The sequence below is a fragment of the Cytobacillus sp. QJM3NY_8 genome (assembly GCF_056173585.1).
In genome coordinates, this window is the sequence record NZ_CM149681.1 from 1596017 (window position 1) to 1653687 (window position 57671).

53 protein-coding genes, 1 pseudogene and 1 riboswitch (1 of these 55 cut by a window edge) are annotated in these 57671 nt (G+C 40.6%); of the genes and pseudogenes, 37 read left to right on the plus strand and 17 right to left on the minus strand.

Annotation, left to right across the window (positions count from 1 at the left end; genetic code table 11):
* Positions 1–1170: 1170 nt before the first annotated feature.
* Positions 1171–1524 carry a helix-turn-helix domain-containing protein gene (locus AC0VZ9_RS08430; RefSeq protein WP_475397252.1) on the minus strand — a complete coding sequence of 118 codons (354 nt, stop codon included), beginning with the start codon at positions 1522–1524 and terminating at the stop codon, positions 1171–1173.
* A 108-nt stretch (positions 1525–1632) separates the two neighbouring features.
* Here AC0VZ9_RS08430 and AC0VZ9_RS08435 point away from each other — a divergent pair, with 108 nt between their 5' ends.
* From AC0VZ9_RS08435 to abc-f, 7 genes and pseudogenes are all read left to right on the plus strand, one after another.
* Positions 1633–2262, plus strand: coding sequence for a hypothetical protein (locus AC0VZ9_RS08435; RefSeq protein ID WP_475397253.1), 630 nt, complete (start codon positions 1633–1635; stop codon positions 2260–2262).
* Entirely contained in the window at positions 2216–2509 is a 294-nt protein-coding gene (locus tag AC0VZ9_RS08440) for an HNH endonuclease (protein ID WP_475397254.1), read from the plus strand. The genes AC0VZ9_RS08435 and AC0VZ9_RS08440 overlap by 47 nt, the downstream gene beginning before the upstream one ends.
* Before the next feature lie 337 nt (positions 2510–2846).
* A pseudogene (locus tag AC0VZ9_RS08445) lies at positions 2847–3989 on the plus strand (flotillin family protein); the annotation flags it as partial.
* 175 nt (positions 3990–4164) lie between these two features.
* Positions 4165–4266 (plus strand): YjcZ family sporulation protein, encoded by a 102-nt coding sequence (locus AC0VZ9_RS08450; RefSeq protein ID WP_019381583.1) that lies wholly within the window; start codon positions 4165–4167, stop codon positions 4264–4266.
* 48 nt (positions 4267–4314) lie between these two features.
* The gene (locus tag AC0VZ9_RS08455) at positions 4315–4452 is read left to right on the plus strand and encodes a YjcZ family sporulation protein (protein WP_019381584.1); all 138 of its coding nucleotides are present in this window, start codon (positions 4315–4317) and stop codon (positions 4450–4452) included.
* Between the two features lie 318 nt (positions 4453–4770).
* Positions 4771–4971, plus strand: a complete 201-nt coding sequence (locus tag AC0VZ9_RS08460; RefSeq protein ID WP_019381586.1) for a hypothetical protein — start codon at positions 4771–4773, stop codon at positions 4969–4971.
* Positions 4972–5308: 337 nt separating this feature from the next.
* Positions 5309–7087 (plus strand): ribosomal protection-like ABC-F family protein, encoded by a 1779-nt coding sequence (abc-f, locus tag AC0VZ9_RS08465; protein ID WP_019381588.1) that lies wholly within the window; start codon positions 5309–5311, stop codon positions 7085–7087.
* A 50-nt stretch (positions 7088–7137) separates the two neighbouring features.
* Here abc-f and AC0VZ9_RS08470 read toward each other — a convergent pair whose 3' ends face one another.
* The gene (locus AC0VZ9_RS08470) at positions 7138–11433 is read right to left on the minus strand and encodes a S8 family serine peptidase (protein ID WP_342026174.1); all 4296 of its coding nucleotides are present in this window, start codon (positions 11431–11433) and stop codon (positions 7138–7140) included.
* Positions 11434–12157: 724 nt separating this feature from the next.
* On the opposite strand from AC0VZ9_RS08470, the gene AC0VZ9_RS08475 reads away from it, so the two are divergent.
* The 5 genes from AC0VZ9_RS08475 (at position 12158) to AC0VZ9_RS08495 (ending at position 16694) form a co-directional block, all read left to right on the plus strand.
* Positions 12158–12694, plus strand: coding sequence for an RNA polymerase sigma factor (locus tag AC0VZ9_RS08475; RefSeq protein ID WP_019381590.1), 537 nt, complete (start codon positions 12158–12160; stop codon positions 12692–12694).
* Positions 12669–13277: a hypothetical protein gene (locus AC0VZ9_RS08480; RefSeq protein ID WP_019381591.1), complete on the plus strand. Its 609-nt coding sequence runs from the start codon at positions 12669–12671 to the stop codon at positions 13275–13277. The genes AC0VZ9_RS08475 and AC0VZ9_RS08480 overlap by 26 nt, the downstream gene beginning before the upstream one ends.
* A 217-nt stretch (positions 13278–13494) precedes the next feature.
* On the plus strand, positions 13495–14790 hold the full coding sequence (locus AC0VZ9_RS08485) for an ABC transporter substrate-binding protein (protein WP_019381593.1): 1296 nt from the start codon (positions 13495–13497) through the stop codon (positions 14788–14790).
* Positions 14791–14841: 51 nt separating this feature from the next.
* Positions 14842–15828, plus strand: a complete 987-nt coding sequence (locus AC0VZ9_RS08490; protein WP_286676840.1) for a carbohydrate ABC transporter permease — start codon at positions 14842–14844, stop codon at positions 15826–15828.
* Positions 15825–16694 carry a carbohydrate ABC transporter permease gene (locus AC0VZ9_RS08495; RefSeq protein ID WP_071159559.1) on the plus strand — a complete coding sequence of 290 codons (870 nt, stop codon included), beginning with the start codon at positions 15825–15827 and terminating at the stop codon, positions 16692–16694. The genes AC0VZ9_RS08490 and AC0VZ9_RS08495 overlap by 4 nt, the downstream gene beginning before the upstream one ends.
* Positions 16695–16794: 100 nt before the next feature.
* Here the strand turns inward: AC0VZ9_RS08495 and AC0VZ9_RS08500 are convergent, their stop codons facing one another.
* From AC0VZ9_RS08500 to AC0VZ9_RS08530, 7 genes are all read right to left on the minus strand, one after another.
* Positions 16795–17538, minus strand: a complete 744-nt coding sequence (locus AC0VZ9_RS08500; RefSeq protein WP_009331108.1) for a hypothetical protein — start codon at positions 17536–17538, stop codon at positions 16795–16797.
* 147 nt (positions 17539–17685) lie between these two features.
* The gene (locus AC0VZ9_RS08505) at positions 17686–18453 is read right to left on the minus strand and encodes a TatD family hydrolase (RefSeq protein WP_009331107.1); all 768 of its coding nucleotides are present in this window, start codon (positions 18451–18453) and stop codon (positions 17686–17688) included.
* Positions 18454–18464: 11 nt separating this feature from the next.
* Entirely contained in the window at positions 18465–19199 is a 735-nt protein-coding gene (locus tag AC0VZ9_RS08510) for an ABC transporter ATP-binding protein (protein WP_475397255.1), read from the minus strand.
* The gene (locus AC0VZ9_RS08515; RefSeq protein ID WP_009331105.1) at positions 19196–19963 is read right to left on the minus strand and encodes an ABC transporter permease; all 768 of its coding nucleotides are present in this window, start codon (positions 19961–19963) and stop codon (positions 19196–19198) included. The genes AC0VZ9_RS08510 and AC0VZ9_RS08515 overlap by 4 nt, the downstream gene beginning before the upstream one ends.
* Positions 19960–20253 (minus strand): thiamine-binding protein, encoded by a 294-nt coding sequence (locus AC0VZ9_RS08520; RefSeq protein ID WP_342026041.1) that lies wholly within the window; start codon positions 20251–20253, stop codon positions 19960–19962. Before AC0VZ9_RS08520 ends, AC0VZ9_RS08515 begins: the two co-directional genes overlap by 4 nt.
* A gap of 13 nt (positions 20254–20266) precedes the next feature.
* Positions 20267–21271 carry an ABC transporter substrate-binding protein gene (locus AC0VZ9_RS08525; RefSeq protein WP_475397256.1) on the minus strand — a complete coding sequence of 335 codons (1005 nt, stop codon included), beginning with the start codon at positions 21269–21271 and terminating at the stop codon, positions 20267–20269.
* A 108-nt stretch (positions 21272–21379) separates the two neighbouring features.
* A riboswitch (TPP riboswitch) is annotated at positions 21380–21488 on the minus strand.
* Positions 21489–21561: 73 nt separating this feature from the next.
* The gene (locus AC0VZ9_RS08530; RefSeq protein WP_475397257.1) at positions 21562–21978 is read right to left on the minus strand and encodes a YkvA family protein; all 417 of its coding nucleotides are present in this window, start codon (positions 21976–21978) and stop codon (positions 21562–21564) included.
* Between the two features lie 146 nt (positions 21979–22124).
* Between AC0VZ9_RS08530 and AC0VZ9_RS08535 the strand changes: the two genes are divergently transcribed.
* The 5 genes from AC0VZ9_RS08535 (at position 22125) to treC (ending at position 28309) form a co-directional block, all read left to right on the plus strand.
* Complete coding sequence (locus AC0VZ9_RS08535; protein WP_009331101.1) at positions 22125–22838, plus strand: NAD-dependent deacylase; 714 nt, start codon at positions 22125–22127, stop codon at positions 22836–22838.
* A gap of 117 nt (positions 22839–22955) precedes the next feature.
* A complete protein-coding gene (locus AC0VZ9_RS08540) occupies positions 22956–23129 on the plus strand; it encodes a twin-arginine translocase TatA/TatE family subunit (protein ID WP_009331100.1) in 174 nt (57 codons plus the stop codon).
* A gap of 283 nt (positions 23130–23412) precedes the next feature.
* Complete coding sequence (gene treP / locus AC0VZ9_RS08545; RefSeq protein WP_071160482.1) at positions 23413–24819, plus strand: PTS system trehalose-specific EIIBC component; 1407 nt, start codon at positions 23413–23415, stop codon at positions 24817–24819.
* An 88-nt stretch (positions 24820–24907) separates the two neighbouring features.
* A complete protein-coding gene (locus tag AC0VZ9_RS08550) occupies positions 24908–26584 on the plus strand; it encodes a glycoside hydrolase family 13 protein (protein WP_475397258.1) in 1677 nt (558 codons plus the stop codon).
* A 39-nt stretch (positions 26585–26623) separates the two neighbouring features.
* On the plus strand, positions 26624–28309 hold the full coding sequence (treC, locus tag AC0VZ9_RS08555) for an alpha,alpha-phosphotrehalase (protein ID WP_475397259.1): 1686 nt from the start codon (positions 26624–26626) through the stop codon (positions 28307–28309).
* Between the two features lie 48 nt (positions 28310–28357).
* Here treC and AC0VZ9_RS08560 read toward each other — a convergent pair whose 3' ends face one another.
* Positions 28358–29575: a NupC/NupG family nucleoside CNT transporter gene (locus tag AC0VZ9_RS08560; RefSeq protein WP_009331096.1), complete on the minus strand. Its 1218-nt coding sequence runs from the start codon at positions 29573–29575 to the stop codon at positions 28358–28360.
* A gap of 188 nt (positions 29576–29763) precedes the next feature.
* Positions 29764–30639 carry a metal-dependent hydrolase gene (locus tag AC0VZ9_RS08565; RefSeq protein WP_192908381.1) on the minus strand — a complete coding sequence of 292 codons (876 nt, stop codon included), beginning with the start codon at positions 30637–30639 and terminating at the stop codon, positions 29764–29766.
* Positions 30640–31098: 459 nt separating this feature from the next.
* On the opposite strand from AC0VZ9_RS08565, the gene AC0VZ9_RS08570 reads away from it, so the two are divergent.
* From AC0VZ9_RS08570 to AC0VZ9_RS08600, 7 genes are all read left to right on the plus strand, one after another.
* Positions 31099–32676, plus strand: coding sequence for a peptide chain release factor 3 (locus AC0VZ9_RS08570; protein ID WP_475397260.1), 1578 nt, complete (start codon positions 31099–31101; stop codon positions 32674–32676).
* Between the two features lie 445 nt (positions 32677–33121).
* Positions 33122–34519, plus strand: coding sequence for a Na+/H+ antiporter NhaC (nhaC, locus tag AC0VZ9_RS08575; RefSeq protein WP_475397261.1), 1398 nt, complete (start codon positions 33122–33124; stop codon positions 34517–34519).
* Positions 34520–34725: 206 nt separating this feature from the next.
* A complete protein-coding gene (locus AC0VZ9_RS08580; protein ID WP_475397262.1) occupies positions 34726–38013 on the plus strand; it encodes an efflux RND transporter permease subunit in 3288 nt (1095 codons plus the stop codon).
* Between the two features lie 162 nt (positions 38014–38175).
* Positions 38176–38652: a hypothetical protein gene (locus AC0VZ9_RS08585; protein WP_009331091.1), complete on the plus strand. Its 477-nt coding sequence runs from the start codon at positions 38176–38178 to the stop codon at positions 38650–38652.
* Between the two features lie 169 nt (positions 38653–38821).
* The gene (locus AC0VZ9_RS08590) at positions 38822–40063 is read left to right on the plus strand and encodes a DUF5667 domain-containing protein (protein ID WP_475397263.1); all 1242 of its coding nucleotides are present in this window, start codon (positions 38822–38824) and stop codon (positions 40061–40063) included.
* A gap of 120 nt (positions 40064–40183) precedes the next feature.
* Positions 40184–40927, plus strand: a complete 744-nt coding sequence (gene sigI / locus AC0VZ9_RS08595) for an RNA polymerase sigma factor SigI (RefSeq protein WP_251174387.1) — start codon at positions 40184–40186, stop codon at positions 40925–40927.
* Positions 40924–42069 carry an anti-sigma factor domain-containing protein gene (locus AC0VZ9_RS08600; RefSeq protein WP_256814741.1) on the plus strand — a complete coding sequence of 382 codons (1146 nt, stop codon included), beginning with the start codon at positions 40924–40926 and terminating at the stop codon, positions 42067–42069. The genes sigI and AC0VZ9_RS08600 overlap by 4 nt, the downstream gene beginning before the upstream one ends.
* A 49-nt stretch (positions 42070–42118) precedes the next feature.
* Here AC0VZ9_RS08600 and AC0VZ9_RS08605 read toward each other — a convergent pair whose 3' ends face one another.
* The 4 genes from AC0VZ9_RS08605 to AC0VZ9_RS08620 form a co-directional block, all read right to left on the minus strand.
* Entirely contained in the window at positions 42119–42319 is a 201-nt protein-coding gene (locus tag AC0VZ9_RS08605; protein WP_009331086.1) for an alpha/beta-type small acid-soluble spore protein, read from the minus strand.
* A 112-nt stretch (positions 42320–42431) separates the two neighbouring features.
* Positions 42432–43763 carry a (Fe-S)-binding protein gene (locus AC0VZ9_RS08610; RefSeq protein ID WP_475397264.1) on the minus strand — a complete coding sequence of 444 codons (1332 nt, stop codon included), beginning with the start codon at positions 43761–43763 and terminating at the stop codon, positions 42432–42434.
* Positions 43760–45172, minus strand: a complete 1413-nt coding sequence (gene glcD / locus AC0VZ9_RS08615) for a glycolate oxidase subunit GlcD (protein ID WP_009331084.1) — start codon at positions 45170–45172, stop codon at positions 43760–43762. Before glcD ends, AC0VZ9_RS08610 begins: the two co-directional genes overlap by 4 nt.
* 105 nt (positions 45173–45277) lie before the next feature.
* Positions 45278–46396, minus strand: coding sequence for a CdaR family transcriptional regulator (locus AC0VZ9_RS08620; protein ID WP_009331083.1), 1119 nt, complete (start codon positions 46394–46396; stop codon positions 45278–45280).
* 138 nt (positions 46397–46534) lie between these two features.
* On the opposite strand from AC0VZ9_RS08620, the gene AC0VZ9_RS08625 reads away from it, so the two are divergent.
* Positions 46535–47899, plus strand: coding sequence for a TrkH family potassium uptake protein (locus tag AC0VZ9_RS08625; protein ID WP_009331082.1), 1365 nt, complete (start codon positions 46535–46537; stop codon positions 47897–47899).
* 73 nt (positions 47900–47972) lie between these two features.
* Here the strand turns inward: AC0VZ9_RS08625 and AC0VZ9_RS08630 are convergent, their stop codons facing one another.
* Positions 47973–48323, minus strand: a complete 351-nt coding sequence (locus AC0VZ9_RS08630) for a DUF3905 domain-containing protein (protein ID WP_071160464.1) — start codon at positions 48321–48323, stop codon at positions 47973–47975.
* A 168-nt stretch (positions 48324–48491) separates the two neighbouring features.
* Between AC0VZ9_RS08630 and AC0VZ9_RS08635 the strand changes: the two genes are divergently transcribed.
* Positions 48492–48653, plus strand: coding sequence for a hypothetical protein (locus tag AC0VZ9_RS08635; RefSeq protein WP_019381612.1), 162 nt, complete (start codon positions 48492–48494; stop codon positions 48651–48653).
* The gene (locus AC0VZ9_RS08640; protein ID WP_009331079.1) at positions 48653–48808 is read left to right on the plus strand and encodes a hypothetical protein; all 156 of its coding nucleotides are present in this window, start codon (positions 48653–48655) and stop codon (positions 48806–48808) included. Before AC0VZ9_RS08635 ends, AC0VZ9_RS08640 begins: the two co-directional genes overlap by 1 nt.
* 30 nt (positions 48809–48838) lie before the next feature.
* Here AC0VZ9_RS08640 and AC0VZ9_RS08645 read toward each other — a convergent pair whose 3' ends face one another.
* Positions 48839–50587, minus strand: coding sequence for a B12-binding domain-containing radical SAM protein (locus AC0VZ9_RS08645; RefSeq protein WP_475397265.1), 1749 nt, complete (start codon positions 50585–50587; stop codon positions 48839–48841).
* Between the two features lie 205 nt (positions 50588–50792).
* On the opposite strand from AC0VZ9_RS08645, the gene AC0VZ9_RS08650 reads away from it, so the two are divergent.
* The 10 genes from AC0VZ9_RS08650 to AC0VZ9_RS08695 form a co-directional block, all read left to right on the plus strand.
* Complete coding sequence (locus tag AC0VZ9_RS08650; protein WP_009331077.1) at positions 50793–51509, plus strand: (Fe-S)-binding protein; 717 nt, start codon at positions 50793–50795, stop codon at positions 51507–51509.
* A gap of 131 nt (positions 51510–51640) precedes the next feature.
* A complete protein-coding gene (locus AC0VZ9_RS08655) occupies positions 51641–53071 on the plus strand; it encodes a LutB/LldF family L-lactate oxidation iron-sulfur protein (protein ID WP_009331076.1) in 1431 nt (476 codons plus the stop codon).
* Positions 53068–53787, plus strand: coding sequence for a LutC/YkgG family protein (locus AC0VZ9_RS08660; RefSeq protein WP_009331075.1), 720 nt, complete (start codon positions 53068–53070; stop codon positions 53785–53787). The genes AC0VZ9_RS08655 and AC0VZ9_RS08660 overlap by 4 nt, the downstream gene beginning before the upstream one ends.
* A gap of 156 nt (positions 53788–53943) precedes the next feature.
* Positions 53944–55302 (plus strand): IS1182 family transposase, encoded by a 1359-nt coding sequence (locus AC0VZ9_RS08665; RefSeq protein ID WP_064328220.1) that lies wholly within the window; start codon positions 53944–53946, stop codon positions 55300–55302.
* Between the two features lie 237 nt (positions 55303–55539).
* Entirely contained in the window at positions 55540–55986 is a 447-nt protein-coding gene (locus AC0VZ9_RS08670; RefSeq protein WP_252246150.1) for a hypothetical protein, read from the plus strand.
* 135 nt (positions 55987–56121) lie between these two features.
* Positions 56122–56322 (plus strand): hypothetical protein, encoded by a 201-nt coding sequence (locus AC0VZ9_RS08675; RefSeq protein ID WP_071160458.1) that lies wholly within the window; start codon positions 56122–56124, stop codon positions 56320–56322.
* A 36-nt stretch (positions 56323–56358) separates the two neighbouring features.
* Positions 56359–56568, plus strand: a complete 210-nt coding sequence (locus AC0VZ9_RS08680; RefSeq protein ID WP_019381616.1) for a hypothetical protein — start codon at positions 56359–56361, stop codon at positions 56566–56568.
* A gap of 229 nt (positions 56569–56797) precedes the next feature.
* On the plus strand, positions 56798–57073 hold the full coding sequence (locus tag AC0VZ9_RS08685; protein WP_019381617.1) for a hemolysin XhlA family protein: 276 nt from the start codon (positions 56798–56800) through the stop codon (positions 57071–57073).
* A gap of 2 nt (positions 57074–57075) precedes the next feature.
* A complete protein-coding gene (locus tag AC0VZ9_RS08690; RefSeq protein WP_026041693.1) occupies positions 57076–57342 on the plus strand; it encodes a phage holin in 267 nt (88 codons plus the stop codon).
* A gap of 121 nt (positions 57343–57463) precedes the next feature.
* Positions 57464–57671 carry the beginning of an N-acetylmuramoyl-L-alanine amidase gene (locus tag AC0VZ9_RS08695; RefSeq protein ID WP_475397266.1) on the plus strand. It continues 482 nt past the right edge of the window, so the window shows 208 of its 690 coding nt (coding positions 1–208); it begins with the start codon at positions 57464–57466; its stop codon lies off the right edge, out of view.

Consider the following 57671-nt stretch of genomic DNA (forward strand, 5'->3'; position numbering starts at 1 on the left):
TGTACTCCTGAAAATTAAAAGGGGAGAAAAAGCTTGGAAAGTAGTAAAACAAAATGAGGTTCGTGGAAAATACGTAACTCTTGAACAAATTGATAAAGAATGTGTTGATTAGACGCTTATTCAAACTGGCGTTCAATAAGAATTAAGTGATTCAGGATTGAGACCATTTATAGTTATGCCATTTAAAGTCGCTTTTCTTTGGGAAGAAGGCGTCAATTTTGTGTACTCCTATATAAAAGATTAAACAATAGGGTGCTAATGTTCAAGATCAGCTGCCAAATCTCGAGGCTTTTTTGTTCAACAAACGAAGCAGGTTATCTTAAGGTCCTTAACATTAATTATTATTCGATTTCTTATATGAGTTGAAAAACTTTTTCACCATTTATTATAAAAAGCCTTGGGAATGAAATCTTCTCCATAAGTACCGTGGTTTAATCCTGTAACAGCCACCAAAGCATTTAACTCATTTGAAATAACGATTTTACAGGACTTACAAAATGTTCTCAAACAACCATTTAACCTAACTTATCTTATCCAGACATAAGTAGGTTAAATGGTTGTTACGGAAAAGATGGATTCCATTGTGAAAGTGGGGAAATCTTCCGGAGGGAGAGGCGAAGTATATTTTCCTGCATATTCAGTTTGGAGAGGCAAGCACTTCGTTTAACATTGACTCGAGTACAGTAACTGCTATATGAATGGCTATATAGAACTTGATCCAAATAAAAAGGACCACTGATTTCTCAGCAGCCCTTTTTGTAACAAACGATGATCTTGGCCTTGATCGCACTCGTTACTCTAGTCTTACTCATATTATGGCACAGATTTATCATTCTAATACATTAAGCATAGCCGCTCGGTTCAGGATGCTTTAATGGAAAATAATGTCTTTTGAAATGTATAAATATTTAATTAAAAGTGCATTCAAATGGATTTTTAGGTGGAGAAATTATACCTGAAGATGTGTTAGTTACATAGTTAAAGAAAAAATAAAAATGGATAGATTAACTAACAGAAAGAAAAGGACCAGATGAGCCCTTTTCTACGAATTAAAGAGAGTTAACATTTGCTCCCAGGTAAATAATTTATTGATTGTATTTGTAAAATCTCAAAGTTCGAAAACTTTTTTTGTTATAAAAAGTCTTTGCGGTTGCTATTAGCTGCAATAAGTTATTTATTATCAATAAAATTAAGTAGTTTTTTTGTGGTTTCGTGAATTAAATTTATTTCTTCAATGCTTCGAGACTTCAATAGCTTTTGATGCATACCTAGAAGCTCTTCTTTATTTAATTTCTGCAAATGGTAAGGAGCAATTTCATCTTGAAAAGCCTCATTTGGAGGTAATTCTAACGCATTAATAATCTTTTCAAGGGTTTCCAGCGAAATATTTCTTTCTCCTCTTTCAATTCCCCCAATATAAGTATAATGGACATTTGCAATCTCTGCTAATTCCTCTTGAGTTAAACCTTTTGCTTTTCTAACGAGCCGAATCTTTTCCCCAAGATTTCCAATTAAATTTGCCATTTTATCACCTCACATTAATCGTAGTGAAGTGAAAATAATGTATACAGTAGTATATATTAGAAATAAAGAGGTTAATAATACTTATAAGTATTAATTTGGAGGGGTTTTATGGTACTACTAAGAGCAAACATATATATTAAAGGAACACGTCCTTTCCTTTACAATAATATGCGACTAGACGCTATTTCACCAGGACGTCAGGAGAAGGCAGGTGTTCCAGGTAATAACCCAGAAGAATGGAAAAATACATATTTAGCGACTCCTGAGGGCCAACTCTACATTAAGCCTGACTATCTATTTTCGTCTTTTAGGGCTGGTGCGAAGCATACTAGAAAAGGACTAGGAACACTAGAGCCAACTGTATCAGCCACCTTGCAAATATTAGATGAGATTATCCCTATGAACAGAATAATAAATGAAAATCAAATCGATGATAACGCCAGTAAGGAAGTTTATATTGATGTAAGACCTGTAACTCGTAATAAAGTAAAAAATATTCGATATAGAGTTGCGGTAGCATCTGGGTGGGAAGCAAACTTTAGGATTGCTTGGGAGTCCACTCTAATTGGAAGAGCTCAAATGGAATCGATTTGTAATGATGCAGGTTTGTATGCTGGAATAGGGGATGGCCGTAAGTTGGGATATGGGAGATATGAAATTCGGTCCTTTCAAATTGAGGAGGAAATCCAAGATGCCAAAAAAGAGAGTTCCAAAAGAAACTTGGATAAAAAACATTAGGCCAAGTATATGGAGAAGGGACGGTGAAAAATGTGTAAGGTGCGGTATAGTATTGACTCTGGAGGAATGTCATATTGATCATATAAAAAGTGGGAAGTTTTCAGATAACAAATTTTCTAACTTAAGAACTCTTTGTAGGAGATGTCACGTTCTAAGAGAAGACCATAACCATCGAGGTATGGTTGCAAATGCTTTGAAGGAGGGCATTATTCCAATTAATTGGAGAAGTCATACTTGGAATGAGTAATTCGAAACAGTATAAACTGTTCAATAGGTTTGACCAGCCTATTGCTGATGAGAAAAAGGTCAAATCAGGTATGGCTGGGTGCGGTTAGGCACGGCGTGGTTCGGCTAGGTACGGTATGGTAAGGTAACAAAACAGTGAAAATTGTTCTCATAATGTGTTTAGAGGGTAATACCTTCTTCAAAATTATTCTAACCAAATAATTTTACATTAAAGTTATTTTAGTAACTAATAAAGGAATAGTACTTGTTTTTATCCCAATACTTTTTGGGATTTTTTAATACACCCCTTCGTAATAATGATTTTCTTTATTTAACCCAATTAAAATTGTTGATACAAGGAAGGGCATTTACGGTCAATTCTGGGTTCTATGACAGTCGAAGAAATATACAAAAATAGGGATAAATTTTCCCAGGAGGTTCAAAGGGTTGCATCACAGGATTTGGCTAAAATGGGCCTGATCATCGTTTCTTTCACAATCAAAGATGTCCGCGACAAAAATGGCTACCTGGACTCACTGGGAAGGCCAAGAATTGCTCAGGTTAAGCGGGATGCGGATATTGCCACAGCTGAAGCTGAAAAGGAAACCCGGATAAAACGGGCGGAAGCAGCCAAGGATGCCCAAAAGGCAGAACTTGAAAGAGCGACAGAGATAGCAGAAGCTGAGAAGGAAAATCAAATGAAAATGGCTGATTACAGAAGGGAACAGGATATTGCCAAAGCCCGGGCTGACCAGGCATATGACCTTGAAACGGCCAGGGCAAAGCAAGAAGTTACGGAGCATGAAATGCAGATCAGGATCATTGAACGCCAAAAGCAAATTGAGCTTGAAGAAAAAGAAATCTTAAGAAGAGAACGCCAATATGATTCCGAAGTGAAAAAGAAAGCTGATGCAGACAGGTACGCTGTTGAGCAGGCAGCAGAGGCTGAAAAGAAAAAGCAGATTGCCGAAGCGGATGCAAACCAATATCGGATTGAATCACAGGCCCGTGCCGAAGCTGAAAGAGTTAGGGCAGATGGGATGGCGAAGGCTGATTCACAGCGCGCTCAAGGTGAATCAGAAGCCGAAATCATCCGCCTCAAAGGACTGGCGGAAGCGGAGGCAAAGAGGAAAATCGCTGAAGCGTTTGAACAGTATGGCCAGGCGGCCATGATGGATATGGTCATTAACATGCTTCCGGAATATGCGAAGCAGCTTGCAAGCCCGCTATCAAATATTGATAAGATTACAGTGGTAGATACAGGAAGTGACAGCAATAATGGCGGGGCCAATAAAGTAACTGGCTATGCCACCAACCTGATGTCCACGATGCAGGAAAGCCTGAAAGCTTCGTCTGGCATAGACGTGAAGGAGCTTCTCCAAAATTTTTCTGGCAAAGGAAACGTCCGGCAAAGCCTGGAACAGCTGACTGAGGAAATTAAAGAAAAAGAACCCGTCCAATCCGCTAAAGGAATCCAAGCCACTCTAGCTCATAAAAAATAATAAAATTGCCTATTTTTTCAAGGAAGATAGTCTGGAAATACTGTTATATCAGCAAAAAGCAGAAGCCTTCACACGGAAGGCTTCTTTTTTGCGATGAAAACTGTGTATTCGTCTATCGCACAAATTGGGTGAATTGAATAGGATATATTGAATCAAACAAAGGAGGTAATTGACTATGTCAGACGGATGTGGATACGGCGGCGGTTTCGCCCTTTTAGTTGTTTTGTTTATTTTACTGATTATTATCGGTGCTTCTTGGGGTTATGGCGGATTCTAATAATTAAACATGGAGACAGAGTTTATTAGTAAGGGAGGGGATTCTATAATGTATGGCTACGGATATGGCGGCTGTGGATATGGTGGAGCTGGATATGGCGGAGCTGGATACGGCGGCGGTTTTGCGCTAATCGTTGTTCTGTTCATCCTGTTGATCATCGTAGGTGCTTCTTGCTTTAAGTGGTAATAGATTAAAAGAAAAGCAGGGGGACCTGCTTTTCTTTTATATGCATACATACCTTTGGATGTGAGTGTGAGAAGCCACGGCAAATTCCGCTTGAAAATGAAAATATCCACTCGCAAAGAGTCTGTCTCCGCGCAAAAAAAAAAGTGCGCGCAAAAGGAAAAATCCCGCGCAATACAAACAAATACCCGCGCATAAAAATCCGTCTCCGCATACAAAAACCTGAAATCAGTCAGCAAATTCACTAATTGCAAACTCGTGTTTCCTAATAAGCCAAATAGGGAAAAGAAGCAGCATAAACGAAAATGGGAGGTTTGCAAAATGGATGAACTTAAAACTCAGGATCGGGAAAATACGATGAGGGAAATATACTCGATATTGGAGGGTGGACTTCAGCGGGAAATGCATAAAAGCGAGTACAAGCTTGTTTCAGAGTGGGTAAGCGGTTTTAACCTGGAGGAAAGAGCAACGATATTAAATATGCTTAAGGAGCTAACCAACAAGCATATCAGGATTGATTAATGACAAGCAGGCAGATACTTGCATTAAAGCTGCTGATCATTTGCCTATTGACAATAAAAGCCAGAAGCTTATATACTACAATCAAAGAGTTTGAAAGGATGATTTAGGGGCATGAAGTTATAATCTTATTTTTTCTGGTATCTTTTTATATTTAAAAAGTTTAACCCGGAGAACATAGGATTAGTGTGCCCTTTTTTAGTCATCCCTTATCGGAACTGATGGTTACTATATTTGTCTGTAAGCGGATCAAATTTTATTTAGGCGCATGTTTTTTATGTATTTGCACCATTTCCAATGATGGGTGCACAATCCTCTCCGGGTATGGGGAGGTTTTTTTATGTGTGCAAATAAACGTATAATCAGCAATCAGAACAATAATAACCTGCCGATTCTCATGGCCAGGGGTCTTCAAAAGTCATTCGGTGATAAAACGGTGTTTTCTAATTTGGACTTCGATATTTATCAGCAGGACCGCATCGGCCTTGTTGGCTTAAATGGCACAGGTAAAACTACACTGGCCGATATTTTGTTCGGCAGTATTCAAGCGGATAAAGGCACTATCGAGCGGATGAAGGAGCCATGCAGAATTGGCTACCTGCATCAGTCGGCAGACTATTCTGTCAGTGAAATTCGCGATTTCAACCAATCTCCAGATGAAGAGATTCTTCAGCAGGCAAGCAAACTAGGCCTTTCAAAACTCCATGAATGGGAGCCGGATAGACTTGATTCTTTGAGCGGCGGTGAAAGACTGAAGCTTTCTTTAGCTAAAGTCTGGTCATCTAACCCGGATATGCTGATTTTGGATGAACCTACTAATCATTTGGACTTACAGGGCATCGAATGGCTAATTAGCGAAATCTGCAATTTCAGCGGCCCGGTTCTGATCATTTCCCATGACCGTCATTTCCTTGATCAGGCAGTCGGGAAAATTTTCGAATTACAGGAAGGCATTCTCACCATTTATCAGGGTAATTACACAGCATACCGGGAGCAAAAGCAGAAAAACTTTGATGATCAGCTACATCAATTTAATGTACAGCAGAAAGAGATCGAAAGAATCGAAAATCAGATGTCCAATTTAAAAAAGTGGTCTGAAAAAGCTCACAGGGAATCAACTAAAGGCGGAAGTCCTTCTGAGAATAGGCAGATGGGATTTAAAGAATATCACAGAGTGAAAGCCAAAAAGATGGATCAGCAGATTAAGTCAAAAATGAAAAGACTTCAGCAGGAGCTGGATAAAAATAAAGTTGAGAAGCCGGAAGAAGAGGGGAAAGTACATTTTCAATTTGATGCGTCAGGCAAAAGAGGGAAGAGAATCATTGAAGCTAAAAACCTTTCAAAAAGCTTTGGCGATCGGACTCTTTTCGAGGATAGCCAATTTTATATCAAGCACGGTGAAAAAATAGGGATTCTTGGAGCAAACGGGGCAGGCAAGACCACATTTATCCGAATGCTTTTAGATGAAGTACCGCCTTCTGATGGAGAACTTTGGGTCAGCAGCACTTTAAAGATTGCTTATTTAAATCAGGATATCAATGATTTGCCCTTAACCAAAAATGCCGTTGAGGCACTTGATCTCACCGATCGTGAAATGATTTACAAGGCAAGGACCCTGTTAGCGAATTTGGGGATGAAGGAAGCGAAGTTAAATCAGCCGATTGAACAGCTTAGTATGGGAGAGCGAATTAGGGTCAAGCTTACAGATATGCTTTTAAAAGAATATGATGTGCTAATACTAGATGAGCCGACGAATCATTTGGATTTGCCAAGCAGGGAACAATTTGAAAAAACACTCAAAGAATTTTCAGGGACGCTCATCATTATTTCTCATGATCTATACTTTTTGGAGAAGTTAAGCTCAAGGTTACTTGTATTTAAAGATAATAAAATTACCAGATTTGAAATGGACCTGAAGGAATATCAGATTAAATCCAGGAATTCTAAACAGGAAAAAGATCATGACTCCATGAAAGAGCAAATTATGGTTATTGATAACCGCATCAGTGTGATACTGGGAGAACTCAGTCTGCTTGTTCCGGGTGACAGCAAATATGCGGAATTGGATAAAGAGTTTAATGGCTTAATAACTAAAAAAAGAAAATTATTAAATCAATAAGTGCAAAAAGGCGGGCCTTAATAAAAATGGCCCGCCTTTTCATCTGATTATTAATTCTTTTTAGTGCTGTTATTATTCTTTTTCGCATTAATCCACAGTTTGCCCTCTGCTGTCTTGCGAGTTTCATTGCCGTAGTCATCCGTTACTTTCACTTCAATTTCGGCACCAGGTGCCTTTACATTTGAAGTGGCAGTATAGTAGCCGACATAATGGCCTGGGGAAGTTTCCATCATTGGAAGCTCAGTAGCGTTATTCAGCTGTCCCCCTGCATTTGTTAAAGGCATTCTGATGGCAAACGTCGCTTTTAACCCTGGTTCACTATCAAATTCGATTTTTACCGATTCGCCTTTTTTAAGTTCCTTGTCTTCTGCAGGAAGAAGATTTTCTATGGCTGGAGCGGTATACTTAGCTTCGACCGTGATCGTTTTTTCTTCGGTGTTCTTCGCTTTATCCTGTGCTGTTACCGTAATGGTGTTTTCACCTTCATCCAGCAGGATGCGAAGAGAGTATTCACCATCTGTAATCTTTGCTGCCTGGCCGTTTACTTTAACCCAATCAAGGTTATCATCTGAAACGGTTCCTTTAACAGTGACTGTTTCTTTATTTGTTTTGGATTTATCTGCAGGACTTGATATTGTCAATTCCGGCTTTGTTTTGTCATATATTACTTTTACAGATTCAGAGGCATCAGTAGACCCAGACTCTGTAGCTGCCTTCGCTGTAAGAGTATTTTCCCCTTCAGAAAGTGAAACTTCACTTGAGAATGTACCTTCTTCAGTTGTTTCTGCTGATGCGACTTCCTCTCCATTATTAAATACTTTTACAGTAGTTGTAGGAGCCGAAGTACCTTCAACTGTAACCTTCCCTTGGTTTGTGAAGGCTCCGTCAGCCGGAGAAGTGATGACTGGTGCAGTTACTTCATAGTTCACTGTGGCACGGATCATATAGTTTCCTTCATCCTCTGGAGCAGGAGACCATGCACCGCCTACAAGCTGCCAGCTGCGTCCTGCATTTTCTCCATCCTCATCTGTACCAAGACCAGGAGCATTAGGGTTTGGTGCTGATTGGATATATACCAGATAGAAGTCGCCATTTGTAACGATTCCTTCGTCACTAAGATCTACATGTGTCCATTCACCGTTTCTTAAGGCTGTTGCTTCAAATGGACCTGCCAGCTTTTTGCCAGGTGCCCCATCTGGTCCGCTTGCATCATATACTTCCACTTTGAAGTCTGTTCCGCCCGGAGTCGGCCAGCTGGTATCCCAGAAGCGGAATAAGCCGCCAGTAACCATCGCACTGTCATGGCCGGATGCAAGGGACATCTTAACTGCCCAGCCGTTGCCTGCATCGTAGAATGCACGTGCATTTTCAGCTGTACCATCATCATATCCGATTTCACCCGGGTATCCGATAAATGGCTTTAGTTCAATATTTTGCTCTAAAGAAGAGCCGCCTTCGATTGTGATGCTCTGCTCCTTGCTGTAGTAGGAAGGTGCCATAGCTTTTAAAGTGTATGTGCCTTCGTAGGCTGTGATTGTATATTCACCATTTTCATTAGTTGTTACTGGCTGTACTGCTGCATCTTCTATTAAAAGTAGTGAAGTGTTCGCAACAGGCTCCCCAGTTGCTTCATTTGTCACAACACCTGTGACTGTGCCTTTTGGTATTTCCTCAAGGACGAAGTTTGCAGTCGCTTCTCCATCCTGCGGGATATTTACGCTTTGCGTTTGAGAACGATAACCGTAAGCTTCCGCTTTTACAGTGAAATCTCCTGAAGCATGTGTCATTTCAAACGTTCCATTTTGAGGATTGGTAAATACGGACCTGCCTGATTCCAGCACACTTACTTCGGCAGTAAGCGGAAGCAGCACAGGCGCAGGCTGCTGCTGTTTATCATCATCTTTTGCAGGAGTATCCTTTTTAGGAACAATGCTATCCGGATTTACCTTTTCTTTCTTTAATTCTGCAGAAGGTTTATCTTTGCTGATGCCAAGCTGAGCTTTACCTGCAGGTTCAACTGGAGTATCAGATAATTGAACATCATCGATATACCAGCCTTGCTTCTGTACTGATCCATCTGTAGTCACATTGAATGCTACATAAATTCTTTGTCCTGAATACGCACTTAGATCCACTTCTGCATTAACCCACTCTGTTGTATTACCATTTACTCGAAGAACCTGTTCCCAGTTTTCCATGTCAGTGGAAACGAATACATGGCCGTAATCATAACGGTTTTCAAGCTCGTGCCATTGCTTGAACTGAAGGTAGGCATTGCCTTCCGGCAGGTCAATAGGAGGCATCTGAAGATTCATGTTTGCTCTATTTGCATAGTTGCCGTCAAGTTTAGTTGCATATACTTTTTCTCCGGATGCTGCATTGCCAGGACCTGAAGATGGGGTACCCCACTCCCAGCTGTTTTCCGCTCCATATGAAGTCCAGCCGACCGGCTGTGCTTCAAAGTCCTGAGAATAGCCGATGCTGATTCCAGGTCTTACTGCAACTTCATAGGAGTCAGTTTCAGTTAGATTTCCGCCAAAATCATTGACCTTCCATTTATAAGTAACTGAAGGCTCGGCGATGTCTTCTCCAGGAATCACTGCCTGGTAAGTACCATCTTTATAGTTTCCAGCTGTTCTTTCGGCCTCAATGGCTGCCCAGCTGCCGTCAGCTTTTAAGTATTCAAGATCAACTCTTGTGACGCTTACATTATCTGATGCCGTCAATTCAAGTGCCAGATCCATTCCTGCATATGTTTCCTGAGGTGCTTCGTGATTGGCTGCGGGAGCTTCTGAGTCATCTCCTTCTTTTGCAACCTGGCCTTTAATTTTTCCAAGACCGGTCAGTACGGAAGAAACCGCATCGAAGGCATTGACGAGCCCATATCCAAAACCATTATTTGGTGTCTCAGGATAAGTACCATTTGTCAATGGAGTAGAGGTAGTCAGTAAAATTTCCTCCATCTCTTCAACAGTCAGACTTGAATCAACCTGGCGGAGCAGCGCGGCAACCGCAGAAACATGCGGGCCAGCCATGGAAGTTCCATTCCAGCCGCCTTCATATCCGCTTCCGGGAACTGAGGAACGAATGTTGACCCCGGGTGCGGATACATCAGGTTTAATTTCATCGTATGGTGATGGTCCCAGCAATGAGAAGCTGCCTAAACCATTATTAATGTCTGTCGCACCAGTTGCGAATGATTCCGGGTAGTTAGCAGGTGTTGCAACGGAACCAGGTCCGCCTGGATTAAACAAAGTTGTGTTTCCGGCAGAGAACTCTGGGAAAATTTCAGCTGCCCTCCATGCCTGAACCATTGGACGATACCACTCATCCAGCCCAGGTCCGCCGCCCCATGAATTGTTGACAACATCCGGAGCTTTTTCAGGATGCGGGTTTCCTTCAGCATCCTTTGGAGCTAGAATCCATTCACCTGCTTCAAGCAGATCTATGTCAGTTCCGCCGCTTGCAGTGAAGGCTTTTACTGCAATCCATTTCGCACCAGGTGCAACCCCGATCTGATTGGCTCCATTTGGCTCGGAACCCACCATTGTTCCAGTTACGTGGGTACCATGTCCCTGATCATCATATGGTGCTGTCTGGCCTGCAGTGGCATCAAACCAGCTGAATTCATGCGTTGGTGAATCAGGTTGTGCTGGGTTATAGCCCCGGTATTTTTCTTTTAACGCCGGGTGGTTCCACTGAACACCTGTATCAATGGATGCAACGACAGTACCCGATCCGTCGATTCCCATTTCCCATACTGCAGGAGCACCGACACGGTCAATATTCCACTCGATTGAACTTGTTTCTGCTTGTGTTTTGAGAGCTTTTTCGGCTTCCTTTACTGGCTTATGAAGCTGTCTGGTTTCGTTTGGAAGGATTTTTTCTACTTCAGGAAACATGGCGATTTTTTCCATAACGTCCTTTGTAGCTGTTACTGCAATGGCGTTGACGATGTAGAAGGATTGAACATCTTTTGCCTTGCCGTCTTTTTCCTGCTTTTGAAGGAAATTTGTGACTTGGCCTTGAGTTTCAATAGCTGTAGATCTTAGTGAGGATAGGACTGCAGAGCGTTTCATGTACTTGGATTTAGAGGCTGTCAGTTTTTGGGATGCAGCCGCTTTTTGAGCTTTCTTGGCTGCTGCTGAAGTATCAGCTTGTTCTTTAAATTTTATCAGGAATGTTACTTTATCTTTTTTATCAAATTGTTTCAGCAATGAGCTGTTTATTTTGCTTTTTGCTGTCTGAGGTGCAGCTTGCTTAACTGAGGTATGCGGAGAGCTTTTACTTTCAGCTGATCCCATGCCTGGGAACATCAGGGGCAAAATCAAAAAAGCTGTCAGCATCACATAAAGAATGCGATTCAATGATTTTCTTTTTCTTTTCAAAAAATTCCCTCCTTGTTTTGTTTAATTCCTTAAATAGTGTCTTCCGGCAGAATGAACTCGATCACCTCCTAAGGGTTTCTTCCAAAAATGGAAAACCCTTCCGCTAACAAGAACTTTAGCTGAATAATCAGCTGGAGATTGTCGAAAAATGAGGTTTATTGCTGGGGAATGAATAAAATAGCTAGAAGGTTTTAGAGCATTCATAAGGTTACAGTCTTAAAGAATCAACTTAACCTGGTTATATCTAGATGAAAGGAATCATTTTTACCCAGAAATATTGGAATAATAATAATTTTTGGAAAAAATAAGAAAAAGGAGGGAGGCAGTATTTTTCCAGAATGATAAAATGAATAAAAAGAGGGGGAACTTTAAAAGATGCCTTTCGTCAATCCAATAGGAAAATAGCAAGTAAATTATATGAAAATGGGTATTTTGAAGTGTAACTTTCTTTGTATTACTTATGAATTCTGGCTGGAAGAATGGTTACAGTGAAAAGGACTCTTTCTTCGGAATTCGTCTTAATTAATACAAAGGAATCAGAGCATTTAGGAAAAATAGGATAAATGAACAGAATTTGTATTTTGACCTGCATGAAATTTGATTTGATTATTTTACATAAATATTGGAATAGTGTTTCTTTTCTATTTTTCATTCGTCTAATAATACGCGAGGGGGCGCCAAAATGGAGAGAATATCGGCAGAAGCTTTTGAAGATATATACAGCGAATACAGCGATCGAATTTATGGATACATATTTCTTCTCGTGAATGATAAGGAAGTCGCCGAAGATCTGACACAGGACACCTTTATTAAAGCTTATAAATACATGAGCCAATTTAATGGGGAATCCCAGATCTTTACATGGCTGGTCCGAATATCAAGAAATGTAGCCATTGATTATCTGCGTAAAAAAAACAGATTCAAATTTTTCTCAATTGAAAAATTCCAGCTCCAATCAGATGAAGAGACTCCAACCGAGATTATGATTAAGGGTGAAAAAGTTACACTCTTATATGAAGCAATCCGACATTTGAAATTAAGCTATCAAGAAGTGCTGATTTTGAGAAAAATAAAGGAGTTTTCAATCAAAGAAACGGCCGAAATCTTGAATTGGAACGAAAACAAAGTTAAAATCACCACTTCCAGGGCACTCGCAGCACTAAAAAAAGAATTGCAGAAAAGGGGGGAAATCCATGAAGAGCTCATTCGGATTCGATAATTCTTTTCGTGAATTAGACCGTATTCCGCGATCGCAAAAGCAAAAACAGGATAGCCTGCAAAAAATATGGAGTGGTATAGAGGATAGGCCAAAAAGAAAGAAAAATATTTTTCCTAAATTTTTATCTGCTGCCGCAGTAATGGCTGCTTGTATTATGTTCGCTTTCATTATTTTTTCTGAGGAATCAACGACAGGGGGCAGCAGCAGTGCAGATATACTTGGAGATAGTTTTATCAGTCAAACAGCTATTGCTCTATCAGAAACTGAGAATTCCTTCTCTGCTGATGGAACGTATTCTGCTGAAACCGCGACTGTAAAAGATGAAAAGTGGGAAAGCACGGCAAGAACTGCCATAAATTCGGCAATGCCTGCAGAGGCCGTCATCGACTCCAAACCATTATATGATATCCAATTTATTATGAAAGGCAAAGAATCTGTAAAGGTGAAAGTCTGGAACGAGCGTGGTGAAGTATATTTCAAGTCAATGGACAGTGAGATAATGTATGCAGTTCCCTCTGAAGAAGGTGCCATATTCATTGAGTATTTGGAAGCCATTGCACACAGTATTCAAAAAACTCCTTAATTCAGACTCCTTTTTAGGGGTCTTTTTTTATTAGGCGTAAAGCCCTGAAAATTTACATATTACGAGAATTTTTTCAAAATAATGTTTTATCCCCAAATATCAGGGTAGTACTATCTTAGTTGTTAATTAATTTATTTGCTGGCCAGTATTTTTCCTTTGCGCAGGGGTTAGGCACAAGCTTAAAGCTGAAGATTAAATATGATTTAGGGGGAGCATCATGAAAAAGGGATTAATCTTTATCATTTCCGCCATCCTGCTTATTGGCACCTTGGCAGGCTGTTCTGGTGAGGAAAGTGTTCAGGCAGAAAAAACGAAGGATGGAAAAGTAATTGTTGATTTTTGGAGCTTCTGGGGTTCGGAAACGAGGCGTCCGATCATAGAAAAAATCATAGAGGATTTTAACAATTCACAGGATGAGGTTTTTGTAAAGCATACATATTTGCCCTGGGGAGATATTTGGACAAAGAACCTGGCATCCGTCGCAGCGGGAAACCCGGCTGATGTTATTATAAACGATATTAATTCAGTCGCCCAGCGAGCTGAAAACGCCCAATCAGAAGATCTGAGCAAGTATATCGATGAATCCTTCAAAAATCAATTTTATCCTCATTTATGGGAAACGGTAATGTACGGGGACAAACCTTATGCAGTTCCATTCAATACAGATACAAGATTGCTATTTTACAATAAAGATGCTTTTAAAGAAGCTGGACTTGATCCGGAAAAGCCGCCAGCAACATGGGCGGAACTGGAGGAGTACGCCGCAAAGCTTGATATAAAGGATGGAGACCGATATGAGAGAGTTGGCTTTTATCCGCTATGGGGCAGCATTGGTGCGGCCAGCTGGATGACAAGCGCTGACGGCGGAAAAGGATTCATTCAAGATGGAGAACTTTATATCAATACACCTAAAAAGCAGGAAGCGCTTCAATGGCTGCTGGGATGGAAAGAGCGTCTTGGTGAGAAGACAGTTCAATCTTTTGAAGCTGAATTTGGCAGTGAGCAGTCAAATCCATTCATAGCAGGCAAAGTGGCAATGTGGGTTGATATCGGCACGTTTTACACACAGATTCGTGACTACGGAGAGGATATGAACTTTGGTGTAGCTCCAATTCCTGCATTTGAAAAAGGTTCGGGGAATTGGAGCGATGGCGGCGGTTTCGTAGCTGAAATACCGAAAGGAGCCAAACATCCTGAGGAAGCTATGAAATTTATCAAGTATTTAACTGGCCCGGAGGCACAAAAATACTGGGCTATGAAAAACTATGATAATGTCGCAAACAAAGAAGCTGCAGAAGCAGTTGTTAATGAACTAAAGGGCGATGATAAGTACGTATATGAAGCTTCGGTGAAAAACCTGGATCAAACGCAATTGTTTCCGGTTCCAGTAAAGTATCCTGATTACCAAAACCGCATCAATCCGCATATAGACAGTGTGCTGCTAGGAAAAACGAAGCCAGAAAAAGCGCTGGCAAAAGCAGAGAAAGATGTTGAAAAACTAAAGAGAAAATAGAACAAAAGAGAGAAGGGGCCTCCTTCTCTCTTTAAAAATAAATAAAAGAAGGTGTATGGGTTGAAATCATATGATACAACGATTGCTCGCCGGGGAGCGGGTCTTGCGGAAAAAAAAGAAAAGACATCACGCAGACGGATGTCCCGCCAAACAAGAGAAAATATCTTTGGATATCTATTCATCAGCCCGTGGATAATTGGTTTCCTTGGACTGACACTTGGTCCGCTTTTATTTTCCTTATTTGCCAGTTTTACAGATTATAATATTACTTCAAGGATGAATTTTATCGGCCTTGATAATTTTAAACGCATGTTTACAATCGATGATCTTTTTAAAACGTCTTTATGGAATACCCTTTATTACGTTTTATTTTCTGTCCCGCTGACTACTGCAGGGGCGATTTTTCTGTCGGTTCTTTTAAATCAGAAAGTAAGGGGCATGAAATTCTTCCGCACACTTTATTATCTGCCTGCTATCCTCTCGGGTGTTGCGGTTTACTTTTTGTGGATGCAGCTGCTAAGTCCTTCGACAGGATTGGTAAATACGTTCCTTGCATGGATTGGGATTGAAGGGCCAGCCTGGCTGTTTGATCCTGAATGGACGAAACCAGCTTTGCTTTTGATGAAAATGTGGAGTGTCGGAGGCGGAATGCTGCTTTACCTTGCAAGTCTGCAGGGAGTTTCAGCTTCACTGTATGAAGCAGCGGATCTTGATGGGGCAGGTGTTATGCAGAAATTCTTTTATATCACCCTGCCAATGATTTCACCAATCATTTTCTTCGATGTGCTGACTAGTACCATTGGTGCCTTCCAGATCTTTCAAGAAGCATATGTCATGACAGAAAACGGAAGCGGAGGACCAGGAAATTCACTCCTATTCTACAATCTGCATATGTGGAATAACGCGTTTGAAGTGTTTGACATGGGCTATGCATCTGCAATGGCCTGGCTGCTGTTTATTGTCGTAATGGTACTGACAATCATTAATATGAAACTCGGCAAAAAATGGGTCCATTATGAGGGGGGAGATAATAAATGAGAACTGCCGCAGCACCGAAGTTTTATGAGACAAAAAAATTCAAAGATAATTTAAAGCAGACGATTATTTTTATCGTTTTATTAGCGGGAAGTGTACTGGTATTATCTCCCCTGTGGTGGATGATTTCGACATCATTGAAATCTCCTGCTGAGATTGCGCAATATCCGCCTACCTTTGTGCCAAAGGAATTCCATTTTTCCAATTATGTTGAAGCATGGAAAACAGCGCCGTTTACCCGCTGGGCAATGAATACGTTATTTATTGCCCTCTGTGGAATGGCTGGAAGTGTTCTTGTCAATTCACTCGTTGCATATGCGTTTGCGAAAATCCGTTTTAAAGGAAGAAATGCTTTGTTTATAGTTGTGTTATCAACCATGCTGATCCCAGGGTTTGTCACGATGGTGCCTCAATACATTTTATTTTCGAAGCTTGGCTGGGTAAATACGTACCTGCCGCTGATTGTTCCAGCATTTTTGGGGAGTGCCTTTTTCATCTTCCTATTGCGCCAGTTTATGATGTCCATTCCTAATGAACTAATAGAGGCGGCAGTGCTTGACGGTGCGAATCATCTGCAGATCTGGTGGCATATTATGCTGCCTCTGACGAAGCCGGCTCTTATTACAGTGGCCATTTTTTCGTTTAATGGGGCATGGAATGATCTTCTCGGACCATTATTGTATATAAATGATGAAAGTCTGTACACACTGCAAATCGGGCTTCAGACCTTCAAGGGAACAGTTCAGACACAATGGCATTACCTGATGGCCATGTCAGTCATGGTCCTCCTGCCAGTTGTACTGCTATTCTTCTTCTTCCAGAAGCACTTTATAGAAGGATCAAATATCGCATCAGGTACTAAGGGATAATAAAACCGGCTAAGCATCTGCTTAGCCGGTTTTATAACTGTCCAGCTCAGGCGTCATCGGCTTATGAATGTCGATGATAAGCATAAGCGCTCCGCTTTTCTTATTGAATAGGGCAATATGTTCTCCATTCCCCGCTAACACATACTTTATGGCGGGGTACATAACAGTCAATGATTACCGAATCTGGATTTAGTCCGCTTTCTTTTAGCTGGGAAGACACTGAAACTTCAGGCTCAGTATTTGCGGATGAGCAAGGGTATCCGCCGCGCCATTCATATTTTGTACAGTAGTAGCATAACTCGGCTGCTGCAGTGATTTTATCGGAAGAGACAGCATTGCTTACTGCTGCTTCTTCAATCAAATGCGTTTTCTTCCTTTCTACCTCTGTCAAATAATCAGTAAAGATGCTGTCTTTCGATATATCTATTTTGGTTTCTTCATTTGACTTCAGGTCTTTTACATAAAAAGCCTGATCCTCAATTAACCTGCTGTAATCGACGAGCCGGACTTTTAATCCTTTTCCGTCGGACTCATAAGAAAATGATAGAAGTGACGAGAAATTTACGAGGGCTTTACTATCTAAGAAAACATTTTTTTCTTTGTATTCTATTTCATATTGAACTGTCCAGCCATATTGTTTTCCTTTTTCATCAACAAGAGCTCTTGGCTTGGCGGCTGCATCTTTTAAAATGGAGGATTTAAATTCCTTAAACTCATCAGCCTTTAATACGGCTTTCATGAAATCTTTCTCAGTCAAATCAGCAGAACGGCTTTTGGTTTCTGCAGAAACATTGCCTGAGAAGACTAGTAAAATAGTCAATAACAAGAAAATATACCTTTTCATTACATACCTCCTAAACGTATTGTCCAATATAAGATTAACCTATATTTCCAAAATTAGGAATGGTGCGAAATGATTATATTTATCTAGTATTTTTTATCTAATCTGAATAAAAAAAAACAGCCTTATGGCAAAAGACTATAAGGCTGATTAATCAATATTATAGAAGCTTTTTGTATTATCATACAGCTTCTTAAGAGCGCTGCTGAAAGCTAATTCTTTTAGTTCAGCAAGGGCACTGATGGAATGGGCCATCATGGCTGGATGGGTAGGCTTGTTTTTAAAAGGGCCTTCGAATTCCCATGGACCATCCGTTTCTGCCATCAATTTATCCAGCGGGTAATCCCGTACAAGGTCCTGTATTTCTTTTTCGTACACGATATCTGGAGTAAAGGAGATGTAATAGCCATTGGCAATCAGCCTGCTTGCCGCTGCGCTGTCACCTTTAAACCAGTGAAAATGAGCTTTTTTAATCGAATGCTTTTCCAATAAATTGCACACAATCGGTGCATCATCATAAATTGCATGGAGGGCAATGGGCTTATCCCACTTTTTAGCGAGCTTAATGAATTCTTCGAGAAGTTCAATATATCCCCCAAGCTGCTTTCTCCCTTCAGACCTTAAATAGTATGGAAGGCCAACCTCGCCAACAGCAGCCATTTGTTCTATGTGAATCTTTATCCAGCTGAAAAGCTCTGAAATTTCATGATCACTGGGCAGAACCTGTTCAGGGTGAAAACCGAAGGCAGGTTTAACAAAGGAATAAATTTCTGCAAGAGCAAGATTTCTTTTGCAGGATGCTAAATCGCTTGAAACTGTAACAAGTGAAAGCTGAAACGGCAACTCATGAAACATTTTCTCTAATTCAATATTGCTGTACTTATCAAGATGAATATGGGCATCAATATACTTATCCATGCTGTTGCCTCCTAATGATTTTTCAGCGCATGATGGATGCTTCTTTTGCAGGCAAGGAAATTTTCATTGAGATAAAGTTCCTCCATTCTTGGCCTGTTAAAGGGTACCTTATATTCTTTAATTACTTTAGCAGGCTTGCTGCTCAGTACTAAAATTCGATCAGAGAGGTAAATGGCTTCTTCGATATTGTGGGTTACAAACAGAATTGTCGGCTTATGCTCATTCCAAATATCGAGAAGCCACTTTTGCATATCGTGGCGGGTAAGCTCATCTAAAGCTGAAAAAGGTTCATCCAGCAAAATGATAGGCTGTGGGCTTAATAATGCCCGGATAAAGGCAGCCCTTTGCTTCATTCCCCCTGACAATTCATGGGGGTATGCATTTTCATAGCCGCCGAGACCAGCTTTTTGAAGCATCTTTCTGGCCGCTTCCGAATCGGTTTTACCCATTAGCTCCTGTCCAAGCAGAACGTTTTGAAGAATGGTTCTCCAGGGTATCAGGGAAGGTGTCTGAGGCATATAGCTTATTGAACCGCGTTTGCCGTTGATTTTCACATTCCCAAGCGTTATGGAGCCTTCGTCCGGCAGAAGCATCCCGCCAATCAGGTTGAAAATGGTGCTCTTTCCGCTCCCTGAAGGACCTAAAATCGAAACAAATTCCCCTTCATTTACATGAAAACTCAAATTGTCTAAAACCTGATTAGTATCAAAACTTTTGGTTAAATGATTAACGGATAATTGTATCATTTCCTGGCACTCTCCCGTGACTTCCATTTAATCAGCAAACGTTCAGCCAGTAAAATTCCTCCAAAAAACAGCAAGCTTAACAGCATAATCGCAAAAATGGCAACAAAAACACGGTCTGTCCGAAATGAAGAAGATGCCAGAGTCATATAAACACCTATTCCTTCTTTAGCTCCGAGCCATTCGGATATTACAGCACCCATCACACTATAGGTTGCGGAGATTTTTAGCCCTGAAAATAGAGAGGGAAGGGAATAGGGAAGCTCCAGCTTCCAAAACAGCTGTCCTTTGCTGGCCCCTGCCATCAGCATATAATGCCTAAGTTCTCCGGGTGTCTGGCGAAAGCCGTCCAATGCAGCAACAGTAATGGGGAAGAAGCAAACCAGCGTGATGACAATCAGCTTTGGAAGTATCCCGAAACCAAACCAAACAACCAGCAAAGGAGCCAGAACAATTATAGGCACATTTTGTGAAAGTATGAGGAGAGGGTAAACCGACTCCCTTATAAAAGGCAATAAGTGCAGTATAACGGCTGTGATTAAACCTATGACGGTGCCAATGGCAAATCCCAATAGGGAAAGCATGACTGTCGATTGAAGGTGGTGGCTGAAGCCCTCCCAGCCCGAAATCGCTTCCAGAACGATTTCTGTTGGCGGAGGCAGGAGCCATGCAGGGACTTCTGCCAGATTTACTGCCATTTCCCAAGCAATGAATAAAAGAAGGAGAACCGCAGCCGGCCTCCATCCTTTTCTGAACAAATTTATCATGGACGATATTTCTCCGTTAAATCAATCATTTCAATACCGTCCGGCTGATATAGAACCTTTACCTGTGAGATTACATTGCTGCTTCCTCTTTCAATCATTTTTCTGTTCATATCAGCTATGATTTTCAATAAATGGTCTAAATCGCCTTCCATCGTTGTTTCGAGGGGATGCACTTCGTACTTAACACCGGATTGCTGAATGACACTAATTGCTTCATCAACGTAAGGTATAACATTTTCCCCATCTTTTGTTTTCGGTATGATCTGAATGCTTACAAGTGCGTTTGCCATATTTGAACTCTCCTTATTCCGGCAGGAAGTCATTAGTAAATGCTTTGCCTGCATCTAATTCTTTATCTAAAAGACCATTTTCATGCATCCAGTCTGCATAGTTTTCCCAGACTTCAAGCTTTTGTTCACCCCATCTTGAAGCATCATCCTGATAGCGGGGGGATAGCCATTCCTGGCTTTTTTTGACCAATTCGCTGTCCAGATCCGGAGCATTCTTTAACAAAAAATCTGCTGCTTCGCCAGGTTGATCGATTGCAAATTCATATCCCCTTGCTGCTGCTTTTACAAATGCTTTGACAGTATCCGGATCATCTGCAATCATTTTTTCGCTGGTTGCGAGAACGGGCGTGTAGTAATCCAGTTTTTCTGAGTAGTCGGTAAGGTAGACCATATTAATCTTTTCCCCCCGAAGTTCTGCTTCTACACCTGTCCATCCATAATAAATCCATGCGAAGTCTATATCTCTTTTAACAGCTGTAAAAAAGTCAGCATCCCCCATATTAACAATTGAGACCTTATCAATATTAGCGTTTTCCTTCTTCATTAGGGAGTCTATTACCGATTTTTCTACAGGTGCCCCCCAGCCGCCATAAGTTTTTCCTTCAAAGTCTTTCGGCGATTTAATGTTTTTTTCGGCAGGGGATGCAAAACCGGAAGTATTATGCTGAATAACAGCTGCTATCGATACAAGGGGAACGCCCTGTACACGTGCTTCCGTGATGCTTTCCTGATAGCTGACACCAAAATCAGCCTTGCCTGATGCAGTCAATTGATCTGCACCTGCTTCACCTGGCATTATAATTTCTACATCGAGCCCTTCTTCTTTAAAATATCCTTTGTCCTTTGCGGCATATAAGCCGGTATGATTGGTATTAGGTGTCCAATCCAGTACAACAGTAACTTTTTTCAAATCTTGTTTGCTGTCTGAATCTTCGCTTCCAGTCTGATTATCCGGTCCATTGCCGGCACAGCCTGAAAGAAGCAGCAGCGAACAGATAGCGGCAATCCACTTTTTCATAAGTACTCCTCCTAAAAAACGTTATGTAATAAGGAAAGTTAATGATAGTCTGCCCTGTAAAATAAAAACGCCCCGGTATAAACCAGGGCGCATATAAAAAACATTTAGTATGTTTAAGAATATGTTCCCTACGCTGGTATGAGCCAGATCAGGTTCAAAGGGTCAGCATCTTAATGATGAAGTCTCAACCGGCATACCGGTTCCCCTACATTTCTTGCTATTTAATTTTGACAGCATAAATACTTTCCATCATTATTATAGCAAATAATATTAAAATGCACAGAAAATAATTATTTCATTCCAATCGTCCTGCTCTCTTTCCAAATTCTGAATTTTTCAAGTTCACCTGTAATTTGGCTAACGGCAAAACCAAGGACTGCTACATCATCTAAGATTCCCATTCCTATTAAAAAGTCAGGAACAAGGTCTATTGGGGAAACAAAGTATAGTATGGAAGCAATAATAAAGATAATCGATTTTTTTGAAATAATATGCCGGTAATCGCCTTTAGACCATGACTTTACTAAATCGATCAGAAGCTGAAACTTTTCCCATATATCACTTAATGAAGATTGGTTTTTATCTGCTTTAAGTGTAGCCTTTCTTAAAAGTCCTTTTGTTTTTTCAGGATCGTCCGCATAACGTTTAGCCCTGGATGAAAATTTTTTATAGCCGTCCTTATAAACTTTGGTTTCTATTTCAGGCATAGCTATCACTCCTATATTGATAATTCGCATAAACAGTTATAATCTAGTATTTACCGCATACCTGACATGACATAAACATTTCATTGGGAGAAATAAATGGAAATCAAATTTAACCTGTGACAAAACCTTATTGGGAGCTGATATCTATGCTTGAGAAATGGCTGAAAGAATCAAATTATACAGTAATATTGACTGGAGCAGGAATGTCGACAGAAAGCGGACTGCCTGATTTCAGGTCTGCCAATAATGGATTATGGAATGGGAAAGATCCTGGGAAAATAGCCAGTACAAAAGCATTGAATGAAAATGTGAACGAATTTATAGAATTTTATCGGCACAGGGTAATCGGGCTTAAGGAGTGTAATCCCCATCAAGGGCACTATATTCTTGCAGATTGGGAAAAGAGAGGTATTATTAAGAGCATTATTACCCAGAACGTGGATGGATTTCATGGACTCGCGGGAAGTGAAAAAATATCAGAGCTCCATGGAAATCTGCAGACACTCCATTGCCAGAAATGTAAAAAAGAGTTCCCGAGCGAGGGGTATTTGCATGGTCAATTCCAATGCCGTTGCGGGGGTGTGCTCCGTCCTTCAGTGGTTCTGTTTGGGGAAATGCTCCCTGAGGAGGCCTTAGATTTCGCAGCAGATGAAACAGAAAAAGCAGAACTTTTTATTGTTCTGGGATCATCCTTGACTGTAACACCTGCAAATCAGTTTCCGCTGATAGCCAAACAAAAAGGAGCAAAACTTGTGATTATTAATATGGAACCTACGGATTTCGATATTTATGCTGATAAAGTAATTCATGACCGCAAAATTGGTGAAGTGCTGGATGAACTTGATAGAGCCTTCAAATAGTCAAAAAACATGAAATCATAGCACTCATGCTATGATTTTTTTTATCAATCAACTATAATGGACAATGAACATGATTACTACTGCCTCAAGCGATATGATATATAAGGAGTGTTCAGCATGTTATCAAACATCGGTATTCCAGGTTTAATTCTAATCCTGGTTTTGGCTCTGATTATTTTTGGACCTAAGAAACTTCCTGAAATAGGAAGAGCGTTCGGGGAGACATTAAAAGAATTTAAGAAATCTACCCGTGAACTCACAAAAGATGATGACAATGATAAAAGGAAATAACCTATTCAAGTGGTGTAGAACCGGCTTTGCAGACAAATTAGTCTCGAAGCCGGTTTTTTATTTTCTGGCTTTCGAAGCGAGTGAATGGGTATAGAAAAGAGAGAAATGAAAAAATGGTTGACTAACATGTATATACAAGATAAAATGAAAGCGTAAACAGTTCATGTATATACAAGTTGGTTTGCTAAATTGGATAGAGTTGTAAATGGCGAGAACAATAAATAAAAACCTTATAACTGTTTTTTTCTATAATATGAAAACGGTAACAGGAGGAGAGCGAAGAATGGCTACGAATAAAGAGTCAGCAGAGCAAATTGTAGAAGCTATCGGGGGCAAGGATAATATCGCAGCGGCTACTCATTGTGTTACACGTCTGCGTTTTGCCTTAAAAGATGAGGGGAAGGTCAATAAAGAAAAACTCGAAAATATAGATGTAGTGAAAGGTTCCTTTTCCACAAATGGACAATTCCAGGTTGTCATTGGACAAGGCCTTGTTGATAAAGTGTATAAAGAAATGACAGAAGCAACTGGAATAGGCGAATCATCAAAAGAAGAAACAAAAAGTGCTGCTGCTGAGAACTTAAATCCATTGCAGCGCGGCATTAAAACACTCGCAGATATTTTTATTCCAATCCTTCCAGCTATCGTAACAGCCGGTTTGCTGATGGGGATAAACAATATTATGACAGCACCGGATATTTTCTTTGATGATAAGTCTTTTGTTGAAGTTTATACTAACTGGGCTGATCTGGCTGGCATCATTAACCTGATTGCCAATACTGCTTTCGTATTCCTTCCCGGTTTGATTGGATGGAGTGCTGTAAACCGGTTTGGCGGAAGTCCTCTTCTTGGTATTGTGCTAGGTTTAATGCTAGTGCATCCGGATCTTTTAAATGCATGGGGCTATGGTTCTGCTGAAGAAGTTCCGAAGTGGAACTTATTCGGGTTAGAAATAGAAAAGGTAGGTTATCAGGGGCAGGTATTGCCTGTATTATTTGCTTCATACGTATTGGCTAAGATAGAAGTATTTCTGAGAAAAAGAATCCCTGATGCTTTTCAGCTTCTAACTGTCGCGCCGATCGCTTTACTGATCACTGGGTTTCTTTCTTTTATTGCTATTGGACCGATCACATTCATGATCGGCAGCTGGATTACAAATGGGGTTGTCGGAATCTTTGATGCTGTTCCAGCCCTTGGAGGCTTGATTTACGGTGGATTATATGCCCCTCTCGTTATCACTGGTATGCATCATACGTTCCTGGCAGTTGATCTGCAGTTAATCGGCAGCATTGGCGGCACGTTTTTATGGCCGATGGTTGCATTGTCTAATATAGCTCAGGGTTCCGCCGCTTTTGCCATGATGCTGTTAAGCAAAGGGAACGAAAAACTGAAAGGGCTTGCGCTAACTTCTTCAGTATCAGCGTGGCTGGGCGTAACGGAACCGGCAATGTTTGGCGTAAATCTTCGCTTTAAGTACCCGTTCTTTGCAGCGATTATTGGGTCAGCAATTGCAGGAATCTTCATCACTATTAATGGAGTTAAGGCACCGTCGATAGGTGTAGGAGGCTTGCCGGCATTCTTCTCTATCTTTGCGGAAAATTGGGGTTCTTTCTTTATCGGAATGGGTATTGCACTTGTCGTACCGTTTGTATTGACCTTAGCCTTCTCTAAATTTAAAAAAGCAGAATAGAAAGATTGATGCCATGGGGTTCTATGATTCCATGGTATCGCCATTTCTTGGGGCATGCACACAAATGTTAAAAATCGGAGGTCGCCATATGAAGAAGCAATGGTGGAAAGAAAGTGTAGTTTACCAGATATACCCGCGGAGCTTCATGGATAGCAATGGAGATGGAATAGGAGATTTGCAGGGTATCATCTCCAGGCTGGATTATTTGAAAGAGCTAGGGATTGATGTGGTCTGGCTTTCTCCAGTATATAAATCGCCAAATGATGATAATGGCTATGATATAAGCGATTATCAGGATATTATGAGTGAGTTTGGAACAATGGAAGATTGGGAAGAACTTCTCGGAGAGATGCATAAGAGAGAGATTAAACTCATTATGGATCTGGTGGTGAACCATAGTTCAGACGAACATATCTGGTTTGCAGAGTCCAGGAAATCCAAAGACAATCCATTCAGGGATTATTATATATGGCGCGAAGGAAGGAATGGAAAAGAGCCGAATAACTGGGGAAGCAATTTCGGGGGATCCGCCTGGAAACTTGATGATAAAACAGGAGAATATTATTTGCATCTGTTTTCAAAGAAACAGCCAGATTTAAATTGGGATAATCCGAAACTAAGAAATGAAATATACGACATGATGACTTGGTGGCTGGAAAAAGGCATTGATGGATTCAGAATGGATGTGGTCAACTTTATTTCCAAAGTAGAGGGACTTCCTGATGATGAACCAAAGCCTGGAAAGAAATATGCTTCTGGAAGCAAGTATTATCGAAACGGCCCCAGAATTCATGAATACCTGCGGGAGATGAATGAAAAGGCGTTAGCGAAGTTTAATGTTATGACTGTTGGCGAAATGCCCGGTGTGACTCCTGATTGGGCCAGGCAATATACAGGGGAATCACGAAATGAGTTAAATATGGTCTTCCAATTTGAACATGTTAGCCTGGACAACGGGCCAAACGGCAAATGGGATCTTAAACCCCTTGATCTGTGTGACTTAAAACTAAACCTGACAAAATGGCAAAATGAGCTGGATAAAGCTGGCTGGAACAGCCTTTACTTTAATAATCACGACCAGCCCCGCTCTGTTTCAAGATTCGGCAATGACGGAGAGTATAGGGAAAAGTCGGCTAAGATGCTCGCAACATTGCTTCATATGATGAAGGGAACTCCTTATGTTTATCAGGGCGAAGAAATTGGAATGACGAATGTCCGTTTCTCAAGCGTTGAAGAGTACAGGGATATAGAAACACTTAATTTTTATAAAGAAGCACTTAACGATGGCTGGACAGAGGATAAGGCCCTTGAAAGCATATACGCAAAAGGGCGTGACAACGCCCGGACGCCGATGCAATGGGATTCTTCCGAGCACGGAGGTTTTTCGGATGGAACCCCCTGGATAAAAGTAAACCCTAACTATAAAGACATTAATGTGGAAAAGGCCATGAAAGACCCTGATTCTGTTTTTCATTACTATAAAAAGCTTATTGAACTTAGAAAGAAAAATGAAATTATTGTTTACGGCAGGTATAACCTAATACTTGATCAACATCCTGAAGTGTACGCTTATACAAGAACATTGGGCAATCAGATCCTTCTTGTCTTGTGCAACTTCTATGGAGGAAACCCTGAAGTAGAACCCCCTGCATACATCCAGGAAAAGAAATTTGAGGCACTGATTGGGAATTATAAAGATATACAAATTAACAGAACAATTAAGCTGCGTCCCTATGAAGCTCAGGTCCTTCTTTTTAACAGCTAAAAACCCAATTTCTAAAAAACTAAAACAGGTGTGATTCTAATGAAACAACCATGGTGGAAAAAATCAGTAGTATATCAAATTTATCCAAAAAGCTTTAACGATACGACAGGAAATGGGGTTGGAGACATTCCTGGAATTATTGCCAAGTTTGATTATTTAAAAGATTTAGGTGTGGACGTCGTCTGGCTGACACCAATTTATAAATCTCCGCAGCGCGACAACGGATATGATATTAGTGACTATTTCAGCATTCACGAAGAATACGGAACTCTAGCTGACTTTGAAAAGCTTCTTGAAGAGGCACATAGCCGGGACATTAAAATCATTATGGATATTGTAGTAAACCATACTTCCACAGAACATCAATGGTTCCAGGAAGCAAAAAAATCAAAAGACAATCCATACCGTGATTTTTATATTTGGAAAGACCCTAAGGACGATGGAAGCGAACCGACAAACTGGGAATCAAAATTCGGTGGAAATGCATGGAAATATGATGAAGCAACCGGCCAATACTATCTCCATCTTTTTGATGTCACGCAGGCGGATCTAAATTGGGAAAATGAAGAGCTTCGCCGAAAAGTGTATGACATGATGGAATTCTGGTTTGAAAAAGGTGTAGATGGCTTCAGACTTGATGTAATCAATCTGATTTCTAAAGACCAGGAGTTTCCCGATGATGACGGATCTGTGCCTCCGGGAGACGGCAGAAAATTCTATACAGACGGACCTCGTGTACACGAATTTATGCATGAAATGAATGAAAATGTATTTTCAAAATACGATAGTATGACTGTTGGCGAAATGTCCTCCACTTCCATTGAACATTGTATAAAGTATTCCAATCCTGAGAGGGAAGAGCTGAGCATGACTTTCAACTTTCATCATTTGAAAGTGGATTACCCAAATGGAGAGAAATGGGCAATCGCTGAATTTGACTTTAGAGCGTTAAAGCAGATTTTATCAAGGTGGCAGACTGAGATGCACAAGGGAGGAGGCTGGAATGCTTTATTCTGGTGCAATCATGATCAGCCCCGAATTGTGTCAAGATATGGTGATGACAGGAAGTATCATCGTGAATCTGCTAAAATGCTGGCGACAGTCATTCATATGATGCAGGGAACCCCTTATATTTATCAGGGTGAAGAGTTTGGCATGACAAACCCAGGATTTGAAAACATTGGAGACTACAGAGATGTAGAATCACTGAACGTTTATAATATCCTTAGGGAAAAGGGAATGAGTGAAGAAGAAATCATAAATATTCTCAAAAGCAAGTCTCGCGACAATTCCCGGACCCCGGTGCAGTGGGATAGTTCTGAAAATGCCGGTTTCTCCGATGGAACGCCATGGATAAATGTTGCAACAAATTATATGGAAATAAATGCCGAAAAAGCATTGAAGGACGGAGATTCTATTTTTTATCATTATAAGAAGCTGATCCAGCTTCGCAAGCAATATGATATTATCACGTACGGAGACTATGAACTGATTTCTGAGGAGCATCCTAAGGTATTTGCTTATGTTCGAAATGGCAATAATGAAAAGCTGCTGGTCGTGAATAATTTCTATGGGGAAGAAACATCATTTATCATTCCTGAACACCTTCAGGCAGACGAATATAAAGATGAGATCTTACTGTCCAATTACAATCAGTCACCTCCGGCAGCACAGACCATTAAATTAAGGCCGTATGAATCCGTTATCTATTATTTAAAGAAATAAGATCAAAAAATCCTCCCGTAAACAGCGGGAGGATTTTTCACATGATTTTTAAAAAAGCATTCCAGCTATGGCAGCACTTAACATAGAAGCCAGGGCACCTGCTGCAACTGCCTTCAGGCCAAGCCGCGCAATGTCCTGCCTGCGGTTAGGTGCCAGTCCGCCAAGCCCTCCAAGCAGAATGCCCAATGAAGAAATATTGGCAAATCCGCAAAGGGCAAAGCTGACGATTGCGACCGTTTTATCAGATAAATTTGGAATATCCGGTGCAAAAGCAGAATAAGCAACGAATTCATTCAAAATTAACTTCTGGCCAATATAATTTCCGGCCTGCACAGCTTCTGACCATGGAACGCCTATTGCAAATGCAAGAGGCGAGAAAACATAACCCAGAATGATTTCGAGCGTTAATCCCTCGAAGCCGAATAATCCTCCAACCCATCCAAGGAGACCGTTAATTAATGCAACCAGAGCAATAAAGGCAAGAAGCATCGCTCCGATATTCAAAGCCAGTTCCAGCCCGACACTTGCACCTTTTGCGGCTGCATCAATGACATTGGCAGAGTCGCTATCCACTTCCATATCGAATTCTTTAGGCTCTTCTTTATCCTCTGTTTCAGGAAGCATGACTTTGGCCAGTATTAAACCCGCCGGTGCAGCCATAAAGCTTGCAGCCAAGAGATATTCTAGAGGCACACCCAAAAGGGAATATCCGATTAAAACAGATCCTGCCACAGAAGCAAGGCCGCCGGTCATTACCGCAAATAACTCAGATTTTGTCATATTGGCAATATAAGGACGGACAACAAGCGGAGCCTCTGTTTGCCCTACGAATATATTTGCTGCTGCCGACATGGACTCTGCTTTTCTGGTTCCGAGTAGCTTTGACAGCCCCCCGCCAAGGATTTTTATGAAAAACTGCATAATCCTTAAATAATAGAGGACAGAAATCAATGATGAAAAAAAGATTACCACAGGCAGGACCTGAAGTGCGAAAACGAAGGTGATACCCGATTCATCTGTAAAAAGGCCGCCAAATAAAAAATTAATTCCCTGATTAGCGTAATTGATAATATCGTTTACCTTCATTGTTAGCCATTCTAAACCTTTTCTGCCGCCTTCCCACTTTAGAACGAGAAAGGCGAAAATCAGCTGAATGGCAAGCCCACCCGCAACAGTTCTTAAACTAATGGCCCTTCTGTTGCTTGAGAGCAGGAAAGCTAATCCTAAAACGACAATGATACCGAATATTCCCCAAATAAAATTCATATTAACACCTCTTAACTATGTAATTTTCCCTTAAAGGAAGCTCAAGGGAGGATTCTGACAGTACTCCTATTCCCTAATGAAACTGCTTGTAAAGCTCAATAGTTGTATTATGTGCAAAAGGAATAAATTAATGAAAAAATCTATGCATGCAGCATACATGGTGAAAATAAAAAAGATGAGCAAGATGCTCATCTTTCTGTATTTTTCTCGATATATTCAAACAGAAAAGACTGACCGTTTCTGTAAAATCGGGGATCATAGAGGCCAAGCCTTTCATCATCATCAACAAGAACGACAAATGGGGACCATTCATAAAGGGTTCTAGCTTCAGGACGCTGAGAAAACAATTTATCTAAATCAGCAGTTTCTCTGGATTGAAGCACATATTGAGTTTCCTCTTTCTTAAAAAGGTTATCATTAAAGATGATTACTTCATCGTCTTTTTTGGTTATAACTGAAAAGGTCCATGGAATAAAAGCTGCCGAGAGGGCAACTTGATCATATTGATCATCATACTGCTTATAAATAATAAATCCCTGAGTACTTTGGATGATAACATGCACCAGCAAAAAGGCCCATGCCATTCTAAAGTAGTAAGGTGATTTCAGTTTGTTTCTTCTAGAGTAAATAAAAGCAGTTCCCATGATGAACCAAATCACTAAATCAACAATAGGAATCGTGCCAAAGGTAATCCTCATATTTGAAAATGGCTCCAAGTATCCCGTTCCCCACGCATTGAATAAATCACTTGTATTATGTATGAAAACTGCAAGCCAACCCAGCAGGAAAAGCTTCTTATCCTTAACTTTGAAGAGCAGGAAGGATAGCAGAAAAAACAGCAGAGCCCAAACCGGAGTAAGAAAAACTGAATGGGTAATGCCTCTGTGCCACATCTGATAAAGTCCTTCTGTATCCCATAAGCGGGAGATGACATCAATATCCGGAATTTGGCTTGCCCCCACGGCGGTAAGCAAGTACGCTCTCTTGGTGTTCTTATCCATATCTCGTTTATTAACTGCACCGTAAAGGCCCAAGCCGAATAAAGTATGAGTAATTGTGTCCATTTGCAACCTCCTTTTTTATATTTTGTTTCACTATTATAAGCCTGAAAAAGATTTATAAAAAGAAATATGCAATCTTAAAATGCGTTGCAAACTTTACTTCGGAGCGATAAAATTGAAGGTATTGCAATAATTAAGTGTCACATTGATTGCTTGATAAAGTGAAACTTCAATCTGTGGGGGTTCATCCCCCGCTGATTGTAAGTTGAGGCCCGCACGATGTGGGTCACAAAGACGTTGCCACAGGATAAGGAAAGCTACAGAGCGATACATCGCACGACCGAAAGCGGCAGCTTTTTGGGAGGACGTGGCATTCTTAGTCTTTGTGCTTCATTCGGGCCTATACGGGCAGTTTAGACTCCCGCTTACCCATTCTCAATTTGCTATGTGTACGACATGGGAGTCAAACTGACCGTTAGACTGCGATAAACAAATTTTCATATAAGTAAGTGAGGAACCAATATGTCCAAAAATTTTAAAGAAGAAGTTTTATCCCGCCGCACCTTTGCAATCATTTCCCACCCGGATGCCGGTAAAACGACGCTGACAGAAAAACTCCTATTATTCGGGGGTGCCATTCGTGACGCGGGTACAGTTAAAGGAAAGAAGACAGGCAAGTATGCAACAAGCGACTGGATGGAAATTGAAAAGCAGCGCGGTATTTCTGTTACCTCCAGTGTGATGCAGTTTGAATATGATGGTGCGCGCGTTAATATTCTAGATACTCCTGGTCACCAGGATTTCAGTGAAGACACGTATCGTACGCTGACAGCCGTTGATAGTGCTGTTATGATCATTGACTCAGCGAAAGGCATCGAAGAGCAGACACTTAAATTATTCAAGGTCTGCCGCATGAGAGGAATTCCGATCTTTACATTTATGAATAAGCTTGACCGCCAGGGAAAGGCACCGCTTGAGCTCCTTGCGGAATTAGAAGAGGTCATGGGAATTGAATCATATCCTATGAACTGGCCAATCGGGATGGGGAAAGAATTCCTCGGAATTTATGATCGGTTTAATAATCGAATTGAGCAATTCAGAGTAGAGGAAGAGGACCGCTTTATTTCACTGAATGAGGAAGGCGAAATAGAGGGAAACCACTCCATTAAGGATTCTGGTCTATATGATCAGACTCTTGAAGAAATTATGCTGTTAAATGAAGCGGGCAATGAGTTTTCAAGAGAGAGAATTGCAAAGGGAGAATTGACCCCTGTGTTTTTTGGAAGCGCGCTGACCAACTTTGGTGTACAGACATTCCTTGAGTCTTATCTCCAATTTGCACCGCCGCCGCAGCCGAGGAATTCTTCAGCAGGTGAAATTGATCCGCTGTCAGAAGAATTTTCTGGCTTCATATTTAAAATTCAGGCAAATATGAATCCTGCTCATCGCGACCGGATAGCATTTTTAAGAATTTGTTCAGGCCAATTTGAAAGAGGCATGGCTGTAAATATACCAAGAATCGGAAAGTCCATCAAGCTTGCGCAGTCCACACAATTCATGGCTGATGACAGAAGTACAGTCGATACTGCCGTAAGCGGGGATATCATTGGAATTTATGACCCGGGAACTTACCAGATTGGCGATACGTTAACGGCAGGTAAAAATAATTTCCAATACGAACGTCTACCTCAATTTACACCTGAGCTATTTGTAAAAGTAACTGCCAAAAATGTCATGAAGCAAAAACATTTTCATAAGGGCATCCAGCAGCTGGTGCAGGAAGGAGCCATCCAGCTGTTTAAAACAGTAAGAATGGAAGAATATCTTCTCGGTGCAGTTGGACAGCTGCAATTTGAAGTTTTTGAACATCGCATGAAAAATGAATATAACACAGAAGTTTATATGGAAAGGCAAGGCTCCAAAATCGCCCGCTGGGTAGAAGGCGATGAGGTCAACGAAAATCTTTCCAGCGGAAGAAGTCTCCTGGTTAAAGACCGTTATGACAAAAACGTTTTTCTTTTTGAAAATGACTTTGCACTCCGGTGGTTCCAGGAAAAAAACCCGGATGTAAAACTATATAATCCGATGGACTCAGAATAATCATGCGGCCTCTTTTAGGGGCCGTTTCTGCTTTTGGTCCCTGTAAATGATCAGCCTCTCTTCTCCTGATTCAATTCCTGTAAATTCCTCTGTCACTCCTATTGACATATTCATCAATAGATAATATAGTATTAACACATCCGCTTTAGTACTAAAAAGCGTTTAAGTTAAAAAGCAGGAAGTTCAATCTCGATAAAAATATAGACTTTGTCCGCAGAAGAAAGTAGAGCAGTTGCCGGCAGCAGATAGAAACTGAATGGGTGATGAAAATTCAGGCAGCAATTGGTCGAAATACAACTGCATTTCACAGGACATTCTCTTTAAGCGGGTAAGCATAAATGGCTTATCAATTAGGGTGGTACCGCGGAGCTCCTTCGTCCCTATAGGCGAGAGGGCTCTTTTTGTTTGCTCTCGAATTTCTTGTATTTTTTAGGAGGAATACATTATGCATCAGGAACATGCAGCATTGAATTTGAAGCCGTTTGAGGCACTTATTGTCACTCTATTAATCCTTGGAGGGATCAGTTATTCTATTATTTTCGCAGGGGCAGTGCCTCATATTCCCGTTGTTTTCGCGATAATGGGGTTAATTGCTTACGGTTTAATAAAAAAAGTATCCATTACACAGCTGGAAAAGGGGCTGATAGAAGGTGCCCAGTCCGGATTAGGGGCGATTTTCATTTTCTTTTTAATCGGCATGCTGATAAGCAGCTGGATGGCAAGCGGAACCATTCCAACATTTATTTACATGGCTTTGGAAGCTGTTAATGGAAAGTTCTTTTATGCCATTGTGTTTGTGGTAGCATCAGTGATTGGCATGAGCATTGGAAGCTCGCTTACAACGGCTGCTACATTGGGAGTGGCCTTTATGGGAGTCAGCTCTGCTTTGGGTCTTTCGGATGCGATTACGGCAGGTGCAGTTATTTCCGGTGCTTTTTTTGGAGATAAAATGTCTCCGTTGTCTGATACAACTAATCTGGCATCATCGACAGTTAAGGTGGATTTATTTGAGCATATAAAGACCATGGCATGGACAACGATCCCTTCGTTTATTATTTCTTTGGCAATTTTTGCTGTGCTGTCACCAGGCGAGGCAGCATCTGATTTTTCAAAAATTGCCCAGCTGAAAAAAACTCTGCTGGATGAGGGGCTGGTACATTGGTACTCCCTAATTCCATTTGTCATTTTGACAATACTGGCCATTAAAAGAGTATCGGCTATCATCACGCTGTCAGCCGGAATTTTATCGGCTTTAATCCTGGCCATCTTTGTTCAAAACAGCTTCGGTTTCGAAAAAGTGATGTCATTGCTGTTTTCAGGATATGTCTCAAAAAGTGGTTCAGAGGAAGTAGACGCACTATTATCAAGAGGTGGCATGGAAAGTATGATGTTTTCTATTTCATTGGTATTGCTTGCACTTTCCATGGGAGGCTTATTCTTTAAGCTTGGCATTCTTCCAGCTTTGCTTGAAGGAATCAAAGGTGTTTTGAATCGTGTGTCCTCTCTAGTGGCAGCAGCAGCAGGAACAGCAATCGGCATTAACTTCCTGCTTGGAGAACAATATCTGTCGATTCTCTTAACTGGGAATGCGTTCAGAGAGCCTTTTGAAAAAGCCGGTCTGCACCCGAAAAATCTTTCAAGGATTCTTGAGGATGCCGGCACCGTGGTAAACCCGTTAGTCCCGTGGAGTGTTTGCGGAGTTTTTCTGGCAGGTGTACTAGGGGTGGAAACAGCAGCTTACATGCCGTTTGCGTTCTTCTGCATACTAAGTCCAGTTATTACTCTTATCTATGGATTCACTGGTTTAAAAATCGAAAAAATTGAGAAAAAAGCAGCTGTGTAATGCTGCTTTTTTCTGTGGGCAAAGGTTTAGGCAATGTCTTTTTTGGGGTGATTGAGCCCCTTTAAAGTCATAGATATTGTTCTCTATCACCATTCAGCAGCACACTGATTTCTTGCATAGTGATAGCTGCTTTAATATAGTTAAAATGTGTTTATATCTATCTTGCAGCCGTCATATATTTACTGACTTTGAAAGGAGCAGAATGTGTGCGAATAAGTGATTTTTCAATCAAAAGGCCAATCTTTACATTGGTTACGATGTTCTTAGTGCTTATTTTAGGGGCTGTCTCCCTTATGAATATTCCATTAAAGCTCATACCCGATCTGAATCCTCCTGTAGGAGTAGTAGTAACTTCGTATCCAGGAGCAAGTCCCGATGAAGTTGTGGAAAAAGTAACAAAGCCGCTCGAGGAAAATTTGGCAACATTGCCGGGGATTAAAACCTTAACTTCTACCTCGCAAGAGAGCGCAAATTTTATTCTGATGCAATTTTCCTGGACGACAGATATTGATGAAATACAAAATGAGGTTATTCAAAGACTGGATCAGACACAGCTTCCTGATGAAGCCGATAAACCGCGATTTATGAAGTTTGATCCTGCCCAGTTTCCTATCATACAATTATCCCTTAGTGCAGATGAAGAGCCTGAAGCATTGAGAAGGCTTGCAGAACAACTGAACCTGGAGCTGACCAAGGTTAAAGGAGTAGCAAGCGTAAATCTCTCCGGAACAGCCATTAAGGAAGTAAGGGTGGAACTTGATCAGGAAAAACTAAGAGATTTCAAACTAAGCCAGGCAGATGTTGTCGATGTAATTGAATCCAATAATATTTCAATGCCGGGTGATCCGGTTTTGACTGAGGGAAAAGAACTGACAACCAGGATCATTAGTTCCATAGATTCCCTTGAAACGCTGAAAAAACTTACTGTAACAGTTGACCCTGCAACAGGCGATAAAGTAAGCCTGGAAGATATTTCAGAGGTTCAGCTGGCCAGCCAGGATGATCGCACTATCACGCGCACAAACCATTCTCCATCTGTCTTGCTGAGTGTCCTGCAGCAGTCAGACGCTAATACGGCAGAAGTTTCAAATCAATTCATACAGAAATTGGATGATCTTCTTGAGAAAGAACAGTTTGAAAATATTGAATCAGAAATTCTTTTTGATCAGGGGGATTACATAAAGCTTGCAATAGGGAATATCTCCAATTCACTGATTCTTGGCGGTGCTTTTGCGATGATTGTGCTATTTTTCTTTTTGAAGAATGTTAAAAGCCCGCTTATTATTGGCATCTCAATTCCTTACTCTGTTATTTTTACGTTTGTTTTAATGTATTTTTCAAATTTCACCTTAAATATTATGACGCTGGGCGGATTAGCGCTTGGAATTGGGATGCTGGTGGATAATTCCATTGTAGTTATTGAGAATATTTACCGCCATTTATCAATGGGGAAAGATCCTAAAACGGCCGCCAGCGATGGAGCAAAAGAAGTAGGAGGTGCGATTACTGCTTCCACTCTAACGACTGTCGCTGTATTCCTTCCAGTAGTATTTATTACTGGAATCATCGGTGAATTGTTTAAGGAGTTTGCCCTGACCATTTCCTTTAGCTTATTTGCATCTCTAGCTGTTGCACTGACAGTTGTGCCAATGCTGGCGAGCCGGCTGCTGAAGTCTCCAAAAGCAAATATTGAGACAAAAAGGCAGGAATCAGGCTTAATGCGTTCACTTGAAAAATCAATTAAGTGGTCTTTGCGGAATCGCGCAGTGGTAATAGCGATCACCATGCTGTTATTGGCAGCGGGAAGCTTTGGAATGACCACCTTAGGCACACAATTTCTTCCAAATACAGATGAAGGCTTCTTTACGGTGCGAATGGAGCTTGAAAATGGCACTGCGCTTTCAGAAACTGAAAAAGTTATATCTGCTTTAGAGGAAGAATTAAAGGATGAAGAAGAGGTAGATACATATGTCAGCCTCATCGGAACTACACAGGAAGGATCCTTCCGGGGCTCGAAGAATGCCAATATCGCTGAATTGTACATCAAAATGAAAGGGCTTGATCAGCGTGAAAGATCAACCTTTGAATTTGCCGATGATATCAAAAAGGATCTGGAAAATGCTGCATCAAAGGTTAATGAAACTGCCGAACTCTCATTTAACATGCAATCCTCATCCGGTACAGCTCCGAATACTCTGACTTTCAGTGTAAAGGATACAGATCCAAATCGCTTAACGGAAAATGCAGATAAAATCTATAATGGATTGAAGGACTTAGATGATGTAACAGAATTATCCACTGACCTTATGGATACAGTTGAAGAAATTCAAATTACTGTGGACCGTGAAAAGGCACTTGAGCAAGGCCTGGCTCCTGCCCAGGTAGCCATGGCAGTAAATGATGTAACACGTGGCAATCGGGCAACACAAATGATAGATGAAGAATCGAATATATATGGCGTTTTTGTTGAGTACGATCGGGAAGTCACACAGGATATTGATAATTTAAAAAAATTGCTTATAAAAAAGCCTGATGGAAATTATGCTGCTCTGAGTGACGTAACTAATATAGAACGTGGAAAAGGACCGGTCAATATTCAGCGCATCAACCAGCAGGATGCTGTTCAATTTACATTAAAGTACAAGTCCTCAACAAACATGGGTGCCATGTCAAAAGCAGTGGATAAAGAAATTGCTGATCTGGATTTGCCGGATGAAACGGAAATCGTTTTTAGCGGTGACAGGGAGTTGCTGGAATCATCCATTGATGACCTGATTCTGGCCTTTGTTCTGGCAATAATCTTTATATATCTTGTAATGGCAGCCCAATTTGAGTCGCTGAAGTATCCTTTAGTTATCATGTTTACTGTGCCTCTCATGGTGATCGGGGTGGCAATTGCTCTTACAGCAACCCAAACACCTATTAGCTTAACAGCAATAATCGGGATTATTGTGCTGGCAGGAATTGTAGTTAATAATGCAATAGTCATTGTCGATTATATTAACCAAAAGAAAGAAAATGGCCTTAAGACCTATGATGCCCTAATTATTTCCGTTAAGGACCGTGCAAGACCGATACTTATGACAGCTTTAACAACCATACTTGGGTTAGTTCCTCTTGCCCTTGGTTTAGGAGAAGGTACTGAAATTAACCAGCCTATGGGAATTGCTCTGATAGGCGGGCTGATCAGCAGTACATTCCTGACACTATTTGTGATACCTGTTGTATATAGTTTCTTTGACAAGGATACAAGGCGGTTAAATAAAATGTATGCAACACCGGATGGCCATTTAGTGCCAGCCTATCTGCTTGAAGAAAGAGTGGATAAAGACTGGAATCACAATAAAAGTGCAGAAGACAAAAATCAGCTTCAAACCTCTGAAGCCAGTTCCTACAGCAGAGATGATATGTCAGCCATGCTAGAAGAGTTGTTAAAAATTGTAAAAGAAGATAACAAAGAAAAAAAAGAACACAACAAGGATGAAAATACTTAATCCGTGCAGGCTCCTTCGATAAGAAGGGGCCTTTTGTCATGGTGTTTCAAAATGGAAATAACTTCCTATTAGATTTTCAGGAAAATATCTGGAAAATTCATTGATAATTGACCTATAAACAGAGCACAATAAAAGTATCGACTTGTAGCTGGTGGTAATGAAATGAAAAAATTCAGTAAACTAGAAGCAGTTTTTTGGAGTATTGCATTGCCTGGTTTTAGCCAATTATTAATGGGGAAGCTGTGGAAGGGAACTTTATTTGTCGCGCTTGAATTCATCATTAATGTATACAGCCATTTTAATTCAGCCATCATGCTCAGTTTCATGGGAGAAATTGATAAAGCGGTTCATGTCCTAAATTATCAGTGGCTCATGTTTTACCCTTGTCTTTACATGTTTGCAATGTGGGATGCATATCGTACTGCTATGCCGGAAAATGAAGAATTATCTTTCCTTCCCTTTGTGTTCAGTGCCTACTTTGTGACAGTAGGACTTATGTACTCAACCAAGCTGAAATTATTTGGGATTTTTTTCGGACCGGTCTTTCTTCCTATGCTCTTTGTAATTCCGGGTGTATTCACCGGTCTATTGATCAGGTGGATCATTTTGAAATGTAGAAAGCACCCGGTGGAAAGTTAAGATGGCACATCATTTAATTAATGAAAAAAGCTTTGGCACACTAATCAATTTAGTGATGTTAAAGCTTTTTATCTTTTTTAAAAATAAATTTTTTAATAACCCCCAAAAATCTCTTTCATGAATCCGTACAGTTGTAATGAACAAGCGGCCGCTTTAATTAAATTTTGAGGTGAAATTATTGGTATTTTTATCCAGTAAAAAAATGAATAAAATGGCAAAAAGCACACTTGCACTGGTAATTGCGGGAACATTCACATTTTCAGCCGCAACAGCCTTTGCAAGTGAGAACAAGGAAGATGAAGAATTTGAAACAGTTGAAATAAAAAATGATCCTTCAGCTGAAGCAACTGCTGAATCAAAAAAAGATGCAGCAGAATCCATTGAAAATGCTAAAGAAGAGCTTAATGAAGAAGCCCCATCTCTATTGCCTGGAAGCTTCTTCTACTTTGCAAAGCTTGCATTGGAAAAAGTGAAGCTTGCTCTAACTTTTGATGACATTAAAGATGCAAAATTGCTTGCCGATTATGCTTCAGAGCGTATGGCGGAAGCAGAAGCACTTTTTGCTGAAGGAAAGGGAGAAGAAGCTTTAGAAGCAATAGAAAAAGCACTGGAACAGATGGAAAACGCTGAAACTATCGTTGATGAAGAAGCGAATGAAGACCTGGGAAAATCAATATCAGATGAGGAGGACAACGGTAATCTAGACGAATCAGCTGAAGTGGAAACTCCAGATGAAGACGATGCAGACCGTGAAGATTCTTCTGATAATGACACGGCCAACAAGGAAACTGAAGATGAAATAAAAGAAATCTTTGCACAGAATATCATTGCCCTTCAGGCAAATCTTGCTAAGTTTTCAGAAAGATTCGATGAAAACCATCCCTCTGTTTTAGCGATGCAAAAGAACATTGCTAAGTTCACTGAAAAATGGTCTGAACAATTGATAGAAGAAAAAGAATATACTGGAATTGACCAGGCTGGGCAATCTTCAGAAATGGCGCATGCTCCGATTAAATCTGAAGAAGCTGAAGCAGCAGAAGATCCGGAGAAAGAGATGGATGAATCAGCTTCTGAAGAGAAAACTGTGTTACCTGAAAATGCCGTGAAGGTGTCTAAAGAGGTAAAAGATTCAGCTAAAGCTGAGAAGAAAAAAGAGGCAAAGGCTTTAGAGGCTAAAAAGAGAGCAGAAGCAAAGGCGGCACGAGAAGAAGCTAAAAAAGCAGAAAAGGAAGCACGCGAAGCAGCTAAACAAGCTGAAAAAGCAGAACGTGAGGCAGATTGGAAAGCAGCAAAAGAACAGCAGGCAAAGAAAGTTCAAGAAAAGCAGGCAGAGGCAAAGAGCCATGCCGGCAAAGGAAAATTGAAAGCTGAAGAAGTAAAAGGTCAAGGAAAAGAGAATAAAGGCAACTGATTTATGCTGGAAAAGAAAGCGCCTCGAGGCTTTCATTTCCTTTGCCAATAAACAAACCACCCTAAAAAAAATAATCTGGACACCGTATGATATAATGTGTTTTGAAAAGAGGTGGGGCAATTGCTAAGTTTATTGTTTTTGGCAAAGAAGCGTAAAAGAACGCTCGAAGAAACGGTAGAGTTAATACAGCAGGGAGATACAGCATTAAATAATGAGCTAATAGAGTCATATAAGCCGTTTATTGCTAAAACAGTATCATCAGTCTGCAAGAGATACATACATGAATCAGATGATGAATTCAGCATTGGTCTCATCGCTTTTAATGAAGCCATTCAAAAGTATAGTCCTGATAAAGGGAGTTCATTGATCAGTTTTTCGGAAGTGCTGATTAAAAGACGGGTTATTGATTATATCCGTAAGCAATCCAAATTTCAGAATCTTAGTTTTAATGGAGGCTCTAATCTGGAAGATGATGATACGGGTTCTGCGATTGAAGACGAATTGTCCATTGAAGACTTCAGAAAAAAAACGGATGAAGAACTGAGAAAAGAAGAAATTCTCCAGTTTACACAGGTTCTGCAGGAATTCGATCTTACCTTCAGCGATTTGATCGAACAGTCTCCAAAACATGCTGATGCACGAAAAAATGCGATGACAGTAGCCAAGATTCTGGTTGAAAATGATGAACTCAAAAACATACTTTATGATAAAAAAAAGCTGCCGATAAAGCAGCTTGAGAGCTATGTATCCTTAAGCAGAAAAACAATAGAGAGAAATAGGAAATATATAATTGCCATATCACTGATATTAACTGGCGATTATATCTTTCTAAAGGATTATATAAAAGGGGTGTTGGAAACGTGAAAACAGGAATTATCATGGAAATAAACGAACGTTTTTTAACACTATTAACCCCGGAAGGTGAATTTCTGCGGGCCCGAAAACAAGATGGGGCATATACACTTGGCCAGGAAATTGAATTCTTCCCAATAGAACTGAAAAACGGAAAAAAGTCGTCGCCTTTAACTATTTTTAATCTATTTAAAGGAAAAGGATTAATGGCAGCAGCTTTTGCACTAATGCTCGCTATCGTTTCATTTCTGCCGTTCCTGCAAAATGACGAAGTGTATGCATATATGTCAATCGACGTTAATCCGAGTATTGAACTAGGGGTCAATCAAAAATATCAGGTAGTAAAGCTCGTTCCTTATAATGAGGAAGGAAAACTAATTATACAAAACATCAAGAAATGGGAAAAAAACAGCATTCATGATGTAGCTGACAAAATTCTTCTTCAGATAAAGAAACAGGGCTATTTTAAAGAAAATAAAGAAGTAGTCATTGCTGCCGTTTATACAGAACAGAGTAAAGAAGCGGATAAGCGTATTCAGGAGGAGCTGGCAGATATAAAACAAGCTGCACAAAAAGAGCAGCTTGAAGTAACTTTACTGGAAGCAAGTGAAGAGGAAAGAGAAGCTGCTATTGAAAAAGGGCTCTCACCTGGATTATATAAAGAAAATAAATTAAAAGCTGACGCTGACAAGATAGAAATGCCTGAACCTGCAAATCCTGTTAAACAGACAGATAAAGAAATTCCTGCTCCGCAAAAGCCGGCAGAAAATACGCAAATCCAATTAAAAAAGCAGGAGAAAATAGAAGATCATAAAGAAAAACCTGCTGTTCCAGGGCAAATAAAGAAATCTGGGAACCAGCAGAATAACAGCGGTAAAAACAATGGAAATAATCCTGGAAATAGGCATGATAATAAAGAAAAGATAAATCAAGAAAATAACGTAAAAGCCCAAAAACATCAAAATCGTCCAAGCGAAAAAAAAAATAATAAAGCTAATGAAAACAGAAAAAACCCCGAGAGAAATCCCAAAGAAAAAGATAATGGGAAAAACAGAGGCGGTAATGGTCCTGATAAGAATCAGAAAGACAGGAACAATCGAAATAATGCCAGCGGAAACAATCAAGGGAAGCATAATGACAGAGGGAATAGGTAAGAATAAAGTCCGGAGATGGCTCCGGACTTTTTCCATTTATATGAAGTTGTTATTGATTATTTTGGCCGGACATTTGTGCCTGTGCTTGCTGTACTAGTCGCTTAGTAATTTCTCCGCCCACAGATCCGTTAGCCCGGGATACAGTATCAGAGCCTAATTGAACACCAAATTCCTGGGCAATTTCATATTTTACCTGGTCCATGTATTGTTCAATCCCAGGAACTAAAAGCTTATTGCTGCTTCTTGCCATTGTATTCAACTCCTTTTTATTGGTCTTACAGAGTTTATCTTCCCTCTGTATTTTTAGTATGAATTAAAAAGGGAGTTTCATAAGTGGTAATATTTCGGCATAAGCAGTTTCTTTATGTTTCTTTATGAACAGCAGCTTCCAGAAGAATATCTGCGATATGAACGGCCTTTACGTTTCCGGATAAACCTTCACGTTCTATCCCCAGCTTCATCTGCAGAAGACAGCCCGGATTAGAGGTCACAATTACTGCTGCATCTGCCGACTTGGCCTGAATCATTTTATGATCAAGTATTTGCATTGACATGTCAGATTCAACAATATTATAAATACCGGCAGAACCGCAGCATCTGTCTGCATCCTTCATTTCCCTGAATTCGATGCCTTTAATTGAATTCAGAAGAGTGCGCGGGGCTGCTGAGGTTTTCATGACATTGCGCAAATGACAGGAATCCTGATAAGTTAGGATCTGCCCTGGCAGCTCAAGATTAACTTTTTTGTGGAATTCTAGTTCGTATAGAATTTCGCTGATATCTTTGAGCTTTTGCGAAAACTTTACAGCTCTTTCATGCCATTCCCGGTCATCTTTAAGAAGATGGCCGTAGTCAATAAGGAATGCTCCACATCCTCCTGCATTTGTAATGATATAGTCTGCGTCCAGCTTCTCAAAAGCCTCTATGTTCCGCTTTGCCAGGTTTTTAGCCGCCTGTTTTTCACCGCTATGGCCATGAAGAGCACCGCAGCAGGCTTGATTTTGAGGAATATGGATTTCACATCCTGCAAGCTGCAGAAGTTTTATTGTCGCATTATTGGTTTCCAGGAACATCGTATCCATTAAGCACCCAGTAAAAAAAGCGGCTTTTTTTATAGGTTTATCTGCTGAGAGATATGATGGCCTATTTTTCATTTCTTTTAATTTTGGCACTTGAGGCAGTACCTTTTCCATGGCCGTGAGGTTTTTTGGAAGCCAATTCAGCATTCCTGTTTTTCTGGCGGCCGATTGGAGACCTGAACGCTGATAAAAGCCCAATAGCCCGGCAGCTGCCCTCATTCTGTTCTGGTGGGGGAACAGCCCATTAAAGACCAAACTGCGAACCGCTTTGACCGGAAGCGAATGTTTCTTATTCTGATTTATAATATCTCTTGCTTCTTCCAGCAAGTGCCCATATTTTACTCCTGAAGGACATACAGGTTCGCATGCCCGGCAGCCCAGGCAAAGATCAAGAGATCTCTCTACGTCTTCATCCGGTTCAATTAATCCGTCAGCAACAGCTTTCATTAACGCGATCCTTCCCCTTGGAGAGTCTGTTTCTTTAAAGCCTGACTCGACATAGGTGGGGCAGGAAGGGAGGCAAAAGCCGCAGCGCATGCAATTCAGGAGTTCATCTTCATTCATTCGGTTCTTAAATTCTTCCTGAATGATTATTTGTTCTTTTAATGTTGTCATTGGGCAACCACCACTCGTTTTCTGTCATCCTTGGCAAAAATTTTGCCGGGATTAAGAATGTTATTGGGGTCTAAAGCAGTCTTAACAGCTTTCATTGCATCAATGCCAGCCTGGCCAAGTTTCAGTTCAAGATAGGGAGCTTTCATGACCCCCACTCCATGTTCGCCTGTTATAGTCCCTCCAAGTTCAATCGCCTTGATAAAAATCTCTTCAAAAGCGTTTTCAACCCGTTTCATTTCATCTTTATCCCGGGCATCTGCAGGGCAGGTCGGATGCAGATTTCCATCACCGGCATGGCCAAATGTACAGATGGAAAGTCCGTATTTTTTGGAAATTTCATTTATTGCTTTTACCATGTTGGCAATTTCAGATCTTGGCACTGTAGCATCTTCAAGAATGGTTGTGGGCTTAAGGCGTGCAAGGGCCGATAATGCGGCACGCCTTGCAGTCCGCAAGGCTTCTGCTTCCATTTCGGAATTTGCGAGCTGTACAGATACAGCCCCTTGTTTCTTGCAGATTTCAGCCATATTCTGCATATCTTTTTCCACCACCTCAATCGGACCATCCTGTTCAATAAGAAGTACTGCTTGGACATCGGTTGGCAATCCAATTTGGGCAAAATCCTCAACAGCCTTTAATGTAGGCTGATCTAAAAACTCAAGGGTGGCGGGTATGATTTTGTCAGCGATGATTTTTGAGACTGATTTTGCAGCTTGTTCAAGATCCTGATATAAAGCAAGCATTGTCTTTTTTGACTCAGGAAGCGGGATTAATTTTAATGTTGCTTCCGTAACGATCCCCAAAGTTCCTTCAGATCCAACCAGCAGTCTGGTAAAATCATATCCTGCCACGTCCTTCGCAAGCTTGCCGCCCGTTCTAATAATGTCTCCGCCCGCAAGTACAGCTTCCAGCCCCATTACATAGTCCCTTGTAACTCCATATTTCAATCCACGCAGTCCGCCGGAATTTTCATTGATGTTTCCTCCGATTGTGCTTATTTTCATCGAACTTGGATCTGGAGGATAAAAAAGCCCTCTTGCTTCAACCTGGTTAATCATGTCAAGCGTGATGACACCGGGCTGTACTGTAACCGTAAGATTTTCTTCATCGATTTCAATCACTTTATTCATATGCTTAAACAGGAGTACAATTCCGCCTTCTGTAGGACAGGTGCCTGCACATAAATTGGTGCCCGATCCCCTTGGTACGATTGGAATTCCTGAGCTGCTGCAAATCTTGAGGATACTTGATACTTCCTGTGTATTTCGCGGACTGATCACTGCGTCGGGCATCGATTGGAAATTTGGAGTAGCGTCATATGAATAGACGAGGCGCCCTGCTTTTGAGTCATCATAATTTTCTGCGCCGACAACGGCTATTAATTCTTCTTTTATTTGAACGTCAACCAAATGGATCCTCTCCTTTAATGGAAGCTGTCAATATCTATTTCTTTAAGTATAAAAAAAGCAGGGAATGCTCTGCTATGGTTAACTATACAAATATTCATGGATATTTTAATTGTTTTTTGTACCTTCATCTAAAAGTTTTACCGCAATGAATAATTTCATTAAATCATTCAGATTTGATGTGTATAGGCCGGAAAGATCCGATATTTTCTTGAGTCTGTAATGAAGGGTGTTAATATGTATATGCAATGCTTCAGCAGTATTTTTCAAAGAGTGATTTTGCCTGAAAAGTTCCTGAAGGGTTACCATAAGATCCTGTTCATTCATGAATGTCCCAATTGTTCTTTCTACAAAGTCCTTTTTAGTTTCTGGTGAGAGGTCATCAAAAATCATTTCAATGGTCAAGTCCTGGTCAAAAATTATGGTGCCACGGTCTTTTGCAATTTTTAAAGCACGTTCTGCCTGCATAAACGATTCGGACAGGCTGAAGGGAGGCAGTGGTTTACCGGTGCCCATACTTACTTCAGCGGCCAGAAGGTTCTCAAGAAAACGATGAAAGCGAGTGACCTTTTCTCTTATCAGGTTCTCTTTTTGTGCTGAAGAAGCTCCAGCTAAAAGCACTATCCGGTTATTGCCCCAGCGGATTAGAATATCATGAGGGCCAGCTTCCTTCCAGGATAATATCCTATTCCAAAGATCCCTATGAAGCAATTGGCTATTTTGCCTGAATTCTGCGATGGAAACCTGTCTGTCCACAGCCAGATTAATTTTCAGAAGATGAGCCCGTTCTTTGAATGCGGGATCCCATTCTTTTGCCTGCAGCCAGTCAAACATAAAACCTTCCAGTGCACGAGCCTGCCAATCGAGCTGCTCTGCAAAGTAACTTTCACTGATAAATAACTCTGTAAGCTTGCGGATGATTTCTGCGAATGGGGAAATTTTATCGGGATTTCCGGTTATGCCAATTACGCCAACTGTTTCTCCTTTAAAAAAGATCGGCAGGTTAATGCCGGCTTTTACACCTTGAAGGCGAGACTGATCCTCCCTGGTAATAATCAGCTTTTCTTTATTTTTTATGCAAATCAGTGCGCCTTCATGAAAACTGCCTATTCTGCCTGCATCTGTACTTGCAATGATTACCCCGCAGGTATTGGCAACTATGATATCTTCCTGAAGAAACTGACGCACTTCAGCTATAATTTTTTCAGCCAGGTCAGGCAACAACATGTTATATCTCCCTTTGATTTTTTGACTTTATTATATATAAATAAAAAACTTCCTGCGAATTTTCTAATATCCCTTTTAAAAACCGGGTATATTCATTATGATAAGGGTTAGAAAAATTTTGAAGGGGACAGGTATGATATGTGGAAAGACGTAAGAAATTGGCTGGATAAACTGACACCTGCCCAAGTAATATCCGGATATTATTTATTGGCAGTATCTGTATCGGTACTTTTATTAAGAATACCGGCTGTACATAAACCAGGAGTGGAGGTTGCATTTATTGATACAGTTTTCACGGCTGTCAGTGCAGTGAGTGTAACCGGTCTGTCAGTGGTTGATATATCGGAAACATACAGTGTTTTTGGTTATTTTGTCATCATGTTCATCCTTCAGTTTGGCGGGATAGGGATCATGGCGCTAGGCACATTCTTTTGGCTCCTGCTGGGCCGTAAGATTGGATTAAGAGGGCGTCGCCTCATCATGGTCGATCATAATCAGTATGCCTTGTCCGGCCTAGTCAATTTAGTAAAAGAAATCATTAAAATTATATTGGTGATTGAAACGCTTGGTGCGCTCATATTGGGTTTTCATTTTCTTAAATATTATCCTGCATGGGATGAAGCATTCCTGCATGCGCTGTTCGCATCTGTCAGTGCTACAACCAACGGGGGCATGGATATAACAGGAGCCTCTCTTAAACCATATGCCGGCGATTATTTCGTGCAGCTGATCAATATTATTCTGATTACTTTAGGAGCTATAGGTTTTCCTGTTCTTATCGAATTAAAGCAATATCTATTTAGGAATAAATGGGACCAGGAACCATCTTTTCGCTTTTCCTTATTTGCAAAATTGACGACCGTTACATATGCCGCCCTTCTTGTGTTTGGTACCGTTATTTTGCTCATCATGGAGTTTAATCAATATTTCAAAGGCATGAACTGGCATGAAAGCTTCTTTTATGCATTTTTCCAATCCGCTACCACCCGGAGCGGCGGGTTATCAACCATGGATGTTAATGAGTTTACAATGCCTACTCTCATTATAATGAGTATTTTAATGTTCATTGGGGCATCACCAAGTTCTGTCGGCGGGGGCATCAGGACGACTACATTTGCTGTGAATATCCTCTTTATATATCACTTTGCCAAAGGAAATCGGGATATAAAAATATTTAAAAGAGAAATTCATGAAGATGATATTCTGAAGTCCCTTGCTATCACTTTGCTTGCTATTGGAATGTGTTTTTTCTCTGTTGTTATTCTAAGCATTACAGAAAAGCAGATGGAGCTTATTGAAATTATTTTCGAGGTCTGTTCAGCTTTTGGTACCACGGGTCTGTCGTTAGGAATCACACCGGAATTATCAATGATCGGGAAATGTATCATAATGGCCTTAATGTTTATTGGAAGAATTGGATTAACTTCCTTCTTATTTATTATAGGCGGCAAAGAAAAACAGCCGAATTTTCATTATCCTAAAGAGCGCGTTATTATTGGCTAAAAAAGCAGACCGGAAGATTATTCCGGACTGCTTTTTTTCTTGTCCCCATCGCCTATGCGCAAGACTTTTCTTATTAATCCGTACCGCGGCTGACATCTTTAGTAGGATGCATGAATGGGTAGGCTTGAGGCGGCTTTTTGCTTTCAAGGAGTTCTTTGTTTTCCGATGTATTCCAGCCGATATCATTTGTCGGATGAATCCAATCCTCACCTGCCATCACTGCAGGATCTGTTTCATCGCTCCAGTTTTCCAGCGGTGAACTGTCAGAAGAATAATAACTGTCCCCAATGGTTACGCCAAAAGAATTCTTGAAAGGCGGCTGAAGTTTCATGCCTGTGTCTTTAAAGCTCGGTGCTTCTATTTGATGTGGAAGTGTCTCATCAATGCCAATGCTCTTGTTATCTTTATTCTTTTTATTAGTCATATCGCTCATTCCTTTTTACTCTATTTTTTGCACCGCAGTAAAATTTATGATTGTAAAATAAGGAAGACTCAGATAGGAATGAAACCATGTTTTTTACTAAAAATAAAGCTGTGTTAAACCTTAAAATGGATTTAGCACTATGAAATATTTTTTCAGGGGGAGATTGGGATGGCCAAACGAAAAGCTGAGTATAATGCAGTTGAAAAATACAGCAAGACGCCTAAGAAGAACCTTCAGGAATCAGAGTTTTCAGCAGAATTCAGCCAGGGAGAAAATCCCATGAAAATGGCTAACCGCAACTCCAAGCATGGGGAAGAGGGAAGAGCCTAGTGGATCATAATAAACAACGAAAAAAAGGACGGCAAAATGGCTCGGCCAATGTTGAATTCGGTATGGAGTTTGGTGATATAAATGCCGGAAAACTTTATGAGCTGCCATTTATGAACCGTGATAAAGATAATAAGAAAGATCGGGATAAATGCTAAAAAAAAACCGGCAGATTTCTGCCGGTTTTATCAATCATGTATAGGGCCAGTAAAGATGGAAACTTTTTCTGAGCTTGAGTCGAAATAGGCAAGCAAAACTGAGTCTCTCTTTTCAATTATTCCATCCTTAATATATTTTTCAATATCAAAAGATAATCTTTCACTTAAGGTATGTTTGTATATTTCTTTTTCATTCAGCTGAAGGCTTAAGAAGTCTTCTCCCAGCTGGATTGGATTTTCAAGCAGAGACTGGTAAAGCTTTGATCTCTCGGATTTTTCAAAGCTTGGCTGCCACCAGGGTTTTCTTGGCTTGTATTTTTGTTTTGAAATATAGTCAAGCTTCATAAGGCCTTCTGCTATCTCCAAATCAGCAATGTTTTTTGACTGCAGGAATTCAAAAAGCCGTTTGAAAAGATCCTCAAGCTGATGGCCAATTCTGGACCATCCTTTTTGTTCCCAATAACTGCCGAATTCCTGGAAGAAATCGAATGGAGTCGGAAATACTTTTGTAACTAAATATTCAACAGTCGCATCCATTCTATGATCATTCCAATATTTCTCTAATACATCTTCAACCTGTTTAATGCGAATGATGTCATCAAAGGACAAAACATTATTTCCAAGTATTTCATATGGAGAATGGTCCATATAAATATATTGATGTTCTTCTGCTCTCAAGCGAAGCCCGGTGCCTCTCAGCATTTTTAAGAAGCCGAGCTGGAGCTCTTCCGGCCGCATTGCAAATACATCGTTGAATGTTCTTTTGAATGAATCATAATCTTCCTCAGGAAGTCCGGCAATTAAGTCAAGATGCTGGTCAATTTTCCCTCCATCCTTTACCATTGTGACTGTTCGGCAAAGCTTGTTAAAGTTCTGCTTCCTCATGACCAATTCATTTGTATAGTCGTTTGTAGATTGCACACCAATTTCAAATCGGAATAATCCTGCTGGAGCTTCCTTGTTTAGAAATTCAATCACTTCAGGTCTCATGATGTCGGCAGTGATCTCAAATTGAAAGACAGTACCAGGCAGATGTTCATCAATTAAAAATTGGAACATCTCCAAGGCATAACTGCGGCTTATGTTGAATGTGCGGTCCACAAATTTAAGGGTTTTTGCGCCATTCCTCATTAAATATCGGATGTCGTCCTTAATTTTATCCCTGTCAAAGTATCGCACGCCTACTTCAATAGAGGAAAGGCAAAACTGGCAGCTGAATGGGCATCCCCGGCTGGTTTCTATATAAGTGACCCGTTTAGAAAGGTGGGGAATATCTTCTTCAAAGCGGAATGGCGAGGGCAGCTCGCGCAAATCCAGCTTATTCCGCTGAGGATTAATACGAACCTGGCCATTTTCCCTGAAAGCAAGACCATGCACATTTTCCATATTCATTGTGCCATTCAGCTCTGTAAGCAGCTGTTTGAACGTTTCCTCACCTTCACCGATAACAATGTAATCAAATTCTTTTACATTGTTCATCCAATCCGCAACATCATATGTTACTTCAGGTCCTCCGACTGCAATATGAATGGAGGGGTCAATCTTTTTAATCATTTTAATGACCTTAATGGTCTCTTCGATATTCCATATATAGCAGCTGAATCCGATCACATCAGGTTTTTTGCGGACCAGATCTGTAACGATATTCATTACCGGATCTTTAATTGTATATTCGGCTAATTCCACATCGAAATCAGGCTGAGCATATGCCTTTAGATAGCGGATCGCTATATTTGTATGAATGTATTTGGCATTAAGCGTACTGGCGATAACTTTCATTTATTTTTGAACTCCCTTTTTAGCTACTTAAACATCATATAATTGTATCATATTTTTTAATGAAAAAAAGGAAGTAAAACATTGACATATAATAAGGAAAATAAATTATACTAATTATTATAATATTTATAAAAATTCAACAATTTGTATTATAACTATAGTAAGATAGTAGAAAAATATAATATCTAGCTGGGAGAGGGAATGAATGAAGGTAAGTCTTTTTGCAACATGTCTGGTAGATATGTTTCAGGGAAATGCAGGCAAGGCAGCTGTTGAACTGCTAGAACGCCTGGGATGTGAAATAGATTTTCCGGATGCACAGGTCTGCTGCGGCCAGCCTGCCTACAACAGCGGCTATGTGAAGGAATCAAAGGAAGCTATGAAAAGGATGATCACAGCATTTGAACATGCAGAATATGTTGTTTCCCCTTCTGGATCTTGCGCTTATATGTTTCAGGAGTATCCTCATGTTTTTAAAGGTGACTCTGTGTGGGAACCCAGAGCAAAAAAGCTTGCCGAAAAAACATACGAACTTACTCAATTTATTGTTGAAGTTCTAAACGTTGACGATGTAGGTGCAAAATTAAAAGGAAAGGCCACCTTTCATACATCCTGCCATATGACCAGGCTTCTTGGAGTGAGAGAAGCACCTATGAGATTATTAAAAAATGTGAAGGGTCTGGAATTCGAAGAGCTTCCCGGCAAGGAGCAATGCTGCGGTTTTGGCGGTACTTTCTCCGTGAAAATGGCTCAAATATCTGAACAAATGGTAGATGAGAAGGTTGGACATATAGAGGAGACAGAAGCAGAAATTCTCATTGGAGCTGACGCGGGGTGCCTGATGAATATTGGAGGCAGGATCGGTAGGCAGGGAAAGCCAATAAGGGTTATGCATATTGCTGAAGTGTTAAATTGCCGCTAAGCAATTAATGGACATGCTTTCTTAAAAAGCAGGATAGACAGATTTGAACGTTGATCATTGTCTAGCATAAGCAGCCTGGCGCCTCGTGTGACACTGGCGGGTAAGGCGCTTGCGCTTAAGGGGGAATAGAAATGGCTATGAAAATAGGAACAAACGACTTTAAGGATCGTGTAGATTCCGGAATAAGCAATTCCTTTATGAGAGGGGCAGTTTCAGGTGCACAGGAAAGGCTTCAGACAAGAAGGCTAGACGCTGCAGCAGAACTTGGAAATTGGGAAGAATGGCGGTCGCTTTCAGAAGAAATTCGCCAGCATGTACTGGAAAATCTTGATTTTTACTTATACCAGCTCAGCGAAAATGTAGCTAAAAGGGGAGGGCACGTTTATTTTGCTGAAACTGCTGAAGAAGCCTCTGCCTATATACGGGAAGTAATTGAAAAGAAGAATGCAAGAAAAGTAGTTAAATCAAAATCGATGGTAACCGAAGAGATTCATTTAAATGCCTCACTGGAAGAGGCCGGATGCCAGGTCATTGAAACTGATTTGGGGGAATACATCCTTCAGGTAGACGACCATGATCCCCCTTCACATATAGTGGCGCCTGCCCTTCATAAGAATAAAGAGCAGATTCGGGATGTTTTTGCAGAAAAATTGAACTATCAGAACACAGAAAAGCCGGAAGAACTTGCGTGGCATGCGAGAGAAATGCTGCGCCACGAATACTTAACCGCCGATGTTGGCATTACGGGCTGCAATTTCGCTGTTGCTGAAACCGGTTCAATCACATTAGTGACTAATGAAGGCAATGCAGATCTTGTCACTGCCTTGCCTAAGACGCAAATTACGGTAATGGGCATGGAAAGGCTGGTCCCGACTTACGAGGAAATGGAAGTGCTTGTAAGCATGCTGACAAGGAGCGCTGTTGGACAAAAGCTTACGAGCTATATTACTGTTCTGACAGGTCCAAAAGAAGAACTCGATGTCGATGGTCCTGAAGAATTCCACCTGGTTATAGTGGACAATGGCCGCTCTTCGATTTTAGGAGGAGAGTTTCACTCCATTCTCCAATGTATCCGCTGTGCTGCTTGTGTAAATGTTTGTCCCGTATATAGGCATGTTGGCGGTCATTCCTACGGATCCATCTATTCAGGCCCGATTGGAGCGGTCCTGTCACCCCTTTTAGGCGGCTATGATGATTATAAGGAATTGCCTTATGCATCAACACTTTGCGGAGCCTGCACGGAAGCCTGTCCAGTCAAAATCCCTCTTCATGAACTTCTTCATAAACACCGGCAGGTAATTGTCGAAAAAGAAGGAAGAGCTCCCATATCGGAAAAGATGACCATGAAGGCTTTTGGACTGGGAGCAGCTTCACCGTCCCTTTACAAACTGGGGTCAAAGCTGGCACCGGCAGCCATGAATCCATTTACCGCAGGCGACAAAATTACAAAGGGACCAGGCCCATTAAAGGCATGGACAGAAATCAGGGATTTTCCAGCTCCTAATAAAGAAAGATTTCGCGATTGGTTCAAAAATCGGCCGAAAGGAGGCGGACAGCAGTGAATGGAACAATTCAGAATCGAGATGCTTTTTTAAGTAAAATTGCAGGCAGATTAGGCAGAGAAAAAAGAGTTACTGGAGTGGAAAGACCAAAATGGAGCTTTAACCCGCAGGATGCAGTCTTGAAAGAAGCAGATGCTGATGAGCTTCTTGAAGCATTAAAGACACAGTGTACGAAAATCCACACTGATCTTGTTGTAACCAATGCTGACAATTTGACTGAAACGCTCAAAGAAATTGTAGCCCAATATGGCGGGGGGCCAGTTGTGACCTGGAAGGATGACCGCTATAGACAGTTTGGGCTTACACCGCTATTTAAGGAAATTTGGCCAAAAGAGAAAGTAGAGGTATATGAGTGGGATTTTTCTGAAGAAAGAAGAAATATTGACTACGCAGAACATGCTAACATCGGAATTACGGTCAGTGAGATAACTCTGGCTGAATCCGGCACAGCAGTCTTGTTCAGCAGCAAAGATCACGGGCGGACAGTCAGCTTTCTCCCTGCTGCTTCTATCATCCTTATTCCGAAGAGCACCCTGGTCCCGCGTATGACACAGGCTGCAAGGATCATTAGGGAAAGGGTAAACTCAGGGCAGCTGGCACCTTCCTGCATTAACTTCATTACTGGACCAAGCAACTCCGCTGATATTGAGATGAACCTCGTTGTTGGTGTACATGGGCCTGTAAAGGCTGCGTATATTGTTATTGAAGATTTATAATGCCTTTGACACCTGGCATTCTGGTTTGTTAGTACGAGAAAAAAACGCCAACTTTTGTTGGCGTTTCAGGCTGTCGACAAACTCGATGAAAATCGTGCTTGTCTGCAGTCTTTTTTATTTTAAAATAGAAGTAATACAATGCTTGAGGTGATTTAAATGCTTTCAAAACATAATCCAATTCAACGGGATCAAATTGAAATGGTTGCTTTAGACGAACTTGTACCGGCGGACCATTTGGTCCGCAAAATTGAAGCGGCGATTAATTTCTCATTCATCTATGACTTGGTAAAAGATAAGTATTCAGAAAAAGGCCGCCCAAGTATTGACCCTGTAATATTAATTAAACTCACATTTATTCAATATACCTTCGGTATTCGCTCCATGCGTCAAACAATTGAAGAATTGAAAACGAATATGGCTTATCGATGGTTTTTAGGATATGGCTTTCACGATAAAGTTCCTCACTTCTCAACTTTCGGTAAAAATTATGAGCGCCGATTTAAAGACAGCGATCTCTTTGAACAAATATTTTACCGAATCTTAAAAACCGCAGCTGAAAAGAATTTAATTAGTGCTGAACACGTTTTTGTAGATTCTACTCATGTAAAAGCGAGTGCAAATAAACGCAAATTTGAAAAGAAAGTTGTTCGAAAAGAAACCCGTGCTTATCAAGAACGCCTTCAAGAGGAGATTAACCAAGACCGCGAGGATCATGGAAAAAAGCCGATTCCACCAGATAAGTTTGATAAAGAAGAATACAAAGAAATCAAGGAAAGTACAACAGATCCAGAGAGTGGCTACTATGTAAAAGATGAGCGTACAAAACAGTTCGCTTATTCTTTCCATGCGGCCGCAGACCGCAACGGCTTCGTGTTAGGCGCAATTGTAACCCCTGGTAACACGCATGATAGTCATATTTTAGAGCCATTGGTAGAACAAGTCATTGAGAAAGTTAGTAAACCAAAAGCTGTTGCGGCAGACGCAGCCTATAAAACACCTGCTATCACGAGCTACTTATTGAAAAACGACATCACACCTGCTTTACCTTACACACGACCTCGCACAAAAGAGGGTTTCTTCAGAAAACATGAGTATGCTTATGATGAGCATTTTGACTGTTACATTTGCCCAACTGGTGAGATATTAAAATATACTACAACTACAAAGGAAGGGTATCGTCAATATAAATCAGATCCTCGAATTTGTGCTGGATGCCCTTTCTTGTCTCAATGCACACAGAGTCAAGCACATCAAAAAATGATTCAACGTCATGTGTGGGAGGAACATGTGGAAGAAGCAGATCATCTTCGCCACCATCAAGACGTCAAACCGATCTATGAAAAACGCAAAGAAACAATTGAACGAGTATTCGCAGATGCAAAAGAAAAGCATGGCATGCGTTGGACAACCCTCAGGGGACTTAAAAAAATGTCGATGCAGGCGATGCTTACTTTCGCTGCCATGAATTTGAAGAAAATGGCCAACTGGACTTGGCAAGGTCCAGAAATGGCCTAAATGATAACCTCGGAGAGGTCTGCAATTCTCTGTAATTACTTGAAGTCCTACAAAAAATCAAAAAAAGAGTTCGGAATGAGACTATTCCGAACACTTTTTGTCTACAAACTGAAACGCCAACTTTTGTTGGCGTTTTTTTCTGAAAGCGTCCCAGGCGAGATCAGCTTCTATAAGAGGAAGAAGGTTTAGAATATCAGTAGCTAATTTATTTGAAATGTTCACATTTTCTATGATGGAATGACATTTAAAAACATAAACAGAGGGGAATTTGTTTTCAAAGATAAAGTTTGGATTGGAGCCGACAGTGATTTATTGCAGCTTTATGGGAGAACGAATTGTTATATTGAGTTCTTTAAAACCGGTACTACAAGAAGTGCATATTTCGGATTTGGTAGCGTCAGCAGCGAAGGTCTCACTGTAAGAAATGAAAGGCCAGGCGGTGAACTAACCCTTGTAGCCGGATCTTGTGGGAATGTTAATATTCTGAGGAATGATTTGAAAGTACGTTCAACCACTTATACTTCTGATGAAGAACTAAAAAGTGAAATTGAATTGTATACCAAATCTGCACTAAAAGAAATCCTTGCAACTCCTGTGAAACAGTATTACTTAGAAGGTGATATTCCGGGAGTAGATAAAAAAGGCTTGGTCTTACCTATCAGGAAGCGCCTGTTGATATTGTAACACCACAAAAGGCGCTTTTGGGTATGCAATAGACGTTATGGAATGGAAAGCCATTCAGGAATTATCCCCAAAATTAGATGTGGCGCTTACAGAATTAGAAAATCTAAAAGCCCAAATAGGAGGAGAAATTACATTATGAGAGGAGATAATCAAAAAATTTCTATAGACCCTTATCTTCAAAATGAACTTGGAAAACTAAAACACGAAAATATTATCTTGAAGGCACAATTTAATGTGGTTTCTCAAAACAAAGAATTGCAGCAGAAAATCCAGGAACTTGAAAATAATCTAATTGAATCAAAGGAAGCAAATGGTACAAAAGAACCTAAGATTTAAGGGTTCTTTTTATTACCTTCAAAGGAGGTATTGTAAGTGACAAATGAGGCGGAAACAATGGATTTATGGAAGACATCTGTAAAGAAAGACATTGAAGAAATGAAAGGTGATATTCGCCGGCTACAGGATAAAACACTCTTACAAGACCAAATAATCCAGAACATCCAAGGTGACCTAAAGGAAATTAAAGAAGATACTAAAGAACAATTACAAATGCCATTATTATGTCCGTTTTCACTGCTATAATTGGCGGCGGTATTGCAATTATCTTTACAGTGTTTAAAGGTTAGGGAAAGTAAATTACTTTGTAGAAGAACTATTAATGCAAAATGGAGATAGTTGCCGTTACTTGATGCAGAAGGTTTTCATTTACTACCTTATAGAGTGCTCAATGTGGAAAAGAATATAAATTTTAGCCACTTAAGTCCATATAGCTGGACAAGCACAAGATATCCTTATATGGAGGTTGGTTATCTTGAAGGAGACGGTTAATGAAAATATGTACGACAAAGAAATTGCAGAAATAAAAGGGGATCTTAGAGATATTGAGAATCGGGTGAACAATCTTGAAAAAATTACAACTCGACAGGATCAACAAATTATTTCAATAAATGAAAAGCTAAATAAAATTGACGAAAATACAACATGGATAAAAAGAACAATTACAGCAGCCATTATCACAGCAATCAGTACTGGAATCATTGGGGGAGCGATTGCAATTTTTTATAATGTTTTAAGAGGGGGACAATGAACATGATCAACTGGAAGATTCGCTTTAAAAATCCTGTATTTCTAGCACAGTTATTTCTAGCTTTTTTTGCACCAATACTAGGATACTATGGTTTGACTGCACAGGACCTCACTACTTGGGGTTCTGTTTTTAATTTGCTGGTCGGAGCTTATTCTAATCCATATGTTTTACTGCTGATAGTGGTGAGTGTGTGGAATGCTTTAAATGATCCTACAACAAAAGGAATAGAGGATAGTCAACAAGCAAAACGCTATCAATGGCCTAAATAAGCTGCCCTTTTGGGTGGCTTTTCTTATTCCTTAAAGGGGGTGAGGGTCATGTGAGTTAAGGACAGCAGTACAAGCAGTTAATAGATTTGTGAATAAAAATATTATTAGAGGTGATTTAAATATGGTAAAACTTTTTATTGATCCAGGTCACGGCGGCACTGATCCAGGTGCAGTAGGAAATGGTCTTCAGGAAAAGAATTTAACACTTCAAATCGCTACACGTATAAAAGATATTCTAACCCTTGAATATGATAATATTTCCATCCGTATGAGCCGAACTGGAGATCAAACAGTATCTTTATCTGAGCGTACAAATGCTGCCAATGCAT

Coding starts and splice junctions, on each gene's coding strand:
- AC0VZ9_RS08430 (WP_475397252.1), bottom strand. CDS start 1,524: ATGGCAAATTTAATTGGAAATCTTGGGGAAAAGATTCGGCTCGTTAGA.
- AC0VZ9_RS08435 (WP_475397253.1), top strand. CDS start 1,633: ATGGTACTACTAAGAGCAAACATATATATTAAAGGAACACGTCCTTTC.
- AC0VZ9_RS08440 (WP_475397254.1), top strand. CDS start 2,216: ATGCCAAAAAAGAGAGTTCCAAAAGAAACTTGGATAAAAAACATTAGG.
- AC0VZ9_RS08450 (WP_019381583.1), top strand. CDS start 4,165: ATGTCAGACGGATGTGGATACGGCGGCGGTTTCGCCCTTTTAGTTGTT.
- AC0VZ9_RS08455 (WP_019381584.1), top strand. CDS start 4,315: ATGTATGGCTACGGATATGGCGGCTGTGGATATGGTGGAGCTGGATAT.
- AC0VZ9_RS08460 (WP_019381586.1), top strand. CDS start 4,771: ATGGATGAACTTAAAACTCAGGATCGGGAAAATACGATGAGGGAAATA.
- abc-f (WP_019381588.1), top strand. CDS start 5,309: ATGTGTGCAAATAAACGTATAATCAGCAATCAGAACAATAATAACCTG.
- AC0VZ9_RS08470 (WP_342026174.1), bottom strand. CDS start 11,433: ATGCTGACAGCTTTTTTGATTTTGCCCCTGATGTTCCCAGGCATGGGA.
- AC0VZ9_RS08475 (WP_019381590.1), top strand. CDS start 12,158: ATGGAGAGAATATCGGCAGAAGCTTTTGAAGATATATACAGCGAATAC.
- AC0VZ9_RS08480 (WP_019381591.1), top strand. CDS start 12,669: ATGAAGAGCTCATTCGGATTCGATAATTCTTTTCGTGAATTAGACCGT.
- AC0VZ9_RS08485 (WP_019381593.1), top strand. CDS start 13,495: ATGAAAAAGGGATTAATCTTTATCATTTCCGCCATCCTGCTTATTGGC.
- AC0VZ9_RS08495 (WP_071159559.1), top strand. CDS start 15,825: ATGAGAACTGCCGCAGCACCGAAGTTTTATGAGACAAAAAAATTCAAA.
- AC0VZ9_RS08500 (WP_009331108.1), bottom strand. CDS start 17,538: ATGAAAAGGTATATTTTCTTGTTATTGACTATTTTACTAGTCTTCTCA.
- AC0VZ9_RS08505 (WP_009331107.1), bottom strand. CDS start 18,453: ATGGATAAGTATATTGATGCCCATATTCATCTTGATAAGTACAGCAAT.
- AC0VZ9_RS08510 (WP_475397255.1), bottom strand. CDS start 19,199: ATGATACAATTATCCGTTAATCATTTAACCAAAAGTTTTGATACTAAT.
- AC0VZ9_RS08515 (WP_009331105.1), bottom strand. CDS start 19,963: ATGATAAATTTGTTCAGAAAAGGATGGAGGCCGGCTGCGGTTCTCCTT.
- AC0VZ9_RS08520 (WP_342026041.1), bottom strand. CDS start 20,253: ATGGCAAACGCACTTGTAAGCATTCAGATCATACCGAAAACAAAAGAT.
- AC0VZ9_RS08525 (WP_475397256.1), bottom strand. CDS start 21,271: ATGAAAAAGTGGATTGCCGCTATCTGTTCGCTGCTGCTTCTTTCAGGC.
- AC0VZ9_RS08530 (WP_475397257.1), bottom strand. CDS start 21,978: ATGCCTGAAATAGAAACCAAAGTTTATAAGGACGGCTATAAAAAATTT.
- AC0VZ9_RS08535 (WP_009331101.1), top strand. CDS start 22,125: ATGCTTGAGAAATGGCTGAAAGAATCAAATTATACAGTAATATTGACT.
- AC0VZ9_RS08540 (WP_009331100.1), top strand. CDS start 22,956: ATGTTATCAAACATCGGTATTCCAGGTTTAATTCTAATCCTGGTTTTG.
- treP (WP_071160482.1), top strand. CDS start 23,413: ATGGCTACGAATAAAGAGTCAGCAGAGCAAATTGTAGAAGCTATCGGG.
- AC0VZ9_RS08550 (WP_475397258.1), top strand. CDS start 24,908: ATGAAGAAGCAATGGTGGAAAGAAAGTGTAGTTTACCAGATATACCCG.
- treC (WP_475397259.1), top strand. CDS start 26,624: ATGAAACAACCATGGTGGAAAAAATCAGTAGTATATCAAATTTATCCA.
- AC0VZ9_RS08560 (WP_009331096.1), bottom strand. CDS start 29,575: ATGAATTTTATTTGGGGAATATTCGGTATCATTGTCGTTTTAGGATTA.
- AC0VZ9_RS08565 (WP_192908381.1), bottom strand. CDS start 30,639: ATGGACACAATTACTCATACTTTATTCGGCTTGGGCCTTTACGGTGCA.
- AC0VZ9_RS08570 (WP_475397260.1), top strand. CDS start 31,099: ATGTCCAAAAATTTTAAAGAAGAAGTTTTATCCCGCCGCACCTTTGCA.
- nhaC (WP_475397261.1), top strand. CDS start 33,122: ATGCATCAGGAACATGCAGCATTGAATTTGAAGCCGTTTGAGGCACTT.
- AC0VZ9_RS08585 (WP_009331091.1), top strand. CDS start 38,176: ATGAAAAAATTCAGTAAACTAGAAGCAGTTTTTTGGAGTATTGCATTG.
- AC0VZ9_RS08605 (WP_009331086.1), bottom strand. CDS start 42,319: ATGGCAAGAAGCAGCAATAAGCTTTTAGTTCCTGGGATTGAACAATAC.
- AC0VZ9_RS08610 (WP_475397264.1), bottom strand. CDS start 43,763: ATGACAACATTAAAAGAACAAATAATCATTCAGGAAGAATTTAAGAAC.
- AC0VZ9_RS08620 (WP_009331083.1), bottom strand. CDS start 46,396: ATGTTGTTGCCTGACCTGGCTGAAAAAATTATAGCTGAAGTGCGTCAG.
- AC0VZ9_RS08625 (WP_009331082.1), top strand. CDS start 46,535: ATGTGGAAAGACGTAAGAAATTGGCTGGATAAACTGACACCTGCCCAA.
- AC0VZ9_RS08630 (WP_071160464.1), bottom strand. CDS start 48,323: ATGACTAATAAAAAGAATAAAGATAACAAGAGCATTGGCATTGATGAG.
- AC0VZ9_RS08635 (WP_019381612.1), top strand. CDS start 48,492: ATGGCCAAACGAAAAGCTGAGTATAATGCAGTTGAAAAATACAGCAAG.
- AC0VZ9_RS08645 (WP_475397265.1), bottom strand. CDS start 50,587: ATGAAAGTTATCGCCAGTACGCTTAATGCCAAATACATTCATACAAAT.
- AC0VZ9_RS08650 (WP_009331077.1), top strand. CDS start 50,793: ATGAAGGTAAGTCTTTTTGCAACATGTCTGGTAGATATGTTTCAGGGA.
- AC0VZ9_RS08655 (WP_009331076.1), top strand. CDS start 51,641: ATGGCTATGAAAATAGGAACAAACGACTTTAAGGATCGTGTAGATTCC.
- AC0VZ9_RS08665 (WP_064328220.1), top strand. CDS start 53,944: ATGCTTTCAAAACATAATCCAATTCAACGGGATCAAATTGAAATGGTT.
- AC0VZ9_RS08670 (WP_252246150.1), top strand. CDS start 55,540: ATGACATTTAAAAACATAAACAGAGGGGAATTTGTTTTCAAAGATAAA.
- AC0VZ9_RS08675 (WP_071160458.1), top strand. CDS start 56,122: ATGAGAGGAGATAATCAAAAAATTTCTATAGACCCTTATCTTCAAAAT.
- AC0VZ9_RS08690 (WP_026041693.1), top strand. CDS start 57,076: ATGATCAACTGGAAGATTCGCTTTAAAAATCCTGTATTTCTAGCACAG.